Raw genomic sequence first — 57671 nt, 5'->3', positions numbered from 1 at the left:
TTGGCACCGTCGGAGTCATCGTCCTCGGTGACGATCTCGATACCCGGCTTGAGCAGATCGTCGAAGAGGCTCGAGCTGGTCACATTGTCGCTGTAGGTCGGCTCCTGTGAGCACGACGTCACGAGTGCGATGACCGCGAGCAGAACACCACTGATCACCAGCGGCATCCGTCGAGAACGACCGATACCCATCTCTCTCCCGCCTGTGTCGACCAACTCTGTAGACCTGGTCGGCAGTTGCCTCCCCGAATCACGCACCAGTGTACGAGAATCCCGGACATACTCCCGCGTGCGTCATCTGTTCGTGGGCGTGTCCCGTTACAGACGCTCCCGCACGGTCGGGACGAATGCCCGGCGAGAACCTCCCCGACAAGACACGAGACGCCCCGCATTTCTGCGGGGCGTCTCGTGGATCTCTGTGCGCCATCAGGGACTCGAACCCCGAACCCGCTGATTAAGAGTCAGCTGCTCTGCCAATTGAGCTAATGGCGCTTGCGGTTTGTCGCTGTCGGGCTTGCCTCCCGGCGACGGGAAAGAACATTACATGACACTCTCGCCAGTTGTGAAATCGGCTGGTCAGAGAGGGTTTTTCGACGCTTTCCCGTCAATGCGACACCGCACCGGACACCCTCGCGCGACTCAGCTCACGATCTTGCGGACCACGAGCACGAGGACGAGCGCCCCCACGCCGGCGAACGTGTACTTCACCGCCGGGGTCTGGAGGGTGGCGAGCGCCCTGCTCTTCGCGTCGTCGGCGAGGCGCTGCGGATTCGCGCGTTCGGCCAGCGCGTCGAGCGTGTTGGCGAGGTCCTCGCGGGCCTTCGCGATCTCCTGCTCGATACGTTCGGTATCTCCGGCCACTGTGCATCCTTCCGGCGCTTCTCGCTGCGTCGTGCGCCCTGTGCCCACGCCCGCATCTGAACTGTCGAATCACCGCCGAACGGCGGCGTTTCGATGCTACGACATCCCCACGTCGCGGCAGGTGGCCATCGACTAGCCTGGCCTTCATGGCAGAGGTAACTCCCGCAGCGGAGGCACAGCGTTTGTCCGTCGGTGATCGCGCACCCGCGTTCACCCTGCCCGACGCGAACGGGAATCCGGTGTCGTTGTCGGATTACGCCGGCCAGAAGGTCATCGTGTACTTCTACCCGGCCGCGGCCACACCCGGCTGCACCAAGCAGGCATGTGATTTCCGCGACAATCTCGCGGGGTTGAACGACGCCGGCATCACCGTGCTCGGCATCTCCCCCGACAAGCCCGCCAAACTCGCGAAGTTCGTCGAGAAGGAGGGGCTGAACTTCCCGCTCCTGAGCGACCCCGAGAAGAAGGTCCTCACCGAGTGGGGCGCCTACGGCGAGAAGAAGATGTACGGCAAGACCGTCACCGGCGTCATCCGGTCCACGTTCCTCGTCGACGAGGACGGCAGGATCGCCCTGGCGCAGTACAACGTGCGCGCGACGGGACACGTGGCGAAGCTGCGCCGCGACCTGTCGGTGTGACCTCCGCGAAGAAGCGGTGAGCGAGAACGATGACGGGGGCGACCGAACCGCTGGTGCCGCGCAAGCGGCCCACCCAGGAACGCAGCAAGCGCAAGTTCCAGGCGATGCTCAACGCCGCACGCGAACTCCTGATCGAGGTCGGGTTCGAATCCCTGACGTGTGAAGAGATCGCGGCACGGGCCGAGGTCCCGATCGGGACCCTCTACCAGTACTTCGCGAACAAGTACGTCATCGTCTGCGAGCTCGACCGGCAGGACACCGTCGACGTTCGGGAGGAACTGACCGCGTTCGCCAACGAGGTCCCGTCGCTGGAGTGGCCGAGCCTGCTCGAGAAGTTCCTCGATCATCTTGCGGCCCTGTGGCGTAACGATCCGTCGCGGCGGGCGGTCTGGCTGGCGGTGCAGTCGACGCCGGCGACCCGTGCGACCGCGTCGGAGAACGAGCGGGTGCTCGCCGCCCAGGTGGCGCGAATCCTCGCGCCGCTCACGCCTTCCCAGCGCGAGCGACGCGAGATGATGTCACAGGTCCTGGTGCACACGGCGTATTCGCTGCTGAGCTTCTCCGTGCAGGACGGCCACGACCACGAGGAGACCGTGGCCGAGCTCAAGCGCATGCTCGCCGGCTATCTGCTCCTCGAGGAGTCGACGCACGTCTCGGGCTGACGGCCCGGTCCCGGCCGCTACCGTCCCTCGAGGATGGCAACCGCCGCGGCTGTGTCGCCGTCGTGGGTGAGGGACACGTGGACGACGGTGTCGCGCAGGTGTTCTCCGATCTCCCCCGACAACCGGATGGCCGGGCGGCCCCAGGTGTCGGTGACGACCTCGATGTCGCTGTGCCGGATCAGCGGGAGCAGCGGTGACCGCGAGAACCGGCTCACCGACCACGCCTTGACGACGGCTTCCTTGGCCGCCCAGCGGGCGGCGAGATGCCGTGCGTCGTCACCGGTCCCGGCCGCGGAGTCCCGACGTTCGCCGACCGTGAACCGGTCGGCGAACGTCGTGCCCGGCTGCCGGAGCTGTTCGGCGAACTCCGGGATCGACACGATGTCGATCCCCACTCCGAGAACGCTCATCTGCGAACGCTCATCTCCCGTGTCGCCACCCGTCTCACCCGCCGTCACGACTGCCCGTCGGCGCCAACGGTTTCCGTTCGCCCGTAGACGCCGGACTCGCCGAGCCGGGTCTCCGGGTCGAGCAGCAGTCCGGCCTCGGCGTCGTGCTCGTCGACCGATTCGTCGAAGCGACGGTTCGGCGGCCGCTGATAGGCCGGCTCACCACCGCAGAGCGTCTGCAGGAGGCGCTGGTTGCCCAGGCGCTCACGCTCGGCGGCGCGCTCGCGGTAGCTCTCGCGCTGCTCGGGGTCGAGGGAGGCGATGAACGCCTCGGGGTGGACGACCGCGATGAGACCGGACACGTGGCCGAAGCCGAGGCTGGTCAGCAGACCGGCCTTGAGCGGGAACCGCTCGCCCAGGCGCAGGGTCTCCCGGGCCCACACCAGGTGCGGGTACTCCTGCATCTTGTCGTCGACGCAGTCCAGGCTGCGGTTCGGCGGGATGACGCCGTCACGGAGCATCTGACACAGTCCGATCAGCTGGAAGGCGGCGGCGCCGCCCTTGGCATGGCCGGTCAACGACTTCTGCGACACCACGAACAGCGGAGCGCCCTTGCTGCGGCCGATGGCGTCGGCGAGACGCTCGTGCAGCTCGGACTCGTTGGGGTCGTTGGCCTTCGTCGACGTGTCGTGCTTGGAGATCACCGCGACGTCGTCGGCGGAGACACCCAGCTGCGACAGGGCGACGGCCAGCGGCGAGGACTGCGCACCGCGCGCGGCACCCAGGGCACCGAGTCCCGGGGCCGGGATCGAGGTGTGCACACCGTCACCGAAGCTCTGCGCCCAGGCGACCACACCGAGGACCGGCAGGCCCATCTGCGCGGCCACGTCGCCACGGGCGAGCAGGATCGTGCCGCCGCCCTGCGACTCCACGAAGCCGCCACGACGACGGTCGTTGGCCCGCGAGAACCGGCGATCGGCGATACCGCGCGCCGACATCTTCGCCGACTCGGCGGTGGCCGACATCGCGCCGAAGCCGACGATGCCCTCGATGCCGAGGTCGTCGAAGCCACCGGCGACCGCGAACAGCGCCTTGCCGAGGCGGATCTTGTCGACGCCCTCCTCGACCGACACCGCCGCCGTGGCGCAGGCCGCGACCGGGTGGATCATCGCGCCGTAGGAGCCCACATAGGACTGGACCACGTGCGCCGCGACGATGTTCGGCAGCGCCTCCTGCAGGATGTCGTTGGCGTTGGCCTCGCCGAGCAGGGTGTTGATGTAAAGGTCCCGCATCGAGGCCATCCCGCCCATGCCGGTGCCCTGCGTGTTGGCGACCAGGCCCGGGTGCACCCAGCGCATCAGCTCGCTCGGCGTGAAGCCCGACGACAGGAACGCGTCGACGGTGGCGACCAGGTTCCACAGCGCGACCCGGTCGATCGACTCGACCATGTCCGGGCTGACGCCCCAGCGCACCGGATCGAAGCCGGTCGGGATCTGGCCGCCGACGGTGCGCGACAGCGAGAACCGGCGCGGCACACGGATCTCGGTGCCCGCCAGGCGGGTCACCTGCCAGTCGCCGTCGGCGTTCTGCGAGATCCGGGTCTTCTCCGGGTTCGCCGCCGCGAAGGCGCGCGCCTCGGCCTCGGAGTTCACCGTGAAGGTCAGGTCCTCGTCGAGGAACACCGAGGTGAGCAGCGGCGAGGTGTTGTCGACCATCGCGCCGTCGTCCTCGTAGCGACGGATGCCGCAGCGCTTGACGACCTCGTCGTGGTACCGCTCGGCGATCTCGCTCTCCGGCACCGCCTCTCCGGTCTCGGTGTCGTACCAGCCGGGCTTGGGAGCCGAATCCCAGTGGATCAGGCCGGTGTTCCACGCGAGCTCGAGAACGCCCGCCGCCGAGAGCTTCTCGTCGACCTCCATCTCGAAGCGGGTGCGTGCCGAACCATACGGGCCGAGCTCGCCGGCGCCGACGATGACCACCAGGTCCTCAGGGCGGGCGTCGATCGACGGCCACTGCGGACGCAGCACGCGCGGGGCGCGGGCCGGGGCCGGGAGCGCGGCGACCGTCGCCGGCGCCTCGGTCTCGGCGTCGTCGGTCTCCTTCTCGGCGTTCGCCGCGGCGGTGGCCGCGAGCGCCTTGAGGTCCGTCGAGGAATCGAGCCCGCCGGTGAAGTCGGCGAGGATCGGGGCCTCGACGGCGGCGGCACGCTGTTCACGGGTGCACAGCGTCAGCAGGTTCGCGGCCATCTCGTCGGTGCTCCAGGTGCGCACACCGGCGGCCTCGACCGCCTCGACCATGCCGTCGTTGTGACCCATGAGACCGGTACCGCGGACCCAGCCGATGAGGGCGTGGGCCAGGGTGGTCCTCGAACCCCAGGACTCCTCGGCCGACCAGCGCTGGACCAGCGCGTCGAGGGCGGCCTTGCTCTCGCCGTAGGCGCCGTCGCCGCCGAACATGCCGCGGTTCGGCGAGCCGGGAAGCACCACGTGCAGGCGGGCCGAGATGTCGTGGTCGGAGTGGGCGTCGGCCAGGCCGGCGATGAGCCGCTCCACCGACCACAGCAGGACCTTCATCTCCAACTCGGCGCGCGCGCCGGCCTCGGTGAGGTCACCGGCGACCCGCGGGGCGGCGAACGGGAACAGCATGGTCGGCTTCATCGCCGGCTTCACGACGGCGGTGGTGCCGCCGAGGTTCTCGGTCTGCTCCCCCGCCACCCACGCGACGAGGTCGTCGACGTCGGCGTAGGAAGCCATGTTCGCCGGGGCGACCCACAGCGCGGCACCGGTGCGGGCGTTCTCCCGGTACAGCTTCTTGTAGAACGCCAGACGCTCGGAGTTCAGCTTCGAGGTCGTCGCGATGACGGTCGCGCCGCCGGCGAGCAGTCCGGCGACGACGCCCGAGGCGATGGAACCCTTGCTGGCTCCGGTGACGACGGCGATCTCACCGCTGTAGACGCCCTTGTCGGGGTTCTCGGCAGCGGCCGCGATGGCCTCGAAGACCCGTGCGTGCACGGCGTTCCCGGAGGCGAGCGCCTTGCCCTGCCACCAGGTGGCGTGTTCGGCGACGGTGGTGCCGGCCGCGGTGAACCGGGCGACGATCGTCTCGAAGTCGCTCTCGATCTCGTGCTCGTCGGTCAGCCACAGGCGCACGAGATCCTCGCGGGCGGTGGCCCAGCGGTCGTCGATCAGCACGACCTTCTGCGCGTCGAAGACCGGCGCGACGGTGCGGGCCCAGTCGGCGCCCAGTTCGGCGCTGACCAGCTCGGCGATCTCGGCATTCGGGTCGCCGGCGACCTCGGCGAGGTCGGTGACCTCGGCCAGGCCCAGCTTCTCCAGAATCGTGTACGCAGCCGACGCGAGCGCGCCGTCACGGCCGGTGAGCTGCTCGGTGAACTCGCCCAGCGCGGCCGCGTCGACGGTTGCGCCGCCGCCGGACTCGCCGGCCGGCTTGCTCACCGCGATGCCCTTCTCGGCACCCACCGCGACCACAGCGCGGTCGATGAGCGCGTCGAGCGCATCGGCGTTGGCGACGGGGCCGTCGAGCAGGTTGCCCAGTGCCTCGCCGCGCACCGAGGCGCCCTCGCGGGTGCCGAGGGCGAGCGCGACGGTGGTGTGCAGGCCCCAGCCCGGGCCGAGCTGCCAGACGTTGCTCACCCGGTCGGTGATGTAGTTCTGGCGCTTGCCGAGCGGACCGAGCACCTTGCGGATCTGGTCACCGACCGCGTCGGTGAGGACCGCGCCGAGCGGCTTGTAGCCGCGCGCAAGGGTTTCCACCGTCGACGACAGGGCGACCATGTCGGCCTCCGCAGCGCCGTCGATGGCGCCGAGGCCCAGCTCCCCGCCGATGTCGAGCAGCAGCTGGTTGCGACGCGAGGAGACGCCGTCGCACAGCGCCTCGATGGTGTCGGCGGCGCCGATCTGGTCGACGCGCATCTTGGTCCACAGCGCGATGACCGATTTCACCGCATCCGACGGGGTGAAGGCGATGTCGTCGGGGCGCGGACCGCCCGCGGGTGCGGTCGGTGCGGGAGCGGCAGGCGCCGGGGCGGCCGCCGGGGCTGCGGCCTCGGCCGGTGCGGATTCCGCCGCCGGGGCCTCGATCTCGTCCTCGTCGGGCTCGTGGCCGGCGTCCTTGGCGAGGATCACGTCCGAGTCGCGTTCGACGTTGACGACCTCGGTGGTGGCCGACGCGTAGGCGTCGAGCTTGAGGGTGTTGGTCGCCAGGCCGGTCAGGGTCGGTGCACCCTTCAGGCCGATCTCGACGAACCGCTGCACGCCCAGGCCGTTGCGCTCGGGACCGCTGAACAGCAGGTCCTGGGTCTCGATCCAGCGCACCGGGCTGGCGAACTGCCAGGCCAGCAGCTCGATCAGGATGACGCGGGCCAGCCGGACCCGATCGGCGCTCCACGAATCCCAGTCGGCGAGAACCGCGTTCAGCGGCTCCGAGGGCACGAGCGCCGCGATCTCCTCGACGAAGTCGCGTCCGAGGTTGAACAGGCGCGGCACCAGATTCGGGATGTAGCGGCCGATCAGGACGTCGACGTCGATGTCCTGTGGCAGCAGCTCCTCGAGCTTGTGCCGGAATTCCGGCACGCCGGCACGCAGCACGGTCGAGTGGAACGGCACATCGATGCCCGGGATCAGGATGAACGCCCGCTTGCCGCCGAATTCGGCGCGGCGACGGTCGATCTCGGCCTCCAGCGCTTCCAGGCCGCGGACCGTCCCGGCGATCGCGTACTGCGAGCCGAGCAGATTCAGGTTGACGACCTCGAGGAACTCGCCGATCTGATCGCCGAGACCCGAGACGAAGTCGGTCACCTCGTCATCGGCCATGCCGAACTGGCTCGGGCGGATGGCGGCCATGCGGTAATTGCTGCGGCCCTGCTCATCTCGCGGCACCAGGTGGTGCATCGCCTCGCCGCGCTGGAACACCACCTCGAGGACGGCCTCGAGCGGCAGCACACCGGCGCATGCGGCGAGCGCGTTGTACTCGCCCACGGAGTGACCGCAGGTGATCGCCCCCTCGACGAACCCGCCGGCCTCCTTGAGCTCGGCGATCTGCGCGACACCGAGGGTCGCCATGGCGACCTGCGTGAACTGCGTCAGGTACAGCACGCCGTCCGGGTGCTGGTAGGTGGTCCCGTTGGCGACCAGCGTCGTCGGGTTGTCGCGAACGACGGCCAGGATCGAGAAGCCCAGCGCCTTGCGGGTGTGCTTGTCGGCCCGGTCCCAGATCTCGCGGGCGGCCTTCGACCGCGACCGCGCGTCGAGCCCCATGCCCTTGGACTGGATGCCCTGTCCCGGGAACGCGTAGACGGTGCGCGGTGCGGCCAGCAGGCCGGTGGCGGTCATGACGAGGTTGTCGCCGACCTTCGCACTGACCTCGACGACCTCGCGGCCCTTGTCCAGGCCGACGCGGTCGACGCGCACGGTGAGGGTGTCGCCGAGGCGGACCATGCCCAGGTAGCGCGCGGTCCAGCCGACGAGCGGCCGCGGCGACGGGATCGGGTTCTTCGCGTCGGTGGCGGTGACGACCTGCTGGGCCGCGGCCGACAGCCACATGCCGTGCACGATCGGGTCGCCGAGACCGGCCAGTCTGGCGGCCGAGGCGTCGGTGTGGATCGGGTTGCGGTCACCGGAGACCACGGCGAAACCGTGCATCCGGCTCGGCGCGGTGATCGTGGCGGTGCGCAGCAGCTTGCGGGTCGCCGACCGCTCGTCGTCGAGCGCGCCGCCGGCCCGGAGCGGCTCGGTCAGCTCGGCGTCGCCCTGACGTCCGCGGATGGCGAACCGCTCCGCCAGGCTTGCGATCTGCCCGGCCGGCCCGACGATCTCGACCGAGACCTCGATGACCCGGCCCACGTCGGCGTCGCGGACCGCGCCGGTGCGCGCAGTGACGGTCAGCTCGACGGTCTCCGTGGGGATTTCGCCGGTGACGTGGATCGCGTGGTCGAGATGGACCAGATCGAGCAGGCCCTCGACGACGGGCACGCCGTCGTCGGTGCGGGCGGCGCCGATGACACTGAAAACGCTCGGCCAGCAGGCGCCGACGAGGGTGTCGGGCACCGCGAAGCCGAACGGTTCGGTCGGCGTGGTGGGACGCAGGTGCGGGGGCAGTGAGAAGCCGGTCACCGAGGCGTGGTCGGCGACGGAGTCGGGCTGCCAGGTGATGGTGGTCGTCGCGACGCCGTCGTTCACCTCGGCCAGCGAACCTCCGGCGGCGACCGTGAGGATCTCGCGCATGGCGGCGGAGGCGTGGTCGAGGCCGACGATCGGGGCGCCACCGTCTAGCAGTCCCGCACCGGCCAGCAGCGGGATGCGCACGGACGCACCGGAGATCGGGACGACCAGGTCGAAGCGCACCGAGTCGCCCTCGGCGTCGACCTGTTCGAGCACGGCGCCGGTGGGCGCGTGCTCGGCACGTTCGGGTGCGACGACCGACCACTGGTCGAGATCGCCGAGCAGCGCGACCGGGCTCGGGACGATGCGGCCCGCCCAACTGACATCGGCGGACTCCAGGACCGAGGTCAGCGCGCCGGCGGTGTCGACGACGCCCAGGCGGTGGCGCGAGGGGGCCTCGATCGCGCGCACCCCGGCGGTCAGCAGGTCGGTGACGACCTTCGCCTCGAAGCGGTCGAGCAGTTCACCGACCGGCTCGTCGACGCGGGTGATGCCGGCGACGGCCACCGGGCCGGGGATGATGCAGACCTCGTCGGCGCGGTACCGCGGATCGTGGGCCTGCCACAGCGAGTCGCTGCGCCACCAGCGGCGGACGTCCTTGTCGATGACCGGCACGAAGTTGACCGGCTTGCCCGGGGTGCGGCACAACTCGAAGAAGAACGCGACGTCGGCGGGATGCAGGATGTCGGTGTCGATCTCGGGGTAGACGCTGCCCAGCGCCTCGATGGCGGCATGCGGGTCGTCGGTGGTGGAGATGTCGGCGAACATGGTCGGGATCGGGCCCGAGTCCTTCGGGTGCATGCGCGCCTCGGTGCGCTGCAGCATCTCCACGAACCGCTGCTGCCAGGTGATGTCGGCCCACGGCAGGTGATCGCCGTTCGCATCGCCCACGGCCAGGGTGGCGTAGCGGTCGAGCCACTGACGGTAGGTCATGGTCTCGACGTCGCCGAAGTACGGCTTCGCGGTGACGGCCATCGCCGCGATGATCTCGTCGCGACGCGCGGCCACGGCCTCGGCATCTCCGGCGACCTCGTCGAGCAGGCGGCCACAGCGCGACGCGGCGTTGTCGACCTCGTGGATGTCGGCACCGAGCTGCGAACGGCCCGAGGCCATTCCGGCGGTGGCGTGACCCGCGCCGATCCACTCGTCGATGCCCGCGGTCTCGACGAGCATCTTCTTCACGTCGGGATTGGTGGTGGCCTCCTTGGTGGCCATCGCCGCGGTGCCGATCAGGATGCCGTCGAGCGGCATGACCGGATGATCGTGCGCGGTCGACCAGACACCGGTCAGGTACTCGCTGGCGCGTTCGGGGGTGCCGATGCCGCCGCCGACGCAGATGACCACGTTCGGGCGGGCACGCAGCTCACCGTAGGTGGCCAGCAGCAAGTCGTCGAGGTCCTCCCACGAGTGGTGGCCACCGGCGCGGCCACCCTCGATCTGGACGATTATCGGGTGATGCGGCACCTCCGCGGCGATGCGCACGACCTGGCGGATCTGCTCGACGGTGCCCGGCTTGAACGCGACGAAGCGCAGGCCGGCCTCGACGAACTCCTCGACCATGGCGACGGCGTCCTCGAGTTCGGGGATGCCGGCCGAGACGATCACGCCGTCGATCGGGGCGCCCTGGGAGCGGGCCTTCTGCACCAGGCGCTTCCCGCCGAGCTGCAGCTTCCACAGGTACGGGTCGAGGAACAGCGCGTTGAACTGCGCCTCGCGACCGGGCTCGAGCAGGTCGGTGAGCTTGGCGATGTTGCGGGCGAAGATCTCCTCGGTCACCTGACCGCCGCCGGCGAGCTCGGCCCAGTGACCGGCGTTGGCGGCCGCGGCGACGATCGCCGGGTCGACGGTGGTCGGGGTCATGCCGGCGAGGAGCATCGGCGACCGGCCGGTGAGCCGGGTGAACGCGGTCTCGACGACGGTGCGGCCGTCGGGCAGTTCCACGAGGGTCGGGGCGAAGTGCGACCACGGCGTGGGGACCTCGGGGACGCCGCCCGGGCTGAACAGGTTGCGCTGGCCGACGCGGAGCGCGGCCGGGACCAGGCCGACGCCCTGCCCACGGACCAGGGAGGCGGTCAGGCGGGTGGCGACGTCGGCGGGACCGAAGTCGAGGATCCACTTGGCACCGGCGGCGACGACCTCGTCGACCTCGGCCACCCAGTCGACGTGGTCGACCAGGATCGACTGCGCGTGGCGGGTGGCGAGCCCGCGGTCGATGCCGCACGCCTCGGCCCACTCCCCGACCAGCGCGACGGCCTCGGCCATCGTCGGATGGTGGAAGGCGACGGAGACCTGCAGGTGGTCGAACCTGGGCGCGAAGGGCGCGCCACCGGTCAGCTTGCGCTTGCGCCGGTCGGCCTCGGCGGCGGCGATACGCTCGCACAGCGCGACGAATCCGGCCAGATGACGCGGAGCGCCGGACAGCACCAGGGCGTTGCGGCTGTTCTTGATGGAGACGACCGGAGCGGTCGCGAGATCGCCCTCGGGCAGGCCGGCGCGGTAGTCGACGAGGATCTCGTCGATGCGCTTGGGCTCGACGTTGCCGACGGCGAGCATCGGGGTGCCGTCGGTGGTGATGCCGAGGCCCCGGCGGCGGGCGACGAGCGAGCCGGCGGCGCCGATCAGGTGGGCGATCGCCAGCAGCAGGCCCTGACCGCCCTCGGCGGCGTTGGTCTCGGCACCGACGGCGTCGATGGCGAGCGAGCCCTGGGAGTGCCCGATCACCGCGGTCGGCGGAAGCGCGGCGGTGTCGAGGCCCTGCTTACGCAGCGCCTCGACGGCGGCGAGCTGGGTCAGCAGGACCCCCGGGCCGGAGCGGGTGAACTCGGCCAGCGCGGTCTCGGAGGGGACCTCCTCGCCGGCGTCGTAGGCGTGCACCCAGGCCAGCGGATGGAAGCCGTTGCCGCGCGCGACGACGAGCTGGTCGGCGACCGGCTCGAGCAGGCGCTCGGCCGCCTCGACGATCTGGGCGACCCGGTGTTCGAGGTCCGCGTCGACGATCAGCTCGGCCAAGGTGGGAAGCCATGCGCCGCCCTGTCCGCCGAAACTGATCGCATAGGGCTCGCCCTGCGTGAGCCGGTCGATGAGCGTTGTGGTCGGGCGTTCGGCGTTGGCTGCGCCCTGCGAGCCGGTGCGGAACTGATCGACGGTCACGGGTACTCCTCTGTGGTGGTCTGTCTTCGGCGGTCGGCGGAGTGTCTGGTGGCAGGCGGGAGCGCCGCGGGTCTCATCGACGAGATGGTGTGCACCGTCGACGCCGGTGGCGTCGGGCGCGCGGGACCACGGCGGCCCGTCCGGGTTCGGACTAACGCACAACTGATGAACACGCCTGTCCGGCAAGGACATTGACGACCCCCGGCCCGTTGGGGCGACCCGTCGTCGGCGTGAACGTGGTCCCATGATGACACACGAAAGTGAGGGATTCCTCATGTTTCCGGGTGACCTGCCGGTATACCCGCGAGTAACCCGACGGGTAACTTGAAACACCATGTCAACGGCCATTTGAAGGGTTTCGAAACCCCCAGGCCAGGCGGCGTCGGCCGCCGCCCGGATCATGTCGAGGACACCCTCGGCGCACCGTTATCAAACCGTGATGTGACACAGGACACGTGTGATCGGGCCGGCGTGGCGACACCGCTGGCCACCGCACTCACACCCCGGCCCGGGTGCCCTAGAGTCGCCCCATGAGCAGTTGCATCTTCTGCGCCATCGTCGACGGCACGGCTCCGGGAAGGATCGTCTATTCCGACGACGACGTGGTGGGCTTCCTCGACATCCGCCCGGTCACCCGCGGGCACACACTGCTCGTGCCGCGCGCGCATTCGTCCGGTCTCGAGGACCTCGACCCGGCCCGCGGCGCGGCGCTGTTCCGCGCCGGTCAGCGGCTCGCGACCGCGATGAAGCGCGGTGGCCTCGCCGCCGACGGGGTGAACATCGCGCTCAACGACGGCCGCGCGGCGTTCCAGACCGTGTTCCACACGCACCTGCACGTGGTCCCCCGCCACAACGGCGACAAGCTCAGCTTCGCCAAGGGTTTCGTCATGCGCCGCGACCCGAATCCCGACGAGACCGCCGCACTGCTGCGCGCCTCGCTGGAGGCCGCCGGGTGAGCGGCGTGGACCGCACCGGTGGGACGGGCGCCGTCATCCCGGACGAGGTCGTCGGCGTCGTCCGGGATGCGGAGTGGATCACCGTGTTCAGCGGCGCGGGGATGTCCGCGGAGAGCGGGATCGCGACCTTCCGCGACGCGCAGACGGGTTTGTGGGAGACGTTCGATCCCTCCGAATTGGCCACGCCCGAGGCATGGAACCGCGACCCCGCCCTGGTATGGGGCTGGTACCGCTGGCGGGCCCGGGAGGTGCTCGCGGCCGAACCCAACGCGGGACACCGTGCGCTCTCCGAGCTCGGTTCGTCGCGCACCGTGATGGTGGTGACGCAGAACGTCGACGATCTCCACGAGCGGGCCGGAAACCATGTGGTCAGTCATCTGCACGGCAGTCTGTTCGCGCCGCGGTGCTCGGTGTGCGGCACCCCGTACGACGGTCCGGACGCGCACCCCACACCCGCCGATCCCGACACCGAACACATCGAGCCGCGTGTGCCCCCGCCGACGTGCCCGCGCTGCGGCGGCGCGGTCCGACCCGGTGTCGTGTGGTTCGGCGAGGCGCTGCCGACCGACGACTGGCAGCGTGCGGATCAGGCGTTCCGGGCCGCCGAGGTGGTCATCGTGGTGGGCACCAGCGGGATCGTCTACCCCGCCGCGTCGCTTCCGGAACGTGCTGCGCGCGAGGGTATCCCGGTGATCGAGTTCAATCCCGCGGAATCGGCGGTGTCGGCCGTGGCGACGCACAGCCTGCGGGTGTCGGCCGCGGTCGGACTGCCGGCGCTGCTCGAGGCGCTCGCCGAGGGATAGCTGGGCACTCGCCCGACGGCGGCCGCTACTCCCCCGCACTCAGGTCGATCGGGGTCCAGGACGGGGTGGCCTGAGCCGCCGGCGTCACGGTGATCGAACCAGGTTTGCATCCGCGTGCGTCGAGCGCCGCGGTCACACCGTCGATCACCCGATCCGGGTCGAACTCGAACTCCGACTCGCGCACCCGTACGAATTCCCAACCGCACCGACGCAACTCGCGTTCGCGTTCCAGATCCGAGCGTGCCTGACGCCCGGTGCCGGCGAAGGTGTCGGCATCGCATTCGACGGCCATCCGCGCGTCGGCACCCAGCACCACCAGGTCGATGACCCGGTTGTTGACCGTGACCTTCGGGGTCACGTGGTAGCCCAGTGCCGCAAGGCGGTTGAACACCCGCTGTTCGAGGAGGTTGTCGAACGGCTCGACGCGCCGGTCGTCGGGCACGTCGGTGGGCATGAGCGGCACCGAGAGACCCTCGTGCGCGGTCATGTACGACAACAGCGAGTAGCGGAGATCGTTGGGGCGCAGGTCTTCCGGCGCAATCGAGTGGAAGAGCCACAGCTGATCCATTGCCCGCGTCGCCGCGACGTTGATGCGGCGCTGGGACTCGGCGCGGGTCAGCGCGGAGATCGCGGCGGGATCGGACACCACCATCGACAGGAACACGACGTGGCGTTCGTCGCCCTGGAAGTCCGGGGGTGTGCCGACCCGGATCCGGCGCTCACGCCAGGTCGCGTCGTCGATCGCGGCGCGCAGCGCGGTCTCGAGCGCCTCGGACTGTTTGGTTCCGGCGAGCGCGATGACCCCGAAATCCTTTCCGTCGTATGCGGAATCGGTGAGGCACCGGTTCACGGCGTCGACGATCGCGGCCACCTCGGCCTCGTTGACCAGCGACGCGCCGCTGCCGGTGGCCTTGCCCTCGACGGCGACGGTCCGTAGCGGTTCGAGCCGGTCGGCGCCGAACTGGCGCACCGGGATCAGCGGCGAGTTGCCGTAGAACTGCCGCGACGAGAACTCGATGATCTCCGGCATCGACCGGAAGTGCTCGCGCAGCGCGACGACGTTGCCGAGGCGGCTGCGCAGCAACGAGAACAGACTCGACCGCGGGGTGAGCCCGTCGCGCAGGTACTCGGGGAGATCCGGTAGCGCGGCGTCGAGTTCGGCGAACGCATCGTCGAGGGTGGTTCCGGCGAGGCCGACCGGCGCGCACTGCTTGTCGTCGCCGACGACGATGACGCGCGGCGCGAGCCACAGCAGGAACGAGCTGGTGATGTCGGCCTGGGATGCCTCGTCGACGATGACCACGTCGAAGGAGTTCCGCTTGGGCGGAAGTGTCTCGGCGACCTGGTTGATCGACATGATCCACGCGGGGATCGCGTTCTGCGCCACCGCCATCGCCTCACGGGCGGCTCGGCGGAACCGGTTGGCGTGCTTGCCCGATCCCTTGCCCAGGTTGATCATGTGGTCGCGGTAGGACTGCAGCGCCTGGATCTCGCCGGTCGTGGTGCGCTCCAGCAGGTCCCGCCACGCGCGGGCGGACGCCAGCCGGGTCGTCAGCTGCGCGATGTCGACCTCGAGTGCGTCGAGCTCGACCTGAATCCGCTTCTCGGACTCGGGATCACTGCGCTCGGCGACCCAGGTGTGGGCGTATCGCCACGCCCAGGCGGCGGACATCTCGCGGGCGCGGTCGGCCCACACCGGGTCGGTCGGGCTCTCCCGCATGAACCTCACGAGTTCGGGTGCGCGGGCGCGCAATCGGAGCTCGAGCAGGTCGAGCGCGGTCTGCGCCTTCGCCTGCGCACGCGCCTCATTGAACGCGCGCCGCGCCTCCCGGATCGCGTCGGCGTCGGCCGACGCGAGGGCGGCGATGAGCGCATCACCCTCCGGCGACGGCCCTTTCTCGAGTTCGGCGGCCAGGCCGTGGGCGCACTCGGCGAGTTCCTTCTCGGCCAGGACCGCGTCGTTCGTCGCGGCGATCGCGTGGGCCGCATTCGCCACCTCCGCGATCTCGGCGACGCTGCGCGGCCGGGGTCCGCCCGGGCTGATGGCGTCGAGCTCGTGGACGAGTCGGTCGCGGCCGTTGACGAGTCGCGAGATCCACGCCAGTTGCGCGTCGAGCTGCACCAGGTGGTCGACCTGCGCCGACCTCGACCCGGAGGCGTCGATCGGAACGTGCAGGTCGGCGAGGATGCGATGGACCCGCTGCACGGCCTCGACGACCGTCAGGTGATCGGCGACCCGACGCAGCGACTGCTCGTCCGCGGGCTCGCGACCGTCCACGGTCGCGCGCGCCCCGGATTGCTCCACCGCCCGTTGTTCGGGCGACCTGCGGAACCGTCCGCGCCACTGCCCGCCCGCGGCGAGAAAGTCGGCGGCGGCGTCGAAGAGCGACGCGTCGCCGGGGCGTTCGCCCTCGACGACGACCTTGTGGGCGCCCAGGTCCCGGTCGCGGCGGGCGGCCTCGGCGATCACCGGGGACAGCGTCGTGACCCGCGACCACAGGTGGGTGGCCTGCCCGGCCAGCAGCCGGTCGGCCATGTCGACCATCGGCGCCGGGAACGAACTCACCTCGGCGGCGGCCGCGGCTAGTTGCTCACACACCTCCTTGACGGACATCAGCCGCGCGCTGTCGACTCCGTCGAGCACCGACAGCAGCGATCCCGCGGCGTCTCCTGCGGTGTCGGTGCCGTGCGGTCGGGCGGCGATGCGCGCGCAGATCGCGTCCATCTGCGTCGGCTCGGGCAGGTATTCGGCGAGATCCGGGAATCGCTGGCCGAGGCGGTGGGTGTCGCCACCGGTGGCGGCGAGCAGTTCGACGAGCCGAGTGAACTCCGCCGAGTCGAGCGGCGGCACGGCGCCGGTGAGTCCGGCGGGCATCCAGTCGAATCGATCGGCGTCGCGGTGGACCTGACGCACGATCTCTGCGGGGGTGCCGCGGTAGTCACCCGCGACCCATTCGTGCACCTCTGTCTCGGCGGCGCGCAGCTCCCAGAGCTCCCTCAGGGTCCGGTCGCGAGTCGTCACGGCGTGTTCGAGGCGCGCCTGTAGATCGTCGATCTCGGCGTCGGCGACCGACAGCGAGAACGACGCCTTGCGGGCGGCGAGGTTCTCGACGACCGAGACGATGGCCTCGGAACGGTCGCGGGTGATGTCGGCGATGGAGACGGTGAGTTCGCGCAGCCCGGGCGGGAGCATGTCGCGCAGCACGTGGAGGGCGTGGGCCTTCTCGCTGACGACCAGGACGCGCTGCCCCTTCGCCAACAGCGCCGACATGACGTTGGCGATGGTGTGGGTCTTGCCGGTGCCGGGCGGGCCCTCGACGACGACGCCGATGTCGTGGCCGAGCCGCACCAGCACGTCACGTTGCTCGACGTTCGACGGCAGCGGGAACAGGGCTTCGGAGACGAGTTCCGCGGGCTCGAAGACGCCGGGTTCGGAGAGCGCGGCGAGTCGCTCGGCGGGTTCGATGGGGCGGACGAGCTGTGCGGGTCCGACCGGGACGGGAGTCTCTTCGTCGCGGAGGTCCTCGAGGATCGCGTCGTAGAACGCAAGCGAATTCTCGACGCTGCGGCGCCGCAGCACGACGGCCGGGCGCATGTCGAGCGCGAGGGTCACCTTGTCCGCGTCGACGTCGATCGCGTCGAGCCAGTCGCCGATGAGGTCGGCGACGTTCTTGGAGACCACCGACGGCTGTTCGGCGATCGCCGTGCGCGTCTTGACCGCGCCGGCGAGGTCGAGGCCGTCGATGGAGGCGAGCAGATGGGTGTCGTGCAGGACCGGTACCGCCCCGGAGGCGAGCGTCAGGCGGATGGTGCGGTCGTCGTCGCGATCGGCGATCAGCGTCTGGGTGAGGAGGTGCTCGTGGACGACCGGCTCGCCGTGCGCCGCGTCGGTCCCCGGGTCGCCCTGCCCGGTGCCGCCCTGTCCCTCGTCGTCGTGCACGGTCACCAGCGCGTTGGCCAGGACCAGCTCGAACGTCTCGGGGTTCTCGGTCAGTTCGTCGACCAGTCGGGAGAGGTCGTCGTGTGCCGCGGAATCCGGCGTGACCTCGATGACCACCTGCCCGGGTGCCGCGGAAGGCCGCACCGCGGTGGGCGTGGAGGAGCCGACCCACACGTGCCCGGCGTGATCGTCGATGTCGCGTACGTCGCCGGAACGCGATCGGACGACGTCCCGGAGGAACGACATCAACCGGGTGACCTGGTCTCGCAGTGGCTCGCGAGTGTCATCCTGCATCCGGTGGGTTCCTCTCGTCACGGGCGCACCCAACGCTACCAAGGCGCTGGTCAGCGGAGCGGTGCGGACGCGACGTGTGCCTGCTCACCGCGGATGCGGCCCCGGCGGCGCTTCCGCTCGAACCCCCCGGTTACCGGGAACCGTCGGTCGTGGTTCCCCGGGCCCGTGAACGGAGCGCGCGGTACCCGCCGTCGACGTAGTGGACGTTGGTGTAACCGAGCCGGGCGATCTGCTCGGCGATGCGCGGCGCCTCCGAACGGACCGACACCACCGCGATCTCGGTGTCGCGGCGGATCTCCCGCTTGCTCTTGGCACCGGGATCCTTGATGACCGGGAAGCGGCCGGACGGCGTCGGCTTCAGGCGGGCCGGTACCTCGGTGGGATCGACCACGTAGGCTCCGGGCAGACTGCCCTGATGGCGCACGACCTGAGGACGCGCATCCACCACGACCGCCTTACCCGCGCGGCTGTGATCCAACGCTTCTTCTGCTGAAATCGCACTCACCACTGCCACTGGTGACTCACCAATCCTGTGTTCATCCGTATCTCGATCGTCCACCCGCGCCCGGCCCCGACGGGTTGCACCGACGGGTACCCGGACTTCCGGGAATGGACACCTGAAGACCCCCGCGCTCAAGGTTACGGAATGATCTCGGATTGACAAGGACCGCAGGTCAGGCGGCACGGATCACGCGAGTCGACTCAGGAGTGCCGGCCGCGGCCGGCAACGCGCTGAGGCCGCTTGCCCCAGTTGTCGCGACGTCCGTCGCGGCCACCATGCGCGGCGCGCTTGGCGCCCCCGCGCTGCCGCGGTGCACCGAGGTCCTTGCGGATGTCGATCGGGTTCTTGCCGATCTTGGTGTGCCGCAGCAACGAGAGCGTCTCGTTGTCGAGATCGTCGGGCAGCTCCACGAGGCTGAAGTCGTCGCGGATGCTGATGTTGCCGAAATCGCCTCGGGTCAGGCCACCCTCGTTGGCGATGGCGCCGACGATGGCACCCGGCGACACCTTGTGCTTGCGACCGACCGCGATGCGGTACGTGGCGAAGCTCGCACCGGGACGCCGCGGAGCGCGCTCGCGACGGGCAGGACGCTCCGACTCCGGCGGGTCCGGGGCCATCAGGAAGCCGCCGTCGCGGGTCTCGAGTGCCAGCGCCGCGGCGATGTCGGCCATCGCGACGTCGTGCTCGCGGGCATAGTTCTCCACCAGCCCGCGGAACAGGTCGAGGTGCTCCGACGACAGGTTCTGCGTGATCGACTCGGCGAACTTCGCGACGCGCTGGGCGTTGACGTCGTCCACGCTGGGCAGGTCGATCTCGGTGAGCTCCTGTCGTGTGGCGCGCTCGATGGCGCGCAGCAGGTGCCGCTCACGGGGCGAGACGAACAGGAGCGCGTTGCCCGAGCGGCCCGCGCGGCCCGTCCGGCCGATGCGGTGCACATACGACTCGGTGTCGTGCGGGATGTCGTAGTTGACGACGTGTGAGATGCGGTCGACGTCGAGCCCGCGTGCGGCCACGTCGGTGGCGACGAGGATGTCGATCGAACCGTTCTTGAGCTGGTTGATCGTGCGCTCGCGCTGCGCCTGGGCGAGGTCGCCGTTGATCGCCACCGCCGACAGGCCGCGGGCACGCAGCTTCTCGGCGAGCTCCTCGGTGGCCTGTTTGGTGCGGACGAAGACGATCATCGCGTCGAATTCCTCGACCTCGAGGAATCGCGTCAGGGCGTCGAGCTTGCGGTGGTGGGACACCTGCAGGTAGCGCTGCGTGATGTTCTGCGCGGTCGCCGTCTTGGACTTGACGGTGATCTCTTCCGGCGAGTTCAGGTAGCGCTGGGCCAGGCGACGGATCGCGCTGGGCATGGTCGCGGAGAACAGCGCGACCTGCTTGGTGTCAGGGGTCTCGGCGAGGATGCGCTCGACGTCCTCGGCGAAGCCCATGGTGAGCATCTCGTCGGCCTCGTCGAGCACGAGGAACTCGAGGTTCGAGATGTCGAGGGTCTTGCGGTCGAGGTGGTCGATGACGCGGCCGGGGGTGCCCACGATCACCTGGGCGCCGCGGCGCAGGCCGGCGAGCTGCACGCCATAGGACTGGCCGCCGTAGATCGGGAGGACCTTGACCTCGGGCATGTGCGCCGAGTAACGGCCGAACGCCTCGGAGACCTGCAACGCGAGTTCGCGGGTGGGCGCGAGGATCAGCGCCTGCGGTGTCCTCGCGGAGGTGTCGAGGCGCGACAGGATCGGGATCGCGAAGGCCGCGGTCTTGCCGGTGCCGGTCTGGGCCAGGCCGACGACGTCGCGGCCGTCCATCAGCGGCGGGATGGTGGCGGCCTGGATCGGCGACGGCGTCTCATATCCGACGTCGGTGATCGCCGCCCGGACCCGGGGGTCGATACCCAGGTCGTCGAAGGTGCTCTCGGTGGTGGGGGCCGGCGAATCCGCCGCCGGATTTGGTGTCACGGAATTGCCTGTCACTGCGGGGTTTGCCGGCGCACTGCGCTCGTCTTGATCGGAGGTGCTCATGCGCTGCGGGTCTCATTCATCGCCTTCAACTGTAAACGCCCAGGCCGCGAAAGTGGGCATCGTGCCACATCCTCGTCACATCGACGTACTGAACAGCGGTTACGGCACTTCGGGTGGCACGTGTGATGCATCACACGAATACTGGTACTGTCAGTGCCACTCAAACCGCCGGTGGTGCGGGTCACACACACCACCGGCGTCTGAAATGCCCATTTCGTTGCCCGACACAGGAGTGCCATGCAGCAGCAGTACGCCACCCCGTCCGATCTCACGATCGACGACAAGGCGAACCTCGTCGACTCGATCCTGAAGTACAGGGCCGAGCGACCCACGATGCCCCTCTTCCGCAAGCGCTCCCACAATCAGTGGATCAACGTCACCGCGAAGCAGTTCGCCGACGAGGTCGATGCGGTGGCCAAGGGCCTCGTCGCCTCGGGCGTGCAGCCCGGCGACCGTGTCGCGATCCTGTCGTCCACCCGCTACGAGTGGACCGTCCTGGACTATGCGATCTGGCGTGCCGGTGCGTGCACCGTGGCGATCTACGAGACCTCGGCACCCGACCAGGTCCAGTGGATCCTCGAGGACTCCGCGGCGGTCATGCTCGTCGTCGAGAACCAGGGCCACTACACCAAGCACATCCGCGTGATCGACGAGACGCCCACGCTCAAGGAGACCCTCGTCATCGACGAGCACGCGCTGCCGACGCTGGCCAAGCGCGGTGCCAAGATCGCCGACGACGAACTGGACCGCCGCCGCGCCAACGCGCTGTCCTCCGACGCCGCGACCCTGATCTACACCTCGGGCACCACCGGCCGCCCGAAGGGCGTGCTGCTCACCCACGCCAACTTCATCGCCGAATGCGCGGCCACCCGCGACGCCGTGGGCGCCGGCCTGCAGGAGGGCAAGCAGACCCTGCTGTTCCTGCCGCTCGCCCACGTGTTCGCGCGCATCATCGCGGTCGCGGCCGTCGAGAACAAGGTCATCCTCGGCCACACCAACGACATCGCGAACCTCGTCGATCTCTTCGCCACCTTCAAGCCGCACTACGTGCTGTCGGTGCCGCGCGTGTTCGAGAAGGTCTACAACTCGGCCAAGCAGAAGGCCTACGACGGCGGCAAGGGCTCGATCTTCGAGAAGGCCACCGACACCGCGATCGAGTACAGCAAGGCGATGGAGGCCGGCAAGATCGGTCTCGGCCTGAAGCTGCGGCACGCGCTGTTCGACAAGCTGGTCTACGGAAAGCTGCGGGCGGCGCTCGGCGGGCAGTGCGAGGGCGCGATCTCCGGCGGCGCCCCGCTCGGCGCACGCCTCGGCCACTTCTTCCGCGGCGTCGGCATCCCGGTGTACGAGGGCTACGGCCTGACCGAGACCACCGCGGCGATCACCGCCAACAACGAGAAGCACCAGAAGGTCGGCTCGGTCGGCCGCCCGGTGCCCGGCGTGACGATCGCGATCGCCGACGACGGCGAGATCCTCGTCAAGGGTCCGATGGTGTTCAACGGCTACTGGCAGAACGAGCAGGCCACCGCCGACGCGATCCGCGACGGTTGGTTCCACACCGGCGACATCGGCACTCTCGACGACGGCTACCTCTTCATCACCGGACGCAAGAAGGAACTGATCGTCACCGCTGGCGGCAAGAACGTCGCCCCGGCGCAGCTCGAGGACTCGATCCGCGCACATCCGCTGGTCAGCCAGTGCCTCGTGGTCGGCGACAACAAGCCGTTCATCGGTGCCCTCATCACCCTCGACGCGGAGGCCGTCCCGGGCTGGCTGGAACGGCACCACCTGCCCGCCGACACCCCGATCTCGGAGCTGGTGAACAACCCCGAGTTGTACAAGGAGATCAAGGCCGCGGTCGACGAGGCCAACGCCAAGGTGTCCAACGCCGAGGCGATCAAGAAGTTCACGATCCTCGACAGCGACTTCACCATCGAGTCGGGCGAGCTGACGCCGACGCTGAAGCTCAAGCGCAACGTCATCCATGACGCCTACAAGGAGGCGATCGCAGACCTCTACTCATAGGCCTGCACTCGCCCGCGGCATGTGCCGCGATCTGCGTCACGACTCACCGCGGCCCGGGATGACTCCGGGCCGCGGTGAGTTCTAGTGTGCAGATCAATGTCTGCGAATCGTGTGTCCGGAAATCGTGATCTCGCCATCGACGCCACCCGTGGCGTGGCGATCTGGAGCATGGTCACCGCCCACTTCGCGACCGGTTCGCCGCTGGCGACACCCACGCACTCATTCAACTACGTCGACGGCATGTCGGCGTTCGTCATGCTCTCCGGCATCGTCCTGGGACTGGTTTATCAGCGCTGGGTCAACCGGTACGGCCTGCGGTTCGCCTACCGTCGACTGATCAAGCGCATCGCCGTCCTCTATTGCTGCCAGCTCGTTATCGCGCTGGCCGCGGTCGCCGCGGCGATGGCCGGACACCGCTGGCTGACGCTGCTGTTGCCGATCGACGGTTGGCTCGACGGGATCTGGCTGTCGGTGACGATGCAGTACCTGCCGAGCGGCGGCAACATCCTGCTGCTCTACATGGTGCTGATGGCGACCGCGTTCGCCCTGTTCCCGATGCTGCAGCGCGGCTGGTGGGCGCCGATCCTCGGGGCCTCGCTCGCGCTGTACGTGCTGTCGCTGTTCTGGTCGCCGGACTGGTTCTACCTGAGGGCCTATCAGGCCTCGCCGCATATCCAGAACGTCGCCGGCTGGCAGATCATGTTCATCCCGTCGGTGGTGATCGGCTGGAACTGGACCCGCTGGGGTGTGCCGGAGTTCGTCGACCGGTGGCTGCTCGCGATCGTCGCGCTCGCGGTGGCGGTCGCGCTGTTCTACCACTACGGCATCGACACCGGCCCGTGGATGCGCTTCGAGCCGGACGTCGCCGACAAGCTCGACTTCCGGCCGGCCCGCGCGATCGGCGCCTACCTCGCGATCCCCGCCCTCTACGGGGTGTTCCGCCTGTTACTGCGCTGGTGGCACCACGACTGGCTGCGCCCGCTGGTGATGACCGGCACCAGGAGCCTGGACTCATACGTGATCCAGGCGATCGCGCTGATGGTCGTGCCCATCCACATCGCTCATCGTCCGTGGGACGAGACCACGATGCAGGCGGTCGCGCTGCTGGTGTTCGGCACCTGCTGGGCGTGGGCCGAGTTCCGTTACTCGATGCACATCGACAAACTGCACCGGGTGCCCGGGCGGGTGGTCCGGCACGTCCTGGCCGATCGCGCGGCGAACGAGGCCGACGGCGCCCCGGCCGACTCGCCATCGAGACCCGGCGACCGACCCGAGGCCACGCCACCGACCGACCGGCAGCCCCAACCGACAGGAGTCCGCGCATGAGCGACGAGAGCAGACCCGACATCCACGGCGGGATGATGACGCGCAGCGTGCATGCGGGCAACGACTCGTCGGGGCCGTCGGTCCGCACGCCGATCACGATGGCGAATTCCTATCACCTGCCGGCGGAGCCGGAGCAGATGAGCTGGTCGGGCACGGATCAGCTGTTCTACACCCGCAACACCGGCGCCAACCAGGTCGCGCTGCAGGACAAGCTGGCCGCGCTCGAGGAGGCCGAGGCCGCGGTGGCCCTGGCCTCCGGCGTCGCGGCCCTGCACGCGGTGTTCTTCACCTTCCTGTCGACCGGCGATCACATCGTCGTCTCGGACACGACCTACGAGGCGACCTGGAAGCTGTGGGCCGAGTTGCTGCCGCGCAAGTACGGGATCGAGGCGACCTTCGTCGACGTCAACGACCACGACGCGGTGCGTGCGGCGTTCCGGCCGAACACCAAGCTGTTCGCGGTCGAGACGATCGCCAACCCGACGACCAAGGTCGCCGACATCCCGGCGATGGCCGGGATCGCGCACGATGCCGGCGCGCTGTTGCTCGTCGACTCGACGTTCACGCCTCCCCCGCTGTACCGACCGCTCGCCGACGGCGCGGACCTGGTCGTGCACTCCCTGACGAAGTACATCAACGGACACGGCGACGCGATGGGCGGTGCCGTGCTCGGCCGGGCGGAGCTGATCGACCGGATCAAGGCCGAGGCCATGGTCGACGTCGGCGGCGTGATCTCGCCGTTCAACGCCTGGCTGATCTCGCGCGGCGCGATCACGCTGCCGCTGCGGTTCGCCCAGCACCAGCAGACCGCCGAGCGCGTCGCGACGTTCCTCGACGCCGATCCGCGGGTCGCCTACGTCCGCTACCCGGGCCTGCGATCCCACCCCGAACACGAGCTGGCCGCAAGACAGTTCGGCGGTCGCGGATTCGGGGCGATGATGGCGTTCGCCGTGCGCGGCGACTCGGCGACCCAGAACCGGTTCGTCGGGAACCTGAGGGTGATCACGTCGGCGGTATCGCTCGGACACGACGAGACGCTCATCGTGCACGTCGGCCCCGACGGGCCGCGCGTGGCCGCCTATCCCGAACCGTTCCGCCGGTGGGGCCACCTGCGTTTCTCCATCGGCCTCGAGGACGCCGACGACCTGATCGCCGACCTCGCCCGCGCGCTGGACGCCACGTTCCCGGACGGGGTCTGAGCGCGGGTGTGGCGAACCCGCCCGCCGGGTATCCCTGGCCGTGCATCTCACGGACGGAAGGCGGCGACGATGGCCGGCAACTCACTCACCGGCGCGGTCGACCGCGCCACCGACAGTCCATGGTTCGAGCGGGTGGCCCGCGCGGGTCACGCGGTCAGCGGGCTGGTTCACCTCCTGATCGCGTACATCATCGTGCGGCTCGCGTTCGGCGACGGCGGCTCCGCCGATCAGTCGGGCGCGTTGGGGATGTTCGCCGACAGCCCGGGCGGTCGGATCGCACTCTGGGTGGCGGCCGTGGCGTTCGCCGGGCTCGCACTCTGGCGGTTCGCCGAATCGATCGTCGGACCGCATCCCACCGAGCCCGGCCGCGGTGGCCGCGAGGACTGGATCGATCGCGGCAAGGCGTTGTCGGTGGGCCTCGTGTTCGTCGGATTCTCCTGGACCGCAGCGCGATTCGCGATGGGTGACGGCACCTCGAGCGGAGCGCAGAACACCGGACTCACCGCCCGGCTGATGGAATCGGCAGCGGGCAAGCTCGTGGTCGTGGTGGCCGGACTCGTGATCATCGGGGTGGGCGGCCACCACGTGTACAAGGGCGCGCGCCGCACGTTTCTCGACGACCTGACCGTCTCCGGCGACCGGGGCGCGACGGTCGCGGGGGTGGTCGGCTATTGCGGCAAGGGTGCCGTGTTGATCGGAACCGGCGTCCTCGTACTCGTCGCGGTCGCCACCGCCGACCCGTCGAAGGCGAGCGGGATCGACGCCACGGTGAAGTCCCTCGCGGGACTGCCCGCGGGTCAGATACTGATGCTGACGGCCGCGGCGGGGATCGCCGCCTACGGCGTCTACTGCTACTGGCTCACCAGGTACGCACGGATGTGACGCGTACGTGACCCCCGTGGCGAGGCCGACCGCGGTCTCACCTGGCCTCGTAGAGGATTCCGCGACCGATGGCCTCGCGTACGACGGGGAGGGCCGCGGTGGCCAGGGCATCCGCGTCCACACCGTGGAAGTCCGCGAGCAGCTCGATCAGCGCCCCGAGCGGGACCTGGCCCCGACACCCGGCCAGCAGGGCACGCGACACCTCGTCGACGCCGAGGACCGCCGCGGGACCTCCGGGTCGTCGTACGGCCGCGCCGACGAGCTGCCAGCCCTCCTCGCCGGGCAGCGAGTGTTCCTCGAGCATCACCGGCGCGACCGACAGCCGCTTGCCGAGCAGTTCGTCGTCGGTCGTCTCGCGCAGATATCGGCGACGTGCCAGGAACGCCTGCGCCTCCGGACCGGTGACCTCTTCCCCCGCACCGGTGATCTCCTCGATCACGACGTCGGGCTCGCGGTCCTCGCCCTCCTGCGGCGCGCGCACGGTCACCGAGCCCATGCCGATCGCGGCGATCCGATTGTCGGCGAACCACTTCAGCCACTCGGCGCCGCGCCGGGCGGCGGCCTTCTCGTCCTCGCCCGCGTCGGACAGCCACAGTGACACATAGCTGATGGGGTCGGCGGCCTCGCGCTGGACGACCCAGGCGTCGAGTCCGGTGCCGTCGAGCCAGGCCCGCGGCCGTTCCCGCCAGTCGGCGCCCTCGGGGATGATCCAGTTCGCCAGGATCTGTGCCGTGCCGCCCGGGTTGAGATGGGCCGGGAGTTCACGGATCATCTGCTCACACAACGCGTCCCCGACGACACCGGAGTCGCGGTAGATGTAGTCCTGGCTTCCGGTGCCGACCACGAACGGCGGATTGGACACGATCAGGTCGAAGCGCTCCCCGGCCACCGGCTCGAACATGCTGCCCGCGCGCAGATCCCACGTCATGCCGTTGAGACGCGCGGTGGCGCGCGCCAGCGCGAGCGCGCGCTCGTTGGTGTCGGTCGCCACGATCTCGTCACAGTGCGAGTTCAGGTGCAACGCCTGGATTCCGCATCCGGTCCCGATGTCGAGCGCGCGCCGCACCGGTTCGCGGATGACGGCGCGCGCCAGCGACAGCGACGCCGCGCCGATGCCGAGCACATGGTCGCGGGCGAGCGGCCCCGGTCGCATCGCGGCGTCCTGGTCGGCGACGACGAGGTGGTCGTGGGTGTCGTCGGCGTGCGGCCGGATGTCGAGGCGGGCGCGGATCAGTCCGTCCGCCGGCCTCTCCAGCACGCCCTGCGCGATGAGGGCGTCGACGCCGGCGGTCGGAAACGCCTGGGCGACAGCCTCTTCCTCCTCGTCGGAACCGAGCAGGAACAGCCGGATGATCGTGGCCAGCGCGACGCCGTCGCCGGTGACCTCCTCGGTCGCGGTGAGAGCGGGCCACCACACGCCGCGCAGCAGCGCGTCGTGGACGGCGTCACCGAGGAACCCGGTGACGCCATCGGTGGTGTAGCCGGCGGCACGGAGGTCGACCCCCAGTGCGTCGACCACGGAATCGTCGTTCAGCGGATGCGCGGTCACGCCGATGAGGCTACTCAGACGCGCCGGGCACGTCGCCCACCCGGGCCACACCCGTGGCGCGGGGATGCGCCGCACGCACTATCGTTGGCGGCGTCTGTTTTACCGTCGGCGCCTCGACGATGGCCGCCGCGGGTCAACGACCGGGCGCGTGTCGGCGTCCGGGTTCCGGGTCGTCGGATGGTGGGTGAATGGGTTCAGGTCGGAGCGTGTCGTCGCCTCGTTCGTCGCGTCGGGGCACCCGCCGGAGCCGGCGCGCCGCCGCCACCAGGGCGGTCACCGTCGCGACCCTCGTCATGACCCTGCCCGCCTTCGTGACGTCGAACGGATCGGCCGCGTCGACCACCCCGATCGCCGCGCTGTTCCCGCCACGGTTCGTCCCCACGCCGGTCCACGAGCTGGTCCCGAAGGTCGATCCGTCCACGGAGACCTACCCGGAGCGCATCGAGCGGGTCGAGCAGTACGAGCGCCCGGTCTTACCGACACCGCGGGGGATCCCCGAGGGCGAGACGCGGTGCGCCGGTGGCGATCAGGTCACGCTGTCAGTCGTCTACGACTCGCTGTTCGACGCCGTCCTCGACGTCCTCCCGCCCGCCCTGCACGACCAGGCGCTGGCGGCGAGGGCGGCGGCGCATCGCGACATGCAGCGCCTGCACATCTCGTCGCTGCTGGTCACCGAGAACCCGCGGGCGCTCGGCGCCGACCGCGACGACCCGTCGACTCGGTACCGCACGCCGCTGTCGCAGATGATCGTGTCGTCGTTGCTGAAGATCCGCGACGGCCGAGACACCGAGGCGATCCCGGTCGCGAACCTCTCCGTCGTCCAGGCGGTGGAGACAATCTGGCTGTACCTGTTCATGACGGTCCTCGTGCCGGCCCGGTTCCTCACCGGGAACGCACCCGATCTGGGCGGCAGCCCGCTGACCGGCACCGACCTCGAAATGTTCTCCGGCTACGTCACCTACAACTGGCTGCTGTCGACGTTCCTCACCGCGACGTCGATGGGTCTGCAGACCCTGTACAAGCGCACCTCGGACGTCCTTCTCGAGCTGTGCGTGGCCCGGGTGAGCGAGGAGCAGCGCGCGCTCGCCGGCGCACCCAGCGAGACCGTCCACTTCGACATCCCGATCGCACCGATCGTGCGGGAGATCGCCGGGCATCTCGCACTCGCAGACACCGAGACCTGCACACCGATCGGGCGTCGGTCCATCGGACACCTGGTGCGCTACGTGTCGGAGCAGGCGCAGCTGAGGGATCCGGCCAACGCGGTTGCGATCCGGACGGAGACGGACCGGATCCTGACCGCGATGCGGGCGGTGCGGATTCATCACAACCTCATCCCGCTCGATCCCGCCGACCGGATGTCCATGGGCGAGACCGCCACATCGCTGCTCGGCACGATCATCCCGATCTTCGGCGGCACTCCCCTCGACATCATGCTGGGGATCTCGCACAACCTCTCGCACGGCGCGGACCCCTGGGAGACGGTGTCCCTGGACGAGCTGGAGGTCAGCAAACCGATCACCGCGGCCCACTACGCCTATCTCCTGGTGATCCACTTCGCGCGGCTGTTGGGCAACCGGATCGAGCCCGCGTTCCTCGGTGGTGACAGCCCGCTGCGGCCGACGAAGCTGCTGGTCTCCACGCTCCGACTGCCGCTGACCTACGGGCTCGTGACGTTCCACCACGTGATCCGATCGATGTGCCTGCGGGCCGACGACACGTCCGGCACCGGCCTCGGTGCCGAGGCCCATCGCCGTTCGCCGGCCCCATCCGACACTCCGGGGCACGACGCACCGGGACCCGACGCACCGGGACCCGACGCACCGACGTCACACGCAGCGGACTCCGACGCGACGGAATCCGACGGGCAGGCGTCGGCGGCACGGGTGACGAATCCACCGGCGGAGAACCGCCCGGAGAACACCACGACACCGTCGAGAGAATCGGTGGGACCGTCGGCGGGAATCGCTGTGCCATCGACGAGCGCGGCGAAATCGGCGTCACCCTCGATCCCGCCGCGGCGATCCCGGTGAATCCCACTCCCCCGTGGCCGATTCACCCGAGCGACGTCGGATGTCGCACGCTCACCGCAGGTCTGGGACCTCCGCAACATCACTTCGGCGATGTGCGGTCGACAACGATTCGATTCCATTCGAAATGTCAATCTGGAAATTCAGTATCATATGCGCTAAGACCGGGTGAACCACTTCACAGTGGTGCCATCCGGAATACACGTATCGGAATGTATGTATCGGAGTTCCCTGATCGGAAGGACGGCAACGCCATGAGCTCAACGGAGAGCGGCGATCGAGGCACGGCGGCTGTCGAGAACGAGGCCGTCACCGACGCCCCTGAACTCGACACCCCGGTCACCGAGACCTCGGAGACCGACGTTCCCGACGAAGCGGCCGCCGACACCGAGGACACCGCGGACCACACCGTGACGGCCGATGCCGAGGAGTCCCTCGACGCCGACGCGGAGGCGGTCGTCGCAGAGAAGTCCGCAGAAGCCGACGCCGAGAACCTCGACGACGCCGAGGACGAAGACGAGACGGTCGAGATCACCGCCGAGGAGGCCGCCGCGGTGAGCGAGGCCGGCTCCACCGACATCCAGGCCACCCAGGCCACCGACACCGGCGCCACCGACACCGAGACGGACACCGAGGAACCCACGGATGCAGCCGAACTCGAAGGCGTGCACGTCTCGTCGCGGGTGCGCGTCACGCTCGAGGACGGCACGGTCCGCGAGGGCGAGATCATCGACGACTTCGCCGACCTGGTCCCCGGCGACGAGCCGGTGGAGGCCCGCATCGACCACGAACACGTCGCGCGCCTGCGCCGCTGGGCGATCTCGACCGACGACCACGACATCGTGTTCGCCGACGACGACGCCGTCGAGCTGATCTCGGCCTAGACACCGCGACAACGAGGGAGGGAGCGCGCACCGTGCGCACTCCCTCCCTCGTCTTTGCCTCTCTCGTCATAGCGTGGTGCGCGAGGGGGGACTTGAACCCCCACGTCCGAAGACACTGGAACCTAAATCCAGCGCGTCTGCCAATTCCGCCACTCGCGCCCGATACGTCCGGCCCGGGCGGGGCCACGACGTATGTAACGGCGACCACCCTACCGGCCGCATCCTGATCATCGCAGGCCAGGTACCGTGAAGGGCATGTCCCCGTCCCGTCGTCGCACACATCGGCCTGCGCTCGTGGTGCTGACCGTGGTCGCCGCGGCGGTGTGCCTCGCGCTCGCCTGGTGGCAGTGGTCTCGTTACGAGTCCGCATCGGGCACCGCCCAGAATCTGGGCTACGCACTCCAGTGGCCCGCGTTCGCCGCGGCCGTCATCTACGCCTACCGGCGCTTCGTCGTCCTGGAGAGCGATCCCGACGAAGTACGTAGGGTCGCCGAGAAGTCAGGGACGGCCGAGATCCCCGAGGGCATCCTCCCGGAGCGCCCGACGACGCCGAGCGCCGCGTCGCTCACCGACATGGACCCGCGGGCGGACGCCGCACTCATCGAGTACAACCGCTACCTCGCCGAACTGCGGGCAGCGGATGCCCCCGACTCGCCCACCACCGAAGCACCCTCATCGAAAGGCACGACGCAGTGACCGAGACCGCATCCACATCTCCCGCCCCCACCGCCCCGGCGGAGAAGGTTCGGGGGGCCCTGCTGCGGTATCGGGTCCTCGCGTGGATCACCGGTATCTGGCTGCTGTTGCTGGTCGCCGAGATCGTGCTGAAGGTCATGTCCGGGGAGATCTTCGGCCTCGACACCGGCATCTACGCCATCGCCGAGGACAACCCGGCTCTGAGCGCGATGAAGATCGTCCCGGTCGTTCACGGCTGGGTGTACTTCGTCTATCTGATCATGACGGTCGACCTGGCCATCAAGGTCCGCTGGAGCCCGGTCAAGACGATCATCACCGCCATCGCCGGCACCATCCCGTTCCTGTCCTTCTGGTTCGAGCACATCCGGGCGAAGGAAGTGAAGGAGCAGTTCGGGCTCTGAGCCCACCGACCACGACAATCGCCCGCGACATCGACCCGGATGTCGCGGGCGATCGTTTCGGTGTGGATCGCGGGTTCAGGAAACGGCGAGCTCCCGCAATGCGGGCACCAGCTTCGCCAGCGCCTTTCCGCGATGGCTCAGCGAGTCCTTCTCCTCCGGGCCGAGCTCGGCCGACGTCCGGCCGGCCGCGAGCTCGTCATCGGGGGCGAACAGCGGGTCGTAGCCGAAACCGTTGCTGCCGCGCTCCTCGCGCAGAATGCGTCCGCGCCACTCGCCGCGGACCACGGTCTCGGTGCCGTCGGGCAGCACCAGTGCGCACGCGGACACGAACGCGGCGCCGCGCCGTTCGTCCGGGGTGTCCGACAGCTGTCCCAGCAGGAGCGCGTTGTTGGCCGGGTCGTCGCCGTGACGACCGCACCAGCGCGCCGACAACACCCCGGGCATTCCGTTCAACGCGTCCACGCTGATCCCGGAATCGTCCGCGAGACACGGCAGTCCGGTGGCACGCGCTCCCGACCGCGCCTTGATGAGCGCGTTCTCCTCGAAGGTGGCACCGGTCTCGGGTTCCTCCGGATACTCCGGGACCTCATCGAGGCCGAGGATCTCCAGGCCGGTGATTCCGGCGGCGTCGACGACGCGCTGCAGTTCGGCGAGCTTCTTGCGGTTGCGGCTCGCGAGCAGGACCTTCGCCATCAGGCCTGTCCCGGCAGTTCACCCGGATACGGCTCGCCCAGGACCGCGCGCTGTGCCTCGAACAGCTTCTCGGTGCCGGCGGCGGCGAGGTCGAGCAGCGCGTCGAGCGTCGACCGGGCGAAGGTCGCGCCCTCACCGGTGCCCTGGACCTCGACGAGGGTGCCGGCGTCGGTGGCGACGACGTTCATGTCGACCTCGGCCCGCGAATCCTCCTCGTACGGAAGGTCGAGACGCACACGGCCGTCCACGACGCCGACGCTGACCGCGGCGATCGCACACGAAAGCGGTTGCGGGTCCGATAGTTTGCCCGCCGCGCGCAGGTAGGTGACCGCGTCGTGGAGGGCGACGTAGGCGCCGGTGATCGCGGCGGTGCGGGTACCGCCGTCGGCCTGCAGCACGTCGCAGTCCAGCGCGATGGTGTTCTCCCCCAGCGCCGAGAGGTCGATGCAGGCGCGCAGCGAGCGGCCGATCAGGCGGCTGATCTCGTGGGTGCGTCCACCGATCTTGCCCTTCACCGACTCACGCGAGGAGCGTTCATGGGTGGCGGCCGGCAGCATCGCGTACTCCGCGGTGAGCCAACCGAGACCCGAGCCGCGACGCCACGGCGGGACCCCCTCGGTGACGCTCGCTGTGCACATGACCCGGGTCTCACCGAACTCCACCAGCACCGATCCCGCGGGATGGCTGGTGAAGCCGCGGGTGAACTTGATGGGACGCAGTTCGTCGTCGGCTCGGCCGTCAGCTCGTGTGGTCACGGGTCCAACTCTATCCACCGGCGTTCCTTCCGCGGCACGGACGGGCAGCGGCGCGCTCCGGCGGGCCGGGTTCGGGCTAGAGGAGCTCGATGACCTGGCCCTGGCGCACGAGGTCGACCGGGCCGGAGAAGGTGCTGCGCGCCTCGGCGAGGATCTCCGCGGAATCGGTCCACGGGGCGACATGTGTGATGGCCAGCGCGCGCACGTTGGCCTTGGTCGCGGCCTCGCCCGCCTCGATCCCCGACATGTGCAGGTCCGGCGGTCGTTCCGATGGCGCGTGGGTCCACGACGCCTCGCACAGAAACAGGTCCGCGTCGGCGGCGAGGTCGATGAGCTCGTCGCAGGGGGCGGTGTCGCCGCTGTAGGCGATGACCTGCCCCTGGGGGCCGGTGATCCGCAGTCCGAAGGTGGCCGGCGGGTGATTGACCCCGACCGCCTTGATGCGCATGCCGCCGAGCGTGATCTCGAGGCCGTCGCGCCACTCGTGGACGTCGAAGGTGTCGGTGATGTCGTCGATCTGCCCCGGATACTCCGACGAGCCATACCCGATCCGCGTCGCGGTGCCCGGCGGCCCGTACAGCGGGGCCCGCCCCTCGGCCGGCGTCGGCGCGTAGCGCCGCCAGACCAGCATCGCTGGCAGATCGAGACAATGATCCGCATGGAGGTGACTGAGCACGACCGCTACGCCGTTGGGATCGGTCACGCGCTGGAGCTCCCCGAACACCCCCGGCCCGCAGTCCATCAGCACCGGCTGTTCACCGGGAACCTCGAGCAGATACCCGGAGCACGCAGCCCCCGGCCCGCCCACACTGCCCGAACATCCGAGGACCGTGAGACGCATACGCCCTACTGTGCCATGACACGCCGCCCGGGAGACGGGTTACCGGGTCACAACTGGGCGGCGATGGTCATGCGCTGCGCCGGAGAAGGTGTCGATTCGCTCACAGATGCTGCACGGCGCCGACAGACGGTCCGAGGAAGCGCCGCGACAGCTTCGCGAACATCTCCGGATCGCCCGTCGCCTGGAAGACCCGGGTGGCCTCGCGGCCGGAGTCCGGGTGCAGCATGTCGTTCTCGGTGAGCACCCGGAAGAGGTCCTTGGCGGTCTCCTCGGCGCTCGACACGAGGGTCACCTCGTCGCCGAGCGCGAGCTGCAGCACCCCCGACAGCAGCGGGTAGTGGGTGCAGCCGAGCACCACGGTGTCCACCCCGGCGCGCTGCAGCGGTTCGAGGTATCCCTGCGCGAGGCCGAGGATCTGCCGTCCGCTGGTGATGCCGCGCTCGACGAAGTCGACGAACCGTGGGCACGGCACCGCGGTGATGACGGTGTCGCGGGCCGCGGCGAACGAATCCTGATAGGCGCGTGAGGCGATGGTCGCCTCGGTGCCCAGCACGCCGATGCGGCCGTTCTTGGTGGCGACGACGGCCCGGCGCACCGCCGGGAGCACGACCTCGACGACCGGGATCGGCGCGTAGCGTTCCCGCGCGTCGCGCAGGCAGGCGGCCGACGCGGTGTTGCACGCGATGACGATCGCCTTCACCCCGCGCTCGGCGAGGTCGTCGCCGATGGCGAGCGCATGTTTGCGGATCTCGGGGATCGTCAGCGGGCCGTACGGGCCGTTGGCGGTGTCGCCGATGTAGACGATGTCCTCGTCGGGCAGCAGGTCGATGACGGCGCGCGCGACGGTCAGGCCGCCGACGCCGGAGTCGAAGATGCCGATGGGAGCCTCGGGATCGAAGACCGCCGCGAGCGGATCGGAACTGTGTGCGGTTATGACGACACCCCCGGGGTCGCGGCGCGAAGCCGCTTCTTGCGGTCGCGCGAGGCCAGGAACCAGGCGGCGAGCACACCGGCGATCGCGCCGAACAGGTGCGCCTGCCACGAGACGAACGGATTGGACGGCAGCACGCCCCACAGCAGCGATCCGTAGAGCAGGAAGAGCACGACGCCGCCGAGGATCTGCCAGACGTCGCGGTTGAACAGGCCGCGCACGAGCAGGAACGTCAGCCAGCCGAAGATGACGCCCGACGCTCCGACGGTCACCGTGTAGGGCGCGGCGAACAGCCACACGCCGAGACCGGACACCAGCCACACGATGGCGGTGACGATGAGGAAGCGCTGGGTCATCAGCACGAGGAAGCACAGCACGGCGCCGGGCACGAGGTTGGCGAACAGGTGCTGCCAGTCCGCGTGCAGCATCGGCGCCCACAGGATGCCGTCGAGCCCGTCGACCTCGCGGGGTTCGATCCCGTTGGTGTCCAGGTCGTAACGGGTGGCCGCGTCGACGAGTTCGATGACGAACATCGCCCCGAAGATGCACACCGTCGCGATGAGCGAGCGCAACCACAGCGGCCGGCGGGCGCGGGGCGGCTGCTCCGGGCCGAGGGAGGGGGTGTACGACGTCATGGCTCTGGTGCTTTCGGGTGCGTTCGGGTACCGACTCGAGTGGTGGCGTTCACGGTGCGGTCCGGACAGGGGCCGTCGGAGGGCCCGAGCGGACACCGATCACGCCCAGAGCTGGCCTTCGAGCGCCCGCTCCGCGTCGTCAAGGCTACCTTCGTAGACCCCGGTCGACAGATACTTCCATCCCGCGTCGGGCACCACGAAACCGATGTCGGCGCGCGTGCCCTCCTTGAGCGCGCGCCGGGCGATTCCGCGCGCGGCCTGCAGGATCGCGCCGGTGGAGATGCCGGCGAAGATCCCCTCGGCGTCGATCAGCTCGCGCACACGGGCGACCGCGTCGACACCGGTGACCGAGAACCTGCGGGTGAGCACCGAGTCGTCGTAGAGCTCGGGGATGAACCCCTCGTCGATGTTGCGCAGGCCGTACACCTCGTCGCCGTACCGCGGCTCGGCCGCGACGATCTCGATGTCCGGGTTCTTCTCGCGCAGGTAGCGTCCGACGCCCATCAGGGTCCCGGTGGTGCCGAGCCCGGCGACGAAGTGGGTGATCTCGGGCAGGTCGGCGTACAGCTCGGGACCGGTGCCCTCGTAGTGCGCGTCGACATTGGCCTGATTGCCGTACTGGTACAGCATCACCCAGTCCGGGTTCTCCGCGGCGAGCTTCTTGGCGACGGCCACCGCGGTGTTGGAGCCCCCGGCCGCAGGCGAGGAGATCACCTGCGCGCCGTACATGCGCAGCAGCGAGCGGCGTTCCTCGGAGGTGTTCTCCGGCATCACGCAGATCAGTTGGTAGCCCTTGAGTTTCGCCGCCATGGCCAGCGAGATCCCCGTGTTGCCGCTGGTGGGTTCGAGGATGGTCGAGCCCTTCTGCAGCAACCCGTCGCGCTCGGCCTGCTCGATCATGCGCAGCGCCGGACGGTCCTTGATCGAGCCGGTGGGGTTGCGGTCCTCGAGCTTGGCCCACAGCCGCACGTGCGGCCCGTCGTCGGTGTCGTCCCAACGCGGCGACAGCCGTTGCAGGCCGATCAACGGGGTGTTGCCGACCGAGTCGACGAGGGAGTCGTAGCGGGCCACGCTCAGCAGCCGCCGGCGACCGCGGGGAGGATCGTCACCTCGTCGCCGTCGGAGATTGCGGTGTCGAGGCCGCCGGAAAAGCGCACGTCCTCGTCGTTGACGTAGATGTTGACGAACCGGTGGAGCTTCGCAGTGCCATTCTCATCGGGAGCGACGAGCCGCTCCTTGAGTCCGGGGTTCGACGACTCGAGATCGTCGATCAGCGCGGCGAGCGTCTCACCGGACCCCTCGACGCGCTTGGCGCCGCCGGTGTGGGTCCTCAGGATGGTGGGGATGGACACGGTGACGGGCATGTCAACTCCTGATCTCGATCTCTTCTTCGGTGACCGTGCCGTCGACGATGCGATAGCTACGGATCTCGGTGGTCTCGGGGTCGCGGGTGGACAACAGCACGTAATGCGCGTTCGGTTCGCCCGCGTACGAGATGTCGGTTCGGCTCGGGTAGGCCTCGGTCGCGGTGTGCGAGTGATAGATCACGACCGGTTCCTCGTCGCGCCGATCCATCTCGCGCCAGACGGCCAGCTGCTCCGCGGAGTCGAAGCGGTAGAACGTCGGCGACCGCTCGGCGTTGGTCATCTTGATGAACCGGCGCGGTTCGTCCGAGCCCTCCGGGCCGGCGATCACCCCGCAGGCCTCGTCGGGGTGGTCGGCGCGTGCATGCGCGATCATCTCGTCGACCAGGTGCTGATCGATCCTGAGCATCGGTGACCGGTTCTCCTTCGCGGGTCGGCGGCGTCTCACGCGTCGGGGCTGGCAACGTCGCGCACTGCCACCATATTCCGCCTATGACCCGGGTCACCGGAGGCGAGGTCCGCGGGCGCCGGGCGATCACCTCACGCGAAGGCGGACGGCACCACGTCGCGGTAGGCCGGTATCGACGCCACCGACTCGGCGGCGAGCACCGCGTCGACGATCGCGCGCTGGGCCACGTCGGCGGTGTGTCGGCAGAGCTCGGCGACGAGCGCCACATCGGCGTGCATGCCCGGCGGAGCGTCCGGCACGGCACCCGACCCGGGGCGTGCCCGACCGGTCGCGACGGCGAAGATCGTGTCCCCGTCGAGCGGCGAGTGCGCGGGCCGGATGGCGCGACCGAGTCCGTCGTGGCCGGCCATCGCGAGCCGACGGGTCATCGCCGCGTCCAGGGCCGCGTCGGTCGCCACGACCCCGATGGTCGTGTTGAGGACGGTCTGCTTGGCGGCGAGTGCCGCGACCTCGGCGACCTCGGCGGCGCCGGGTCGGCGGAGTCCGAGGGCGTCGAGGTCGGCTTCGGTGTGGTCGAACGGAAGGCCGGTCCGCGGGTCGATCACCGCGCCCACCGGGTTCGCGACCATGAGCGCGCCGACCGTGACGCCGGCGGCCGGCCCGTCCGGGATCGTCACCGACGCGGTGCCGACCCCGCCCTTGAGGGAACCGGCCCGGGCCCCGGCGCCGGCCCCGACACTGCCGACCGCGAAATCGGTGGCGGCGGCCCGGACGGCCGCGGCGCCGAAGTCCGCGTCGGGCCGGTGATCCCACGCCCCGACCGGAAGGTCGAAGATGACCGCGGCGGGCACGATCGGCACGACGTGGCCGAGGTCGTCGAGCGGCAATCCGACACCGTCGTCCTCCAGGGCGCGCATCACCCCGTCGGCGGTGGCGAGGCCGTACGCGCTGCCGCCGCTGAGCACGATGGCGTGCGCGGTCTGCACCGTGTTCGACGGGTCGAGCAGGTCGGTCTCCCGAGTGCCCGGTCCCCCGCCGCGCACGTCCACCGCGGCGACCGCGTCCACGGCGGTGATCAGGACGACCGTGGTGCCGGTGGCCCAGCCGTGCCCGTTCGGCGATTCCGCTCCCGCGACGCGTGCGTCGGGGTCGACGCGATGGTGATGTCCGACGGTGATGCCGGCGACGTCGGTGATGCGATCCCCGGCCCGGGCGGGTCGTCCGATGGTGGTCACGCCTACCTCCGCTCTCGTCCCCCGGCCTTCCGCCTCCTCCACTGGTCTGCGAAACGGGCAGGGTTCGCACACCGTCCGGACGAACTCTAGGACATGGGGACGCTCACATCACCGCTTCGACGAGCAGATCCTGCATCACGGTGAGCCAGTGATAGACGTCGAGGTGCGCGGCGTGCGGGTGCCCGGGCGGCAGCTGATCGGGGGTGTCCTCGGAGATCCCGAGCATCGCCCCGAGGGCCAACCGGACGTCGTTGAGGGCGGTGAGCCACGCCTCGGCCTGGTCGACGGTGAGCGCGAGGTCGCCGCCGCCGTCCGGCAGGGTGTCGAGCAGCACGTGGGCGGCCGACATCTTCGCGTCGATGATCTTCGGCTCGTTGACGCTGCGCAGTGCCGAGTTCAGCCGCCCGTTGACGACCTCGGCGGACAGCTCCTCGTCCTGGTCGGGGCGGTGGAAGTCCGGCAGCAGCCGGCCCAGGGTGACGTCGTCCGGCGGCGCCGAGTGCCCGGTGCGGATGCCGGTCATCTCCGACAGCGGGTCGCGCGGCGCGGTCTCGGCGCGTTCGGCCAGCAGCTCGCACATCGACGAGACCAGCGACGCCAGCAGCTCGGCCTCGTGGGCGTCGAGCTGGGAGACGATGCGCACGGCATCCCCACGCCCCTTGCGTTTCCAGGTGCGCACGCGTCAGCGCCCCCAGGACGCGCGGACCGCCGGGATCTCGGGGACCGACCGGTCGTGACCGGTCATGAATCGCGCTGCATCGTGGCCCAGAGACCGGCCGCGTGCAGTTTGCGCACGTCGCTCTCCACCTTGTCGCGGTCACCGCTGGAGACCACGGCCTTGCCCTCGGTGTGGACCTGCATCATCAGTTCGTTGGCCCGTGCCTCGGAGTAACCGAAGATCTTCTGGAAGACGTAGGTGACGTACCGCATCAGGTTGACGGGGTCGTCCCACACGATGGTCATCCAGGGCTTGTCGAGGTCCGCCGCGCCGTCGGCGACCGCGGGTTCGGCCACCGCGGTGCCGCCGGGGGTAGCCTCGTGCGCACGAGTTTCGTCAAGCGCCATGAAGACAGGGTAACGCCACAGTGAGCATCGACAACACCGCGCTGCTGACCGATCACTACGAATTGACCATGGTGGCGGCGGCCCTCCGCCACCCGGTTGCACACCGGCAGTGTGTGTTCGAGGTCTTCGCCCGCCGTCTCCCCGACGGCCGCCGGTACGGCGTGGTGGCCGGCACCGGACGCGTCATCGACGAACTCGCCCACTTCCGTTTCGAGGACGAGGAGATCGCCGTCGTCGAGAGGTTCCTCGACCCCGACACCGTCGAGTGGCTGCGGAACTACCGCTTCTCCGGCGACATCGACGGCTACCGCGAGGGCGAGCTGTACTTCCCCGGCTCCCCGATCCTCACCGTCCGCGCCACCTTCGCCGAGGCCGTGCTCCTCGAGACCCTGGTGCTGTCGATCCTCAACCACGACAGTGCGATCGCGTCGGCCGCCGCCCGCATGGTGAGCGCGGCCGGCTCACGACCGATCATCGAGATGGGGTCGCGCCGGACCCACGAGCGCGCAGCCGTCGCCGCCGCGCGCGCGGCCTACATCGCGGGCCTGTCCGCGACGTCGAACCTGGAGGCCAACCGGCGCTTCGGGGTGCCGAGCGCCGGTACCGCGGCCCACGCGTTCACCCTCGGCTTCACCGGTCCGGACGGGCCCGACGAGAAGGCCGCGTTCGCCGCGCAGATCGAGGCCCTCGGGGTGGGGACGACCCTGTTGGTGGACACCTACGACATCACCCAGGGGGTGCGCAACGCGATCGAGGTCGCGGGCCCCGGCCTCGGCGCCGTGCGCATCGACTCCGGCGACCTCGGCGTCCTCGCCCGCCAGGTGCGCGAGCAGCTCGACTCGCTCGGCGCCACGAAGACCAAGATCGTCGTCTCCGGCGACCTCGACGAGTACGCGATCGCGTCCCTGCGTGCCGAACCGGTCGACATCTACGGCGTGGGGACCTCGCTGGTCACCGGGAGCGGCGCGCCGACGGCGGGTATGGTCTACAAGCTCGTCGAGGTCGACGGGATGCCCGTCGCCAAGCGGTCCAGCCACAAGGAGTCGCGGGGCGGGGCCAAGCGGGCCGTGCGTGCCGCTCGCAGCAGTGGGACGATCGTGGAGGAGATCGTCTACCGCGCCGACCGGGCCCGGCCCGAGGCCGACGGGCTGCAGGTGCGGGATCTGCAGATCCCGCTGGTGCGCGGTGGAGAGCCGGTGGAGTCGTTGCCGACCCTGCACGACGCGCGCGAGCATCTCGCGGCGGGACTGGTGAGCCTGCCCTGGGAGGGGCTCGGTCTCTCCCACGGCGACCCCGCGGTCCCGACGCGTTTTGAGCTCGACTGACGAGCTCGACTGACGAGCACGACCACCTACTGTCTGCCAGGGAGTGTGCGATGAGCATCGAACGCAACGACGGCACCAAGCCGGCCGACGCGTTGATCGTCGTCGACGTACAGAACGACTTCTGCGAGGGCGGCTCCCTCGCGGTGAGCGGCGGCGCCGCCGTGGCGCGCGCGATCTCGAAGATCCTCGGTGAGTACAAGACCGTCGTCGTGACCCGCGACCATCACATCGACCCGGGTGACCACTTCTCCGACGAGCCGGACTACGTCGACTCCTGGCCGCCGCACTGTCGGGCGGGCACCGAGGGGGCCGCCTTCCACCCGGAGCTCGACACCGCACCGGTGCAGGAGGTCTTCTCCAAGGGCGAATACGCCGCCGCCTATTCGGGTTTCGAAGGCTCCGCGGCGGACGGTACCCCGCTGGCCGAGTGGCTGCACGACCACAAGGTCTCGACCGTCGACATCGTCGGGATCGCCACCGACCACTGCGTGCGGGCGACGGCGCTCGACGCTGCGAGGGCCGGGTTCACCACCCGGGTCCTGCTGAACTTCACCGCGGGTGTGTCGGAGCAGACATGCGCATCGGCTCTGAAGGAGATGCGCGAGGCCGGGGTCGAACTCGTCGGCGACCTGCTCTACGACGGGTCCACCGGTTCCGATCAGACCTAGCGGGAACCCACCGGCGGTCTGTTCCGTCTGAATATCCATACCGTTCCCCGAGCCCCGTACACGCCTCGACTCCCCCACCGCCCAGCACCGCCCGATCCGCTCTCTCCACGAAGGACGCCGTCAACCCCTCATGGCCAAGACACCCGAGGTGACCGATCTGCTCGACGCCGCGGTCACCGCACTCGGCGGCCGCCGTCGCGACGGACAGGTGAAGATGGCCAACGCCGTCGCCCACGCCATCGACACCGGCGAGCACCTGGCCGTGCAGGCCGGCACCGGCACCGGAAAGTCGCTCGCCTATCTCGTCCCGGCCGTCCGGCATGCCGTGGAGTCCGGCCGCACCGTCGTGGTGTCGACGGCGACGATCGCCCTGCAGCGCCAGCTCATCGAGCGCGACCTGCCCCGCCTGGCCAACGCGCTGCAGAAGCCGCTCGGCCGCAAGCCCACCTTCGCGATCCTCAAGGGACGCGGAAACTACTTGTGCCTGAACAAGATCCATTCGGGAACCGCGGAGGAGCCGGAGACCGAGCTGTTCGACCCGTTCGAGCTGTCCCGCACCGGACGCGAGGTCACCCGGCTGCGCGAGTGGAGCAGCGACACCGAGACCGGCGACCGCGACGACCTGGTGCCGGGCGTGACCGACCGGTCGTGGCGGCAGGTGAGCGTGTCCGCGCGCGAGTGCCTGGGCGCGGCGAACTGCTCCTACGGCGAGGACTGCTTCGCCGAGCAGGCCCGGCGGCGGTCGGCGAAGGTCGACATCATCGTCACCAACCACGCGCTGCTCGCCATCGACGCGACGAGCCCGGCCAACGTGCTGCCCGAGCACGACGTGGTGATCATCGACGAGGCGCACGAACTCGTCGACCGCATGACGTCGGTGGCCACCGACGAACTGTCCGCGGCGTCGGTCGCACTCGTCTCGCGACGCGTCGGCAAACTCGTCGACGAGGAGACCGCCGATGCACTGCTCGGCGCGGGCGAACAACTCGGCGAACTCCTCGAGGCCGCACCCAAGACGCAGTGGACGCAACTGCCGCCAGATGCCACGTCGGTCCTGGCGATGCTGCGGGACCGCCTGTGGCAGACCCGGACCGCGATCGGACCGGTCCGGGTCCCCGGCGCGGGTGACGACGGCGCCACCGCGGCCCGCTCGGCCGCGCTGACCACGCTGGAGGACATGCACGACACGGTCGTCCGCGTCCTCGGTGCCTTCGACGAGCCCGACGAGTCCAAGCGGCGCGACGTGGTGTGGGTGTCGCTGGACACCTCGCGGCGCGGCGCCGAACCCCGCGCGGTGCTGCACATCGCCCCGCTGTCGGTCGGCGGGTTGCTGCGCGCGTCACTGTTCTCCAACTCCACCGTCGTGCTGACCTCGGCGACACTGACGATCGGCGGGTCCTTCGACGCACTGGCCGCCACCTGGGGTCTGCCCGCCTCCGGCCGCGGCACCGACCGGCCCGCCGCCGACGAGCCGGGCCCCGATCCGGCCGCTGCGCGCGACGCGACCGCGAATGGCAAGGCCGTGCCGTCGGACTCCGGGTCGGTCCGATGGACCGGCCTCGACGCAGGATCGCCGTTCGACTACCCGAAGTCGGCCATCCTCTACGTCGCCAGGCACCTCCCCCGGCCCGAGCGCTCGGGCATCGCTCCGCGGACCATGGACGAGATCGCCGACCTGGTGAAGGCCGCCGGCGGCCGCACCCTCGGCCTGTTCTCGTCGATGCGCGCGGCCAAAGAGGCCGCCGAGGCCATCCGGGATCGCTGCGACTTCCCGGTGCTGTGCCAGGGCGACGACACCACCTCGACGCTGGTGCGCCGGTTCGCCGAGGATCCCGAGACCTGCCTGTTCGGCACCCTGTCCCTGTGGCAGGGCGTCGACGTGCCCGGCCCGTCGCTGAGCCTGGTCATCATCGACCGGATCCCGTTCCCTCGTCCCGACGACCCGCTGCTCACCGCGCGGCAGCGGGCCGTCGACGCGCGCGGCGGCAACGGCTTCCTGTCCGTGGCGGCCAACCACGCCGCCCTGCTGCTGGCCCAGGGCGCCGGCCGGCTGCTGCGCTCGGTGGACGACCGCGGCGTCGTGGCGGTCCTCGATTCGCGCCTGGCCACGGCCGGTTACTCCGGCTATCTCCTCGCCTCGCTGCCGCCGATGTGGCGCACGACCGATCCCGCAGTGGTCCGTTCGGCGCTGTCCCGGCTGGTCGCCGCGCCGCGACCGGTGGGCTGAGCACACCCGGCGCGCCGGGTGCCGCCTTCGACGAGACAAGGCCGTGGACGGGGCACTAGGTTGGGTACCGGTGATTCCAACGCAGGTGAGACCCACAACGCACCCTGGCCAGTCGCGGGAGCTGACGAGAGGAGGCTTCGAGTGATCGGGCGCATGGGGATCGACGACATCCAGCCCCTCATCTCGGCCGGCCAACACCCCGCGAAAGCCGTTGTCGGAGAGTTCTTCCCGGTGAGCACGACGGCATGGCGCGAAGGTCACGACGCGCTCGGGGTGACACTGCACGTGGAGGGCCCGCGTCGCGGGTCGTTCGACATCCGGATGACACCGGCGCCCGAACCCGACACCTTCAACGCCGCATTCGTCCCCGACCAGGTGGGCTTCTGGACCTACCGCATCGAGGCGTGGAGCGACCCCTACACCACGTGGCGGTCGGCGGTGCTCAAGAAGCTCGACGCCGGGCAGGGCGCCGCGGATCTCGCCAACGACCTCGAGATCGGCGCCCGGGTGCTGGACCGGGCAGCCGAACTGCAGGTCGACGAGAACCGCGAACTGCTGATCGACGCCGCGCGCCTGCTCCGTGCCCGGCGCCGCCGCGTCGAGAACCGGGTGGCGCTGGCGCTCTCCGACGAGGTCGCCGAACTCCTCCACGACAACCCGGTGCGCGAACTGGTCACCAAGGGCCGCGCGTACCGCGTGTGGGTCGATCGCACCCGCGCGCTCTACGGCTCGTGGTACGAGTTCTTCCCGCGGTCCACCGGCGGCTGGGACGCCGAGGGCAACCCGGTCCACGGCACCTTCCTCACCGCCGCGGAGGACCTGCCCCGCATCGCCGGGATGGGATTCGACGTCGTCTACCTCCCGCCCATCCACCCGATCGGCGAGGTGAACCGCAAGGGCCGCAACAACACCCTGGTCGCCGGACCCGACGATGTCGGGTCGCCGTGGGCCATCGGGTCGCGTCACGGCGGACACGACGCCATCCACCCGCAACTCGGCACCGAGGAGGACTTCCGGTACTTCGTCGGCCGGGCACGCGAGCTGGGCATGGAGGTCGCGCTCGACCTCGCCCTGCAGTGCGCGCCCGACCATCCGTGGGCCACCGAGCATCCGGAGTGGTTCACCATCCAGCCCGACGGCACGATCGCGTACGCGGAGAACCCCCCGAAGAAGTACCAGGACATCTATCCGCTCAACTTCGACAACGACCGCAACGGCCTCTACCGCGCGGTGCTCAAGGTGGTGTTGCACTGGGTCGGGTTGGGCGTCGAGATCTTCCGCGTCGACAACCCGCACACCAAGCCGCCGAACTTCTGGGAATGGCTGATCACCGAGGTCAAGAAGCGCAACCCGGACGTGTTGTTCCTGTCCGAGGCGTTCACCCGCCCGGCGCGGCTGTACGGCCTGGCCCGGCTCGGGTTCAGCCAGTCCTACACCTACTTCACCTGGAAGACCGCCAAGTGGGAGCTCGAGCAGTTCGGTCGCGAGCTGGCGGCCAAGGCCGACGAGGCGCGGCCCAACCTGTTCGTCAACACCCCCGACATCCTGCACGCGAGTTTGCAGCACGGCGGTCCCGGCATGTTCGCGCTGCGTGCCGCCCTGGCCGCGACGCTGGCGCCCACCTGGGGCGTCTACAGCGGATACGAGTTGTACGAGCACGTCGCGGTCGCCGAGGGCACCGAGGAGTACCTGAACTCCGAGAAGTACGAGCTGCGTCCCCGCGACTACAAGGCCGCGGCCGGCCGCGGCGAGTCGCTGGAGCCATGGATCACCTCGCTCAACGAGATCCGTCGCCGTCATCCGGCGCTCCAGCAGTTGCGCTGCATCCATTTCCACCACGTCGACAACGACTCGCTGATCTGCTACTCGAAGATCGATCCGGTCTCCGGCGACCGCGTCATGGTGGTCGTCAACCTCAACCCGTTCGGGGCCGAGGACTCCACCGTCTGGCTCGACCTGCCCAGGCTCGGATTCGAGTGGTACGACCGCTTCCCGGTCCGCGACGAGGTGTCCGGGGAGGAGTACTGGTGGGGCCAGGACAACTACGTCCGGCTCGAGCCGTGGCGTGCGGTCGCCCACATCCTGGCCCTGCCGCCGCTCGACCCCGCGGTCGCCGCGCGACTCGCCTATCGACTCCAGTGAGGTGCCCGTGACCGATCGCGATCCCGAGTCCGTCCCCGACACCGATTCCGATTCCGGCTCGCTGCCCGACCCCTGGGCCACCGACCACGATCTGCGCCGCCTCGACGCCCTGACCCACCCCGATCCGCACGCCTTCCTCGGCGCGCACGACGCCCCCGGCGGGTCGACGATCCTGCGTACCCTGCGCCCCGGCGCGATCTCGGTGTCGGCGGTGATCGGCGGCGTCGACCACCCGATGACCCGGCAGACCGACGACCTCTGGGTGGTCACCGTCCCGTTCGCCGATCTGATGGACTACCGCTATCGGGTCGTCTACCCGGACGGCGCGGGCGGGGCCGCGGAGTTCGTCGTCGCAGACGGCTACCGCTTCCTGCCGAGCCTCGGCGACATGGATCTGCACCTGTTCGGCGAGGGTCGGCACGAGCAGCTGTGGAAGGTGCTCGGCGCGCACGTCGTCTCCTACACCACCGCCGACGGCGAGGTCCGCGGCACCGCGTTCTCGGTATGGGCGCCCAATGCCCACGGGGTGGCGGTCATCGGCGACTTCGACCACTGGTCGGGCCGCACCGCACCGATGCGCAGGGTCGGCGGCAGTGGCGTGTGGGAGGTGGTCATCCCGGACGTCGGCGAGGGCGCGCTCTACAAGTTCCGCGTGCACGGCGCCGACGGCGTGATCCGCGACAAGGCCGACCCGATGGCCTACCGGACCACGCCCCCGCCGTCGACCGCGTCGGTGGTCACCACCTCGACGCACAAGTGGTCCGACGAGGAGTGGATCGCCCGGCGTACGGCGTCGGCGCCGCACCGCGAACCGATGTCGATCTACGAGGTGCACCTCGCCTCGTGGCGGGAGGGCCTGACGTACCGCGACCTCGCCCACCAGCTCGCCGACTACGTCGTCGAGAAGGGCTTCACCCACGTCGAGTTCCTGCCCGTCGCCGAGCATCCCTTCGGCGGCTCGTGGGGCTACCAGGTCACCTCGTACTACGCGCCGACGGCGCGGTTCGGCACACCCGACGACTTCCGGTATCTCGTCGACCATCTGCACTCCCGCGGCGTCGGCGTGATCGTCGACTGGGTGCCCGCCCACTTCCCGAAGGACGACTGGGCGCTCGCCCGCTTCGACGGCACGCCGCTCTATGAGCATGCCGACCCGATGCGCGGCGAGCAGCTCGACTGGGGCACCTACGTCTTCGATTACGGCCGGCACGAGGTCCGCAACTTCCTGGTGGCCAACGCGCTCTTCTGGTTCAGCGAGTTCCACATCGACGGGCTGCGCGTGGACGCCGTCGCGTCGATGCTCTACCTCGACTACTCGCGCCCCGAGGGCCAGTGGCGACCCAACATCCACGGCGGCCGCGAGAACCTCGAGGCCGTGCAGTTCCTGCAGGAGACCAACGCGACCGTGCACAAGCACTTCCCGGGGGTCGTCACCGTCGCCGAGGAGTCCACGGCGTGGCCGGGCGTCACCCGCACGACCGATCTCGGGGGGCTCGGGTTCAGCTTCAAGTGGAACATGGGCTGGATGCACGACAGCCTCGACTACCTGTCGCGGGATCAGGTGCACCGCAGCTTCCACCACCACGAGATCACGTTCTCGCTGATGTACGCGTGGAGCGAGAACTTCGTGCTGCCGCTCTCGCACGACGAGGTGGTGCACGGAAAGGGCACGCTGTGGACCCGGATGCCCGGCGACTCGTTCACGAAGGCAGCCGGCGCGCGCGTATACCTCGCGTACATGTGGTCGCACCCCGGCAAGCAGTTGCTGTTCATGGGACAGGAGTTCGGGCAGACCGGCGAGTGGGCCGACAACCGCAGCCTCGACTGGCATCAGCTCGAGGGCTGGGAGGGTGAGCTGCATTCCGGCATCTCGGCGCTCGTGACCGACCTGAACCGCATCTATCGGTCCCGTCCGGCGCTCTACACCCAGGACACCGATCCGCGGGGCTTCGAGTGGATCGACGCCAACGACACCGCCAACAACGTGATCAGCTTCCTGCGGTGGGGATCCGACGGCTCGGTCGTCGCATGCATCTTCAACTTCTCCGGCGTCGACCGCACCGACTACCGGCTCGGCCTGCCTCGTGCGGGCATGTGGGACGAGATCCTCAACACCGACGCGCAGGCGTACAGCGGCGCCGGCAAGGGCAATCTGGGTGCGGTGACCGCCGACGGCCCCTCGTGGCACGGGCGTCCGACCTCCGCTCGGCTGATGCTGCCCGCGAACTCGGCGATCTGGTTGGCACCGCGCGACGCCTGACCCGGACTGCAACCCGCCGACGAAGGGCTCACCACCCGTTTCCGGCGGTGAGCCCTTCGTCGACGGTCTTCACTCGGTGGTCTCCGGGCGTCAGTAGAGCGCCATGGCGAGTTTGCGGCGCGCCGAGACGACGAACGGTTCGGCCGGGTCGAACAGCTCGAACAGCTCGAGCAACCGGGTCCGGGCGCGTTCCCGCTCGTCACCCTTGGTCACCCGCACCACGTCGATGATCCGGTCGAAGGCCTCCTCTGTCCGCTGCGAGAGCAGCAGCACATCGGCCGCGGCGAGTTGCGCGTCGACGTCGTGCGGCGCGGCATACTCGACGATCGACGGGTCGTGGGCCCTGGCGCGGAGGATGAACTCGAGGTTGCGGGCCGCCGACGCCGCCTCGACGTTGTTCGGCTCGGCCTCGACGATGGCGCGGTAGGCGGCCAGCGCGCCTTCGTAGTCACCCTGGTCCAGCTTCTCCTCGGCGGCCGCCATCCGCGGGTCGGTCTGCTCCTCGGCCGGCGCCCCGCCCGGGTTCTCGGGCAGCACGTGACCGACCTGGGCGAAGATCTCGTCGATCCAGGCGGAGATCTCCGCCTCGGAACGCACGCCGTTGAACGCGGTGACCGGCTGGCCCTGGACGATCGCGACGACCATCGGGATCGACTGCACCCGGAAGGCCTGCGCGATACGGGGATTGGCGTCGACGTCCACCTTGGCGAGCACCCAGCGCCCACCCGACGACGCGGCGAGCCGCTCGAGCACCGGTGAGAGCTGCTTGCAGGGTCCACACCATTCGGCCCACAGGTCGACGACGACGAGCTGCTGCATCGACCGGTTGAGGACCTCGGCCTCGAACGTCGCCTCGGTGACGTCGATGACGCTCGGTCCCGCGGGCGGCGCCCCCGCCGGCGGCGCCGCGTCGGAGGGCTGGGCCCCGTCGACCGGGGCCTGGCGCTGGGATTGTGCACGTTGCGCTTCGGCGCGTTGGGCGGCGGCACGCTGGGCCTCGGCCCGTTCCTTGATCACGCCGAGATCGACGGCACCGGACATTGCCATGGCGGCAGCAGCCTGCTGTCGGGCCGCTGCGGCGGCCTGCTGACGATTGGTTGGTCGCGTCACTCCTCTAGTGTGGCACGACCGCCGGAGCGTCATGTCCGAGGTTCGCCGACCGCTGACACCGATTCATCCCCGGGACGCACCACACCGGCGAGCCACACGGCCGGCAGCAGGGCCGCCACGGCGGCGATCAGCCCGACGTTCAGACATGTTCTGCTGCTGATGAACCCGACGACGGCAGGCCCGGCCAGCAGGCCCAGGTAGCCGAAACCGACGACGAACGAGATCGTGCGGCCACCGGTGCCGTCGGTGAGATTGCCGGCCGCGGTGAAGATCTGCGGGATGAGTCCGGCGAGCCCGACGCCGAACACCGCCCAGCCCGCGATCGCGAGTGCGGGCACCGGCACGCAGATCGCGAGGACCATCCCGGCGATGCCCACGAGTGCGCCGGCCCGCAACACCCGCACGGCTCCCACCGACCCGACGACGGGGTCGATCACGAACCGGGTGACGGTCATGGTCGCGCTGAACGCGCCGAAGGCGACGGCACCGAGCGCCTCGGAGGTCCCGAAGCTCTCGACCACCTGCAGCGCGCTCCAGTCGTAGGCGGTGCCCTCACCGAGCATCAGGCCGAACGCGACCACCGCGAGCAGGATGAGCCGCCGACGGTCGACCCGGCTCCACCAGGAGCCGTCCGCACCGGTGGTCGGAGCGCCCGTCGTGGGGCCCCCGGTCGCCGTGGTGCCCCCGGCGTCCGGGTCCGGACCCGCCCCGGACGACGCGCTCACGCCGTCGTCCGGCTCGAGACCCGCGTCATGCGGCAGGAGATCGCGCGCGGCGTACGCGACGACGCCCAGGCCCACCACCGCCGCACCCGCCACGGTCGGCACGACCCCCACGTCGGTCCACAGGGTGAGCGCGACGATTCCGGACCCGACGAGGCTGCCGGCGGAGAACCAACCGTGGAACGACGACATGATCGGCCGGCGATAGGCGCGCTCGACGGCGACGGCCTGTGCGTTCATCGAGACGTCGAGCGAGCCGTTGGCGAATCCGAACGCCGCGAGCGCGGCGCCGAGGGTGCGGATGTCGACGGCGAGGACCGGGGTGAGGATGATCGCCGCGAGCACCGTCGCGGCCGCGACGGTGAGCGGCCGCGAGCCGAACCGGTCGATCAGCGGCCCACACAGCTGCATGCCGAAGAAGGCGGACCCGCCGAGGATCAGGAGCAGTCCGCCGAGTTCGTCATGGGCCACGTCGGTGCGCTCGCTGATGACGGGAATGTGGGCCACCCACATCGCGGCGAGGAAACCGTTGAGGGCGAAGACCGCCGCGACCGCGCGCCGGGACCGGCGTGGCGGGGCCGAGGCGGTCACCCGCATTCAGGAACCCGATTCGAGATGACGCTCGACTCGCTCGACCTTGCCGGTCAGTTCGCCGGTGTGGCCCGGCCGGATATCGGCCTTCAGGACGAGGCCGACCCGCGGAGCCCGCGCCGCGACGGCCTCGGTCGCGGCCTTGACCACCGCCATCACCTCGTCCCACTCGCCTTCGAGGTAGGTGAACATCGCGGTGGTCTGGTTCGGCAGGCCGGAGGCGCGCACCACCTCGACGGCAGCGGCGACCGCCTCGGACATCCCACCGTCGGCGTCGACGGCGTCACCACCCGAGGGAGAGAGGCTGAAGGCGACGATCATGACGGATCCCCTGTGCGATCAGGTGGTTTGCGGTCAGGCGGGCCACAGTCGGACGGGCTGCGGTCAGGCGGGCTGCGGTCGGACGGGCTGCGGTCAGGCGGCGGCCTCGGTGGCCGGCTCGCCGGTCGAGAGCTCGGCGAGGTGGCCGTTGCGCTTGGCCCACCACTCGAAGACGACCGTGCCGAACGGCGGCACGCTCGACGCGAGGGCCAGCAGGGTCACGATGGGCACCGGGATGCGGAGCCCGCCGAGGCGGATGTCCCACGTCACCGCGTTCCACTTCAGCTGGTAGGCGGTGACCAGCGCGATGATCACGAAGAGCACGAAGACCGCGCCGTGGGTCGAACCCGGCAGCCGGATCGCCTCCGGATCGTCGTTGACGCGCTTGAGGATCATGCCGACGATCAGCCACGCCCAGGTGACGGCCTCGGCCACGGCCACGAGCCGGAAGCGCTTCGCGGGGGTGGAGAGATCGAAGAAAGAGAACATGACTCCCATTGTGCCGATCGAGGGAGACTTCTACGACAAAGTGTCGTAGAAGTCTCCCTCGACGGTCTCGACCGTCAGGACCTCGGGACGCGGACGATCAGCGCGTCGCCCTGGCCGCCGGCGCCGCACAGCGCGGCCGCGCCGATGCCGCCGCCGTGACGCTTCAGCTCGAGCGCCAGGTGCAGGGTGATGCGGGCGCCCGAGGTGCCGATCGGGTGGCCGATGGCGATGGCGCCACCGTTGACGTTGACCTTCTCCGGGTCGATGCCGAGCTGCTTGGTCGAGGCCAGGCCGACGGCTGCGAACGCCTCGTTGATCTCGACGAGGTCGAGGTCGGTCGGGGCGATGCCCTCACGCGCGCAGGCCTTGGCGATGGCGTTGGCCGGCTGCGCCTGCAGGCTCGAGTCCGGGCCGGCGACGACGCCGTGGGCGCCGATCTCGGCGATCCAGGACACGCCGAGCTGCTCCGCCTTCGCCTTGCTCATCACGATGACCGCGGCCGCGCCATCGGAGATCTGCGAGGAGTTGCCGGCGGTGATGGTGCCGTCCTTGCGGAAGGCCGGGCGCAGGCCGGCGAGCGACTCGACGGTCGTGTTGGCGCGGATGCCCTCGTCCTCGTTGAAGACGATCGGCTCGCCCTTGCGCTGAGGGATCTCCACCGGGACGACCTCGTCGTCGAACAGGCCGTTCTTCCAGGCCGCCGCGGCGAGCTGGTGGCTGCGGGCCGCGACCTCGTCCTGCTGCTCACGGGTGAAGCCGTCGACGTCGTTGCCCTGCTCGGTCAGCGCGCCCATCGGCTGGTCGGTGAAGGCGTCGTGCAGACCGTCGTAGGCGGTGTGGTCGAGCAGCTGGGTGTTGCCGTACTTGAAGCCGCCGCGGCTGCCCGGGAGCAGGTGCGGGGCCTGGGTCATCGACTCCTGGCCGCCGGCGACCACGCACTCGAACTCCCCGGCGCGGATGAGCTGGTCGGCCAGCGCGATGGCGTCGATGCCCGACAGGCACATCTTGTTGATGGTCAGGGTCGGCACGTCCCACGGGATGCCCGCCTTGATCGCGGTCTGACGAGCCGGCATCTGACCCGCCCCCGCGGTCAGCACCTGGCCCATGATCACGTAGTCGACCTCCGACGCCGGGACGCCGGACTTCTCCAGGGCACCCTTGACCGCGATCGCGCCGAGATCGACGCCGCTGAAGTCCTTCAGCGACCCCATCAGGCGGCCGAACGGAGTGCGTGCGCCGGCGACGATGACCGTCGTGTTGTCGTTCGAGGACATGAGAGGGAACCTCCGGGGGATGTCGTGCGGGGGGCTTACCGAGCGCCCGCTCTGTGCGCTCCGACCCACAACGCTACCGTTGTGACATGAGCACCTCTGCAACTGACCCCAGCACTTCCGCCGGCGCGACCGCGCTGATCTCCGACCTGGTCGTCGCGATCGACCACGTCGGGATCGCCGTTCCCGACCTCGAGGCCGCGAAGAAGTGGTATGCGACACATCTCGGTTTCGAGGCCCTGCACCAGGAGACCAACGAGGAGCAGGGCGTCGAGGAGGCCATGGTCGGCCCCGCCGGCGGCGGCACGCTCATCCAGTTGCTCGCCCCGCTGAACGAGTCGTCGACCATCGCCAAGTTCATCGACCGCAACGGCCCCGGCCTCCAGCAGCTCGCCGTGCGCGTCACCGACATCGACGCCGTGGCCTCCCGCCTGACGGAAGCGGGTGTCCGACTGCTCTACCCGCAGCCCAAGCGCGGCACCGCGAACTCGCGCATCAACTTCGTGCACCCGAAGGACGCCGGCGGCGTACTGCTCGAGCTCGTCGAGCCCGCCGCCGACGCCGCGCACTGACGACGCCCCGAGCGTTCCCGCCGGGTCCGCCCCGGCCGCCGAAATCCCTTCGTGCGCACGCCCGCCGATGCCGGCGGAGCCCGGCTCCGCCGGCATTCGCATGTCCGGGCCCCGGCGCCGCGAACAGCCGTGACGCGGCTAGGTGAGCGCCGCTCTCCGATACACTGGCCGTCATGCCAGGTCCTGTACGGCAACTGCCCTTCGCGATCGTGATGCGCGGCTACGACCGCGAGCAGGTCGCCGACCACCTCCAGCGACTCGACGCCGAGTTGCGGGTGCTCGCCGCGGATCGCGACGCCGCCACCGCGAATGCCAACGAACTCGCCGCCCGTCTCGAAGAGGCCCGGCAGGAGATCGCCGAGCTGAAGCGAGAGATCGACAAGCTGTCGGTGCCGCCGACCACGGCGCAGGGCATGAGCGAGCGCCTCTCGCGCATGTTGCAGCTCGCCTCCGACGAGGCGTCGGAGATGCGGGCCGAGGCCTCGGCCGAGGCCGCCGAGACGCTCTCGGTCGCCCGCCAGGAAGCCGAGGAGATGCGCGCCGACGCGGCCGCCGAGGCCGAGCGCGTGCGCAGCGAGGCGCAGGCCGCCGCCAAGAAGATGCTCGACGAGGCGTCGGCACGTGCCCGCGAGGTCAAGGAGACCGCGGCCAAGAACGAATCCGAGTCGGCCCGCCTCATCGCCGAGCGCACCGCCGCGATGGAGGCCGAGCACGCCAAGACGATGAAGGCCGCCCAGGAGGAGGCGCACCGCATCGTCGAGAAGGCGAAGGCCGAGGCCGCCGAGCTGGAGACGGTGACCGACCGGGAGCTCGCGGAACAGCGTCGGCGCCAGGAGGCAGAGCTCGCCGATCAGCGCGAACGCGCGCTCGACGAGGCCGCCCGCATCCGGCAGACCGCGCTCGAGATCGCCAACGAGCGGCTCAGCCGCTCGCGTGAGATGGCCCAGGCGGCCGACCGCGCCCGGCAGGAGATCTCCGCCAACCTCGGTCGCCTGCGCGAGCAGCTGGCCGAGCTGCCCGAGCTGCTCGCCCAGCCGGAGGACTCGGAGTACGAGCTGCTGTCGGAGACCGACGACCTGGAACTGCTCAACCGCAAGCTCTCCCCCGACGCACGCGCGAACGCCTGAGACCCCCGGACGCGGCAAGGGCCGCGGCATCTCCCACGATGCCGCGGCCCTTGCCGCTGTCGAGGTGTGCCTGTCGAGGTGTTGCCGTCGGGGTGTGTTCTAGAAGAGCCGGAACTCGTTGCTCTCCGCACCGCGCAGCGCGTCGTAATCCAGGACCACGCAGCGGATTCCGCGGTCCTCTGCCAGTGTGCGCGCCTGCGGCTTGATCTGCTGCGCGGCGAACACGCCCGACACGGGCGCCAGTGTCGTGTCACGGTTGAGCAGTTCGAGATACCGGGTGAGTTGCTCGACGCCGTCGATCTCGCCGCGGCGTTTGATCTCCACGGCGACGGTCTGTCCGCTGGCGTCGCGGCACAGGATGTCGACCGGACCGATCGCGGTCATGTACTCGCGGCGGATCAGCGTGTGACCGGGGCCGAGCGTCTCGATGTGCTCGGCCAGCAGCTCCTGGAGGTGGGCTTCGACGCCGTCCTTGACCAGGCCCGGGTCGATGCCGAGTTCGTGCTGCGAGTCGTGCTCGATCGACGCGATGGTGATCCGGAGTTCCTCACCGGCCTTGTTGGTGACGACCCAGTACGCCTGCGCCTCGGTGCCCTCGGGCACGGCCGCCTCGGTGAGCCAGCACGGCGGGCTCATCCAGTTCAGGGGCTTGTAGGCGCGGTCGTCGGCGTGCACGCTCACCGAGCCGTCCGACTTGATCAGCAGCAGCCGCTTGGCCATGGGGAGATGGGCGGTCAGCCGCCCGACGTAATCGACCTGACACTCCGCGATGACGAGACGCACGTGCCCACCCTAGGGCATCGGTCGGCGCGATCTCACGCCCCCGCGCCGAGGCCCCTCGTCAGGCGTCGTAGTAGTGCTTCAGCATGAACGTCTCGGCGTCGAGGATCGCCTCCTCCATCGTCGTGTGGACGTGCGGCAGCGTCGGATCGAAGCCCTTGAGATCCACCGGCACACCGTCTTTCGGGTTCAGCCAGGCGTCGCGCTGACGCTCGACGCCGGCCCGCACGATGCCGTCGGGATCGACGAGCGCCGCCCGCCTACCGGTGTCGGAGAGCATCCGCTTGATGCTGAGCACCATGGTCCGCGCCACCGCGTCGACGACGCCGAGGCGCGAGATCTCCACGATCACCGCGGCGAAGTCGTCCATGTCGGCGACGAGCCGTCGGTGGACGCTCTCCGCTCCGGCGAAGGTGAGGTCGCCCTGCAGCTCGTACACCCTGATCTTGTCGCGACACGTACGCAGGTAGCTGCGTTCCCGTTCGCTCCACTCCCCGCTCACCGGGGTGTCGGCGAGGTCGTAGACCGACCTGATCGTCACGCGACTCTCCCGGGTCACGTTGAACATGTGCAGACCGAGTTCGTTCGACAGGTGTCGGCAGGTGGCCACCCCCCGGACCGAATTGCCGTGTTCATCGAGTCGTGGGGAGTAGACCCCGATGCCGAGCTGGCCGGGGAGCACCGCGAGGATGCCGCCGCCGACACCGCTCTTGGCCGGCAGCCCGACCGACGTCACCCAGTCCCCCGCACCGTCGTACATGCCGCACGTCGTCATGACCGACAGCACTCGCTGGGCGATCTCGTGCGGGAACATCACCCGGCCGGTCCGGGGATTCTCCCCTCCGTTGGCGATGGTGGCCCCGATGCCGGCGAGGTCCTCCGTGGTGACTCGGATGGAGCACTGCCGGAAGTAGAGGTCGAGCGCCGCGTCGGGACTGGTCTCGAGCGCTCCGAAACTGTCGAGCATGTACGCGATCGCCCGGTTCCGGGACCCGGTTGCCTTCTCCGAGGTGTACACGTCGACGTCCATCTCGAGACGCCGGCCCGCGCATCCCGAGTAGAACTCCAGGATCCTCGCGAACGCGGCGTCCACGTCGGCCTCGTCCACGTCGCGCCGCGGCGGCAGCAGCATCGACGCCGCGAAGATCGCGCCGGCGTTGATCATCGGGTTCTTGGGACGACGTCGGTCGTCGACGCTGATCTCGTTGAACGCCTCCCCCGACGGTTCGACGCCGATCCTCGCGTCCACGGCGGCCAGTCCGTGCTCGGACAGGATCATCGCGTAGGTCAGCGGTTTGGACACCGACTGGATGGTGAACGTCCGGTCCGAGTCGCCGTGCGAGTAGGTGTAGCCGTCGTGGACGCACAGCGAGAGGCCATAGCCCTCGGGGTCCTCGTCGGCGAGCTCGGGGATGTAGTCGGCGACGTGGCCGGACCGGTCGGGCCGGACTTCGTCCATGATGTGGCGCAGGTAGCCGTCGACGAGGGATTCCATGCGCCAATCTAAGCGCGTTCGACCCGCATCGGACAGCGTGACACAACCAACCCGTGAGCACCGATGCGCTCGGGACCGTCGGCCGTGGTGACTAGTCTGGCGAGAGGGCCGGGACACGCCGAACTCAGGAGGCACGATGAAGCTACTCGTCGGATACATCGCCACCTCGGGAGGCGAGGACGCGGTCGCTCTCGGGGCCTGTCTAGCGCGGACCTTCGACGCCGAGCTCGAGATCTGCATCGTCATCCCGCCGGAGCCGCCGGGCGCCGACGACACGATCGAGAGGCTGTCCGACGCCCTCGACAGCGCAGCCCGCAAATGGCTCGACGAGGCTGCCGCCCGCCTGCCCGATGACATCGAGTCCACGACGACCATCGCCGAGCATCCCAATCCCGCCGAGGGACTCATCATCGAGGCCCGCCGCATCAACGCCGACATCCTCGTCATCGGCGGCGCCGGCGGTGGCATCCTCGGACGCCACACGCTCGGCACGGACGTGAACGACATCCTGCATTCGTCACCGATCCCGGTTGCCGTCGCACCGCCGGGCTTCGCGCATCTGGGCGCCGACGAGGTCCGCGAGATCACCGTGACGATCGGCGACCGCCCGGGCGCTCCCCTGTTGTTCCAGACGGCGATCCGCAGCGGAATCCGGGCTCACCGCCCGATCCGCCTGGTGTCCCTGCTCGCCATCGGCGACATGCAGCCCTGGCGGAACGAGCCGGAGGAGTCGGCCGTCGAGAAGGCCCGTGAACACGCCCGGAAAGCGCTGGAGGCCGCGAGAGCCGAACTACCCGAGGACTTTCCGGTCACTTCGACGGTGGTCCAGGGCAACACCATCGAGGAGGCGATCGCGTCTCTCGAGTGGCATGAGGGTGATGTGGTGATGGTCGGGTCGAGCCGACTGGCCGCGCCCAACACCTTGTTCCTCGGCGCCACCGCCGCGAAGATCCTGCGCGCGGTGAGCGTGCCGATCATCGTGGTACCCAAGGACGGCGAATAGCGGCGAACAGTGGACGACGCGTTGTTCCCCTGTCCGCCCCGCTGACCGGCGGGGCGCCGATACGAAACACCGAATAGATACGAAACATCGAATAGGTACCAAACACCGAATGCGTTTGTCGGACTCTCCGGAAAGGCGCACCGACCCGGAAATGCACTGTGGCCCTTCACGAGGTTTCGTGAAGGGCCACAGTGGAAATTGTGTTCGGCGGTGTCCTACTCTCCCACACTGGTTAAGGTGCAGTACCATCGGCGCTGGAG

Annotated in this window: 46 protein-coding genes and 2 tRNA genes (1 of these 48 running past the window's edge); 20 read left to right on the top strand and 28 right to left on the bottom strand. The window is 69.8% G+C overall.

All coding sequences use genetic code 11. From position 1 onward, the window contains the following. The 3 genes from ABFT43_RS19000 to ABFT43_RS18990 form a co-directional block, all read right to left on the bottom strand. Nucleotides 1-167 carry the beginning of a L,D-transpeptidase gene (locus ABFT43_RS19000; protein WP_347961930.1) on the bottom strand. 1039 nt of this gene lie to the left of the window's left edge, so only the first 167 of its 1206 coding nucleotides appear in the window; its start codon is at nt 165-167; its stop codon lies beyond the left edge, outside the window. A 251-nt stretch (nt 168-418) separates the two neighbouring features. Beyond that, nucleotides 419-491, bottom strand: a tRNA-Lys gene (locus ABFT43_RS18995). Between the two features lie 147 nt (nt 492-638). Continuing rightward, the gene (locus ABFT43_RS18990; protein WP_347961856.1) at nt 639-860 is read right to left on the bottom strand and encodes a DUF3618 domain-containing protein; all 222 of its coding nucleotides are present in this window, start codon (nt 858-860) and stop codon (nt 639-641) included. A 146-nt stretch (nt 861-1006) separates the two neighbouring features. Here ABFT43_RS18990 and bcp point away from each other — a divergent pair, with 146 nt between their 5' ends. After that, entirely contained in the window at nt 1007-1498 is a 492-nt protein-coding gene (gene bcp, locus ABFT43_RS18985; protein WP_347961855.1) for a thioredoxin-dependent thiol peroxidase, read from the top strand. Between the two features lie 29 nt (nt 1499-1527). Beyond that, nucleotides 1528-2160: a TetR/AcrR family transcriptional regulator gene (locus tag ABFT43_RS18980; protein WP_347961854.1), complete on the top strand. Its 633-nt coding sequence runs from the start codon at nt 1528-1530 to the stop codon at nt 2158-2160. Nucleotides 2161-2177: 17 nt separating this feature from the next. Here the strand turns inward: ABFT43_RS18980 and acpS are convergent, their stop codons facing one another. Next, a complete protein-coding gene (gene acpS / locus ABFT43_RS18975; RefSeq protein ID WP_347961853.1) occupies nt 2178-2570 on the bottom strand; it encodes a holo-ACP synthase AcpS in 393 nt (130 codons plus the stop codon). 44 nt (nt 2571-2614) lie between these two features. Further along, nucleotides 2615-11878 carry a fatty acid synthase subunit beta domain-containing protein gene (locus ABFT43_RS18970; RefSeq protein ID WP_347961852.1) on the bottom strand — a complete coding sequence of 3088 codons (9264 nt, stop codon included), beginning with the start codon at nt 11876-11878 and terminating at the stop codon, nt 2615-2617. Between the two features lie 530 nt (nt 11879-12408). Here ABFT43_RS18970 and ABFT43_RS18965 point away from each other — a divergent pair. Both ABFT43_RS18965 and ABFT43_RS18960 read left to right on the top strand, forming a co-directional pair. Next, entirely contained in the window at nt 12409-12834 is a 426-nt protein-coding gene (locus ABFT43_RS18965; protein ID WP_347961851.1) for an HIT family protein, read from the top strand. Beyond that, nucleotides 12831-13637, top strand: a complete 807-nt coding sequence (locus tag ABFT43_RS18960; protein ID WP_457590183.1) for an SIR2 family NAD-dependent protein deacylase — start codon at nt 12831-12833, stop codon at nt 13635-13637. The genes ABFT43_RS18965 and ABFT43_RS18960 overlap by 4 nt, the downstream gene beginning before the upstream one ends. 25 nt (nt 13638-13662) lie before the next feature. Here the strand turns inward: ABFT43_RS18960 and ABFT43_RS18955 are convergent, their stop codons facing one another. The 3 genes from ABFT43_RS18955 to ABFT43_RS18945 all read right to left on the bottom strand — a co-directional run bounded on the left by ABFT43_RS18955 (nt 13663) and on the right by ABFT43_RS18945 (nt 20388). After that, nucleotides 13663-17871 (bottom strand): AAA domain-containing protein, encoded by a 4209-nt coding sequence (locus ABFT43_RS18955; protein WP_347961850.1) that lies wholly within the window; start codon nt 17869-17871, stop codon nt 13663-13665. Between the two features lie 130 nt (nt 17872-18001). Continuing rightward, nucleotides 18002-18385, bottom strand: coding sequence for a rhodanese-like domain-containing protein (locus ABFT43_RS18950; RefSeq protein WP_347961849.1), 384 nt, complete (start codon nt 18383-18385; stop codon nt 18002-18004). A gap of 188 nt (nt 18386-18573) precedes the next feature. Next, nucleotides 18574-20388, bottom strand: coding sequence for a DEAD/DEAH box helicase (locus ABFT43_RS18945; protein WP_347961848.1), 1815 nt, complete (start codon nt 20386-20388; stop codon nt 18574-18576). 237 nt (nt 20389-20625) lie between these two features. On the opposite strand from ABFT43_RS18945, the gene ABFT43_RS18940 reads away from it, so the two are divergent. The 4 genes from ABFT43_RS18940 (at nt 20626) to ABFT43_RS18925 (ending at nt 25820) form a co-directional block, all read left to right on the top strand. Further along, nucleotides 20626-22413: an AMP-dependent synthetase/ligase gene (locus ABFT43_RS18940; protein WP_347961847.1), complete on the top strand. Its 1788-nt coding sequence runs from the start codon at nt 20626-20628 to the stop codon at nt 22411-22413. 96 nt (nt 22414-22509) lie between these two features. Beyond that, nucleotides 22510-23739 carry an OpgC domain-containing protein gene (gene opgC / locus ABFT43_RS18935; RefSeq protein WP_347961846.1) on the top strand — a complete coding sequence of 410 codons (1230 nt, stop codon included), beginning with the start codon at nt 22510-22512 and terminating at the stop codon, nt 23737-23739. Beyond that, a complete protein-coding gene (locus ABFT43_RS18930; protein WP_347961845.1) occupies nt 23736-24938 on the top strand; it encodes a trans-sulfuration enzyme family protein in 1203 nt (400 codons plus the stop codon). The genes opgC and ABFT43_RS18930 overlap by 4 nt, the downstream gene beginning before the upstream one ends. A 69-nt stretch (nt 24939-25007) precedes the next feature. Further along, nucleotides 25008-25820 carry a DUF1206 domain-containing protein gene (locus ABFT43_RS18925; protein ID WP_347961844.1) on the top strand — a complete coding sequence of 271 codons (813 nt, stop codon included), beginning with the start codon at nt 25008-25010 and terminating at the stop codon, nt 25818-25820. A 37-nt stretch (nt 25821-25857) separates the two neighbouring features. Here ABFT43_RS18925 and ABFT43_RS18920 read toward each other — a convergent pair whose 3' ends face one another. Further along, the gene (locus ABFT43_RS18920) at nt 25858-27387 is read right to left on the bottom strand and encodes a DUF7782 domain-containing protein (protein ID WP_347961928.1); all 1530 of its coding nucleotides are present in this window, start codon (nt 27385-27387) and stop codon (nt 25858-25860) included. 188 nt (nt 27388-27575) lie between these two features. On the opposite strand from ABFT43_RS18920, the gene ABFT43_RS18915 reads away from it, so the two are divergent. Together ABFT43_RS18915 and ABFT43_RS18910 are read left to right on the top strand one after the other, a co-directional pair. Further along, nucleotides 27576-29402, top strand: a complete 1827-nt coding sequence (locus ABFT43_RS18915) for a hypothetical protein (protein ID WP_347961843.1) — start codon at nt 27576-27578, stop codon at nt 29400-29402. A gap of 251 nt (nt 29403-29653) precedes the next feature. Continuing rightward, nucleotides 29654-30283, top strand: coding sequence for a hypothetical protein (locus ABFT43_RS18910; RefSeq protein WP_347961842.1), 630 nt, complete (start codon nt 29654-29656; stop codon nt 30281-30283). 74 nt (nt 30284-30357) lie between these two features. Here the strand turns inward: ABFT43_RS18910 and ABFT43_RS18905 are convergent. Further along, a tRNA-Leu gene (locus tag ABFT43_RS18905) sits at nt 30358-30442 on the bottom strand. Between the two features lie 96 nt (nt 30443-30538). Here ABFT43_RS18905 and ABFT43_RS18900 point away from each other — a divergent pair. Together ABFT43_RS18900 and ABFT43_RS18895 are read left to right on the top strand one after the other, a co-directional pair. After that, the gene (locus ABFT43_RS18900; protein ID WP_347961841.1) at nt 30539-30979 is read left to right on the top strand and encodes a transcriptional regulator; all 441 of its coding nucleotides are present in this window, start codon (nt 30539-30541) and stop codon (nt 30977-30979) included. Further along, the gene (locus ABFT43_RS18895; RefSeq protein WP_347961840.1) at nt 30976-31380 is read left to right on the top strand and encodes a DUF3817 domain-containing protein; all 405 of its coding nucleotides are present in this window, start codon (nt 30976-30978) and stop codon (nt 31378-31380) included. The genes ABFT43_RS18900 and ABFT43_RS18895 overlap by 4 nt, the downstream gene beginning before the upstream one ends. Before the next feature lie 75 nt (nt 31381-31455). Here the strand turns inward: ABFT43_RS18895 and rdgB are convergent, their stop codons facing one another. From rdgB to clpS, 11 genes are all read right to left on the bottom strand, one after another. Then, the gene (gene rdgB, locus ABFT43_RS18890; protein ID WP_347961839.1) at nt 31456-32073 is read right to left on the bottom strand and encodes an RdgB/HAM1 family non-canonical purine NTP pyrophosphatase; all 618 of its coding nucleotides are present in this window, start codon (nt 32071-32073) and stop codon (nt 31456-31458) included. Beyond that, on the bottom strand, nt 32073-32828 hold the full coding sequence (gene rph, locus ABFT43_RS18885; RefSeq protein WP_347961838.1) for a ribonuclease PH: 756 nt from the start codon (nt 32826-32828) through the stop codon (nt 32073-32075). Before rph ends, rdgB begins: the two co-directional genes overlap by 1 nt. A gap of 76 nt (nt 32829-32904) precedes the next feature. After that, complete coding sequence (locus ABFT43_RS18880) at nt 32905-33669, bottom strand: cyclic nucleotide-degrading phosphodiesterase (RefSeq protein WP_347961837.1); 765 nt, start codon at nt 33667-33669, stop codon at nt 32905-32907. 100 nt (nt 33670-33769) lie between these two features. Then, nucleotides 33770-34603 (bottom strand): glutamate racemase, encoded by an 834-nt coding sequence (murI, locus tag ABFT43_RS18875; protein ID WP_279105314.1) that lies wholly within the window; start codon nt 34601-34603, stop codon nt 33770-33772. Then, on the bottom strand, nt 34600-35235 hold the full coding sequence (locus tag ABFT43_RS18870) for a rhomboid family intramembrane serine protease (protein ID WP_279105300.1): 636 nt from the start codon (nt 35233-35235) through the stop codon (nt 34600-34602). The genes murI and ABFT43_RS18870 overlap by 4 nt, the downstream gene beginning before the upstream one ends. A 99-nt stretch (nt 35236-35334) precedes the next feature. Further along, nucleotides 35335-36306: a PLP-dependent cysteine synthase family protein gene (locus ABFT43_RS18865; protein WP_347961836.1), complete on the bottom strand. Its 972-nt coding sequence runs from the start codon at nt 36304-36306 to the stop codon at nt 35335-35337. Nucleotides 36307-36308: 2 nt separating this feature from the next. Continuing rightward, complete coding sequence (locus ABFT43_RS18860; protein WP_347961835.1) at nt 36309-36599, bottom strand: MoaD/ThiS family protein; 291 nt, start codon at nt 36597-36599, stop codon at nt 36309-36311. Nucleotide 36600: 1 nt separating this feature from the next. Beyond that, on the bottom strand, nt 36601-37008 hold the full coding sequence (locus ABFT43_RS18855; RefSeq protein WP_347961834.1) for a M67 family metallopeptidase: 408 nt from the start codon (nt 37006-37008) through the stop codon (nt 36601-36603). Between the two features lie 131 nt (nt 37009-37139). Further along, entirely contained in the window at nt 37140-38243 is a 1104-nt protein-coding gene (locus tag ABFT43_RS18850) for a P1 family peptidase (RefSeq protein ID WP_347961833.1), read from the bottom strand. 103 nt (nt 38244-38346) lie between these two features. After that, nucleotides 38347-38922: an oxidative stress transcriptional regulator AosR gene (gene aosR / locus ABFT43_RS18845; protein ID WP_347961832.1), complete on the bottom strand. Its 576-nt coding sequence runs from the start codon at nt 38920-38922 to the stop codon at nt 38347-38349. 62 nt (nt 38923-38984) lie between these two features. Then, nucleotides 38985-39308 carry an ATP-dependent Clp protease adapter ClpS gene (gene clpS / locus ABFT43_RS18840; RefSeq protein WP_006899526.1) on the bottom strand — a complete coding sequence of 108 codons (324 nt, stop codon included), beginning with the start codon at nt 39306-39308 and terminating at the stop codon, nt 38985-38987. Between the two features lie 20 nt (nt 39309-39328). On the opposite strand from clpS, the gene ABFT43_RS18835 reads away from it, so the two are divergent. The 5 genes from ABFT43_RS18835 to glgB all read left to right on the top strand — a co-directional run bounded on the left by ABFT43_RS18835 (nt 39329) and on the right by glgB (nt 47930). Continuing rightward, nucleotides 39329-40633, top strand: coding sequence for a nicotinate phosphoribosyltransferase (locus tag ABFT43_RS18835; protein ID WP_347961831.1), 1305 nt, complete (start codon nt 39329-39331; stop codon nt 40631-40633). Nucleotides 40634-40683: 50 nt separating this feature from the next. Then, nucleotides 40684-41301 carry a nicotinamidase gene (locus ABFT43_RS18830; RefSeq protein WP_347961830.1) on the top strand — a complete coding sequence of 206 codons (618 nt, stop codon included), beginning with the start codon at nt 40684-40686 and terminating at the stop codon, nt 41299-41301. A gap of 130 nt (nt 41302-41431) precedes the next feature. Then, nucleotides 41432-43528, top strand: a complete 2097-nt coding sequence (locus ABFT43_RS18825; protein WP_347961829.1) for an ATP-dependent DNA helicase — start codon at nt 41432-41434, stop codon at nt 43526-43528. Between the two features lie 141 nt (nt 43529-43669). Then, on the top strand, nt 43670-45670 hold the full coding sequence (locus ABFT43_RS18820) for a maltotransferase domain-containing protein (RefSeq protein ID WP_347961828.1): 2001 nt from the start codon (nt 43670-43672) through the stop codon (nt 45668-45670). Between the two features lies 1 nt (nt 45671). Then, nucleotides 45672-47930, top strand: a complete 2259-nt coding sequence (glgB, locus tag ABFT43_RS18815) for a 1,4-alpha-glucan branching protein GlgB (protein WP_457590182.1) — start codon at nt 45672-45674, stop codon at nt 47928-47930. A 90-nt stretch (nt 47931-48020) separates the two neighbouring features. Here glgB and ABFT43_RS18810 read toward each other — a convergent pair whose 3' ends face one another. The 5 genes from ABFT43_RS18810 to ABFT43_RS18790 form a co-directional block, all read right to left on the bottom strand. Beyond that, nucleotides 48021-48977, bottom strand: coding sequence for a tetratricopeptide repeat protein (locus ABFT43_RS18810; protein WP_347961927.1), 957 nt, complete (start codon nt 48975-48977; stop codon nt 48021-48023). Between the two features lie 92 nt (nt 48978-49069). Beyond that, nucleotides 49070-50359 (bottom strand): MFS transporter, encoded by a 1290-nt coding sequence (locus tag ABFT43_RS18805; RefSeq protein WP_347961826.1) that lies wholly within the window; start codon nt 50357-50359, stop codon nt 49070-49072. Continuing rightward, on the bottom strand, nt 50360-50674 hold the full coding sequence (locus ABFT43_RS18800; RefSeq protein ID WP_347961825.1) for a thiamine-binding protein: 315 nt from the start codon (nt 50672-50674) through the stop codon (nt 50360-50362). A 93-nt stretch (nt 50675-50767) separates the two neighbouring features. Then, the gene (locus ABFT43_RS18795) at nt 50768-51163 is read right to left on the bottom strand and encodes a DUF3817 domain-containing protein (RefSeq protein WP_347961824.1); all 396 of its coding nucleotides are present in this window, start codon (nt 51161-51163) and stop codon (nt 50768-50770) included. 74 nt (nt 51164-51237) lie between these two features. Next, nucleotides 51238-52437, bottom strand: coding sequence for an acetyl-CoA C-acetyltransferase (locus ABFT43_RS18790; protein WP_347961823.1), 1200 nt, complete (start codon nt 52435-52437; stop codon nt 51238-51240). A gap of 86 nt (nt 52438-52523) precedes the next feature. Between ABFT43_RS18790 and mce the strand changes: the two genes are divergently transcribed. Then, entirely contained in the window at nt 52524-53006 is a 483-nt protein-coding gene (gene mce, locus ABFT43_RS18785) for a methylmalonyl-CoA epimerase (RefSeq protein ID WP_347961822.1), read from the top strand. 173 nt (nt 53007-53179) lie between these two features. After that, the gene (locus ABFT43_RS18780; RefSeq protein WP_347961821.1) at nt 53180-54133 is read left to right on the top strand and encodes a coiled-coil domain-containing protein; all 954 of its coding nucleotides are present in this window, start codon (nt 53180-53182) and stop codon (nt 54131-54133) included. A 99-nt stretch (nt 54134-54232) separates the two neighbouring features. On the opposite strand, the gene nucS is transcribed toward ABFT43_RS18780, so the two are convergent. Then, nucleotides 54233-54916: an endonuclease NucS gene (gene nucS, locus ABFT43_RS18775; RefSeq protein ID WP_347961820.1), complete on the bottom strand. Its 684-nt coding sequence runs from the start codon at nt 54914-54916 to the stop codon at nt 54233-54235. 58 nt (nt 54917-54974) lie between these two features. Further along, nucleotides 54975-56408 carry a glutaminase A gene (gene glsA, locus ABFT43_RS18770; RefSeq protein WP_347961819.1) on the bottom strand — a complete coding sequence of 478 codons (1434 nt, stop codon included), beginning with the start codon at nt 56406-56408 and terminating at the stop codon, nt 54975-54977. 136 nt (nt 56409-56544) lie between these two features. On the opposite strand from glsA, the gene ABFT43_RS18765 reads away from it, so the two are divergent. Continuing rightward, entirely contained in the window at nt 56545-57411 is an 867-nt protein-coding gene (locus ABFT43_RS18765) for a universal stress protein (RefSeq protein WP_347961818.1), read from the top strand. The last annotated feature ends 260 nt before the right edge of the window (nt 57412-57671 follow it).

The organism is Gordonia aurantiaca (assembly GCF_039939235.1).
Taxonomy (GTDB): domain Bacteria; phylum Actinomycetota; class Actinomycetes; order Mycobacteriales; family Mycobacteriaceae; genus Gordonia.
This window is presented reverse-complemented; position numbering and strand designations above follow the sequence as displayed.

Coding starts and splice junctions, on each gene's coding strand:
- ABFT43_RS18780 (WP_347961821.1), top strand. CDS start 53,180: ATGCCAGGTCCTGTACGGCAACTGCCCTTCGCGATCGTGATGCGCGGC.
- ABFT43_RS18910 (WP_347961842.1), top strand. CDS start 29,654: ATGAGCTCAACGGAGAGCGGCGATCGAGGCACGGCGGCTGTCGAGAAC.
- ABFT43_RS18830 (WP_347961830.1), top strand. CDS start 40,684: ATGAGCATCGAACGCAACGACGGCACCAAGCCGGCCGACGCGTTGATC.
- bcp (WP_347961855.1), top strand. CDS start 1,007: ATGGCAGAGGTAACTCCCGCAGCGGAGGCACAGCGTTTGTCCGTCGGT.
- ABFT43_RS18810 (WP_347961927.1), bottom strand. CDS start 48,977: ATGGCAATGTCCGGTGCCGTCGATCTCGGCGTGATCAAGGAACGGGCC.
- clpS (WP_006899526.1), bottom strand. CDS start 39,308: ATGGCGCTTGACGAAACTCGTGCGCACGAGGCTACCCCCGGCGGCACC.
- ABFT43_RS18765 (WP_347961818.1), top strand. CDS start 56,545: ATGAAGCTACTCGTCGGATACATCGCCACCTCGGGAGGCGAGGACGCG.
- ABFT43_RS18880 (WP_347961837.1), bottom strand. CDS start 33,669: ATGCGTCTCACGGTCCTCGGATGTTCGGGCAGTGTGGGCGGGCCGGGG.
- acpS (WP_347961853.1), bottom strand. CDS start 2,570: ATGAGCGTTCTCGGAGTGGGGATCGACATCGTGTCGATCCCGGAGTTC.
- opgC (WP_347961846.1), top strand. CDS start 22,510: ATGTCTGCGAATCGTGTGTCCGGAAATCGTGATCTCGCCATCGACGCC.
- ABFT43_RS18860 (WP_347961835.1), bottom strand. CDS start 36,599: ATGCCCGTCACCGTGTCCATCCCCACCATCCTGAGGACCCACACCGGC.
- ABFT43_RS18965 (WP_347961851.1), top strand. CDS start 12,409: ATGAGCAGTTGCATCTTCTGCGCCATCGTCGACGGCACGGCTCCGGGA.
- glsA (WP_347961819.1), bottom strand. CDS start 56,408: ATGGAATCCCTCGTCGACGGCTACCTGCGCCACATCATGGACGAAGTC.
- ABFT43_RS18800 (WP_347961825.1), bottom strand. CDS start 50,674: ATGATCGTCGCCTTCAGCCTCTCTCCCTCGGGTGGTGACGCCGTCGAC.
- ABFT43_RS18930 (WP_347961845.1), top strand. CDS start 23,736: ATGAGCGACGAGAGCAGACCCGACATCCACGGCGGGATGATGACGCGC.
- ABFT43_RS18805 (WP_347961826.1), bottom strand. CDS start 50,359: ATGCGGGTGACCGCCTCGGCCCCGCCACGCCGGTCCCGGCGCGCGGTC.
- ABFT43_RS18925 (WP_347961844.1), top strand. CDS start 25,008: ATGGCCGGCAACTCACTCACCGGCGCGGTCGACCGCGCCACCGACAGT.
- ABFT43_RS18855 (WP_347961834.1), bottom strand. CDS start 37,008: ATGCTCAGGATCGATCAGCACCTGGTCGACGAGATGATCGCGCATGCA.
- ABFT43_RS18795 (WP_347961824.1), bottom strand. CDS start 51,163: ATGTTCTCTTTCTTCGATCTCTCCACCCCCGCGAAGCGCTTCCGGCTC.
- ABFT43_RS18945 (WP_347961848.1), bottom strand. CDS start 20,388: ATGAGCACCTCCGATCAAGACGAGCGCAGTGCGCCGGCAAACCCCGCA.
- ABFT43_RS18980 (WP_347961854.1), top strand. CDS start 1,528: ATGACGGGGGCGACCGAACCGCTGGTGCCGCGCAAGCGGCCCACCCAG.
- ABFT43_RS18825 (WP_347961829.1), top strand. CDS start 41,432: ATGGCCAAGACACCCGAGGTGACCGATCTGCTCGACGCCGCGGTCACC.
- mce (WP_347961822.1), top strand. CDS start 52,524: ATGAGCACCTCTGCAACTGACCCCAGCACTTCCGCCGGCGCGACCGCG.
- ABFT43_RS18790 (WP_347961823.1), bottom strand. CDS start 52,437: ATGTCCTCGAACGACAACACGACGGTCATCGTCGCCGGCGCACGCACT.
- ABFT43_RS18955 (WP_347961850.1), bottom strand. CDS start 17,871: ATGCAGGATGACACTCGCGAGCCACTGCGAGACCAGGTCACCCGGTTG.
- ABFT43_RS18940 (WP_347961847.1), top strand. CDS start 20,626: ATGCAGCAGCAGTACGCCACCCCGTCCGATCTCACGATCGACGACAAG.
- rdgB (WP_347961839.1), bottom strand. CDS start 32,073: ATGGCGAAGGTCCTGCTCGCGAGCCGCAACCGCAAGAAGCTCGCCGAA.
- ABFT43_RS18900 (WP_347961841.1), top strand. CDS start 30,539: ATGTCCCCGTCCCGTCGTCGCACACATCGGCCTGCGCTCGTGGTGCTG.
- ABFT43_RS18870 (WP_279105300.1), bottom strand. CDS start 35,235: ATGACGTCGTACACCCCCTCCCTCGGCCCGGAGCAGCCGCCCCGCGCC.